At 70.1% G+C, this 57,171-nt stretch carries 46 protein-coding genes and 4 pseudogenes (2 of these 50 running past the window's edge); 24 read left to right on the top strand and 26 right to left on the bottom strand.

The genetic code is table 11. The annotated features are described in order from the left end of the window. On the bottom strand, positions 1 to 1,297 hold the 5' portion of the coding sequence (locus ABZ865_RS19955; RefSeq protein WP_361231728.1) for a helix-turn-helix transcriptional regulator. Its footprint begins 179 nt before the window's first position; only the first 1,297 of its 1,476 coding nucleotides appear in the window; its start codon is at positions 1,295 to 1,297; its stop codon lies beyond the left edge, outside the window. 1,056 nt (positions 1,298 to 2,353) lie between these two features. On the opposite strand from ABZ865_RS19955, the gene ABZ865_RS19950 reads away from it, so the two are divergent. The 3 genes from ABZ865_RS19950 to ABZ865_RS19940 all read left to right on the top strand — a co-directional run bounded on the left by ABZ865_RS19950 (position 2,354) and on the right by ABZ865_RS19940 (position 7,811). Then, positions 2,354 to 2,878 (top strand): hypothetical protein, encoded by a 525-nt coding sequence (locus ABZ865_RS19950; RefSeq protein WP_361231726.1) that lies wholly within the window; start codon positions 2,354 to 2,356, stop codon positions 2,876 to 2,878. 1,356 nt (positions 2,879 to 4,234) lie between these two features. Next, positions 4,235 to 5,974, top strand: a complete 1,740-nt coding sequence (locus tag ABZ865_RS19945; RefSeq protein ID WP_361231724.1) for a SpoIIE family protein phosphatase — start codon at positions 4,235 to 4,237, stop codon at positions 5,972 to 5,974. 862 nt (positions 5,975 to 6,836) lie between these two features. Beyond that, a complete protein-coding gene (locus ABZ865_RS19940) occupies positions 6,837 to 7,811 on the top strand; it encodes an STAS domain-containing protein (protein ID WP_361231722.1) in 975 nt (324 codons plus the stop codon). Between the two features lie 463 nt (positions 7,812 to 8,274). Here ABZ865_RS19940 and ABZ865_RS19935 read toward each other — a convergent pair. The 4 genes and pseudogenes from ABZ865_RS19935 to ABZ865_RS19920 form a co-directional block, all read right to left on the bottom strand. Continuing rightward, positions 8,275 to 8,415: pseudogene (locus ABZ865_RS19935) on the bottom strand (site-specific integrase); the annotation flags it as partial. Between the two features lie 261 nt (positions 8,416 to 8,676). Continuing rightward, positions 8,677 to 9,440, bottom strand: a pseudogene (locus tag ABZ865_RS19930) (IS5 family transposase). Positions 9,441 to 9,507: 67 nt separating this feature from the next. Further along, positions 9,508 to 10,482 carry a CU044_5270 family protein gene (locus ABZ865_RS19925; protein WP_361231720.1) on the bottom strand — a complete coding sequence of 325 codons (975 nt, stop codon included), beginning with the start codon at positions 10,480 to 10,482 and terminating at the stop codon, positions 9,508 to 9,510. Further along, complete coding sequence (locus tag ABZ865_RS19920) at positions 10,475 to 11,092, bottom strand: RNA polymerase sigma factor (RefSeq protein WP_073896648.1); 618 nt, start codon at positions 11,090 to 11,092, stop codon at positions 10,475 to 10,477. The genes ABZ865_RS19925 and ABZ865_RS19920 overlap by 8 nt, the downstream gene beginning before the upstream one ends. An 858-nt stretch (positions 11,093 to 11,950) precedes the next feature. Here ABZ865_RS19920 and ABZ865_RS19915 point away from each other — a divergent pair. Next, entirely contained in the window at positions 11,951 to 12,634 is a 684-nt protein-coding gene (locus ABZ865_RS19915) for an alpha/beta hydrolase (protein ID WP_336112576.1), read from the top strand. A gap of 97 nt (positions 12,635 to 12,731) precedes the next feature. Here the strand turns inward: ABZ865_RS19915 and ABZ865_RS19910 are convergent. The 4 genes and pseudogenes from ABZ865_RS19910 to ABZ865_RS19895 form a co-directional block, all read right to left on the bottom strand. Next, positions 12,732 to 12,914, bottom strand: a pseudogene (locus tag ABZ865_RS19910) (transcriptional regulator); the annotation flags it as partial. 73 nt (positions 12,915 to 12,987) lie between these two features. Then, positions 12,988 to 13,869 (bottom strand): MBL fold metallo-hydrolase, encoded by an 882-nt coding sequence (locus ABZ865_RS19905; protein WP_361231717.1) that lies wholly within the window; start codon positions 13,867 to 13,869, stop codon positions 12,988 to 12,990. A gap of 188 nt (positions 13,870 to 14,057) precedes the next feature. After that, entirely contained in the window at positions 14,058 to 15,260 is a 1,203-nt protein-coding gene (locus ABZ865_RS19900) for an MFS transporter (protein WP_361231715.1), read from the bottom strand. 109 nt (positions 15,261 to 15,369) lie between these two features. After that, entirely contained in the window at positions 15,370 to 15,804 is a 435-nt protein-coding gene (locus tag ABZ865_RS19895) for an Rrf2 family transcriptional regulator (RefSeq protein ID WP_361231713.1), read from the bottom strand. A gap of 347 nt (positions 15,805 to 16,151) precedes the next feature. Here ABZ865_RS19895 and ABZ865_RS19890 point away from each other — a divergent pair, with 347 nt between their 5' ends. After that, complete coding sequence (locus tag ABZ865_RS19890) at positions 16,152 to 17,615, top strand: FAD-binding oxidoreductase (RefSeq protein WP_361231711.1); 1,464 nt, start codon at positions 16,152 to 16,154, stop codon at positions 17,613 to 17,615. Between the two features lie 195 nt (positions 17,616 to 17,810). After that, positions 17,811 to 19,931, top strand: coding sequence for a SpoIIE family protein phosphatase (locus ABZ865_RS19885; protein WP_361231709.1), 2,121 nt, complete (start codon positions 17,811 to 17,813; stop codon positions 19,929 to 19,931). A gap of 201 nt (positions 19,932 to 20,132) precedes the next feature. Here ABZ865_RS19885 and ABZ865_RS19880 read toward each other — a convergent pair whose 3' ends face one another. Continuing rightward, complete coding sequence (locus tag ABZ865_RS19880; RefSeq protein ID WP_361231707.1) at positions 20,133 to 20,777, bottom strand: TetR/AcrR family transcriptional regulator; 645 nt, start codon at positions 20,775 to 20,777, stop codon at positions 20,133 to 20,135. 193 nt (positions 20,778 to 20,970) lie between these two features. On the opposite strand from ABZ865_RS19880, the gene ABZ865_RS19875 reads away from it, so the two are divergent. The 6 genes from ABZ865_RS19875 (at position 20,971) to ABZ865_RS19850 (ending at position 25,274) form a co-directional block, all read left to right on the top strand. Further along, complete coding sequence (locus ABZ865_RS19875; protein ID WP_361231705.1) at positions 20,971 to 21,825, top strand: thioesterase family protein; 855 nt, start codon at positions 20,971 to 20,973, stop codon at positions 21,823 to 21,825. A 147-nt stretch (positions 21,826 to 21,972) separates the two neighbouring features. Then, positions 21,973 to 22,734, top strand: coding sequence for a GNAT family N-acetyltransferase (locus ABZ865_RS19870; RefSeq protein ID WP_361231703.1), 762 nt, complete (start codon positions 21,973 to 21,975; stop codon positions 22,732 to 22,734). 318 nt (positions 22,735 to 23,052) lie between these two features. After that, entirely contained in the window at positions 23,053 to 23,325 is a 273-nt protein-coding gene (locus ABZ865_RS19865; RefSeq protein ID WP_361231701.1) for a hypothetical protein, read from the top strand. A 38-nt stretch (positions 23,326 to 23,363) separates the two neighbouring features. Beyond that, positions 23,364 to 23,624 (top strand): hypothetical protein, encoded by a 261-nt coding sequence (locus tag ABZ865_RS19860; protein WP_361231699.1) that lies wholly within the window; start codon positions 23,364 to 23,366, stop codon positions 23,622 to 23,624. 202 nt (positions 23,625 to 23,826) lie between these two features. Beyond that, entirely contained in the window at positions 23,827 to 24,075 is a 249-nt protein-coding gene (locus ABZ865_RS19855) for a hypothetical protein (RefSeq protein WP_263209826.1), read from the top strand. An 11-nt stretch (positions 24,076 to 24,086) separates the two neighbouring features. Then, positions 24,087 to 25,274 (top strand): SPFH domain-containing protein, encoded by a 1,188-nt coding sequence (locus ABZ865_RS19850; RefSeq protein WP_361231697.1) that lies wholly within the window; start codon positions 24,087 to 24,089, stop codon positions 25,272 to 25,274. Positions 25,275 to 25,444: 170 nt separating this feature from the next. On the opposite strand, the gene ABZ865_RS19845 is transcribed toward ABZ865_RS19850, so the two are convergent. The 3 genes from ABZ865_RS19845 to ABZ865_RS19835 form a co-directional block, all read right to left on the bottom strand. Next, a complete protein-coding gene (locus ABZ865_RS19845) occupies positions 25,445 to 25,879 on the bottom strand; it encodes an arsenate reductase ArsC (protein WP_361231695.1) in 435 nt (144 codons plus the stop codon). Between the two features lie 74 nt (positions 25,880 to 25,953). Continuing rightward, on the bottom strand, positions 25,954 to 26,688 hold the full coding sequence (locus ABZ865_RS19840) for an MIP/aquaporin family protein (RefSeq protein WP_361231693.1): 735 nt from the start codon (positions 26,686 to 26,688) through the stop codon (positions 25,954 to 25,956). After that, positions 26,685 to 27,062, bottom strand: coding sequence for a metalloregulator ArsR/SmtB family transcription factor (locus ABZ865_RS19835; RefSeq protein WP_361231691.1), 378 nt, complete (start codon positions 27,060 to 27,062; stop codon positions 26,685 to 26,687). Before ABZ865_RS19835 ends, ABZ865_RS19840 begins: the two co-directional genes overlap by 4 nt. A 107-nt stretch (positions 27,063 to 27,169) precedes the next feature. On the opposite strand from ABZ865_RS19835, the gene arsM reads away from it, so the two are divergent. After that, positions 27,170 to 28,069 (top strand): arsenite methyltransferase, encoded by a 900-nt coding sequence (arsM, locus tag ABZ865_RS19830; RefSeq protein ID WP_361231689.1) that lies wholly within the window; start codon positions 27,170 to 27,172, stop codon positions 28,067 to 28,069. 181 nt (positions 28,070 to 28,250) lie between these two features. Here arsM and ABZ865_RS19825 read toward each other — a convergent pair whose 3' ends face one another. From ABZ865_RS19825 to ABZ865_RS19815, 3 genes are all read right to left on the bottom strand, one after another. Beyond that, the gene (locus tag ABZ865_RS19825; RefSeq protein WP_361231687.1) at positions 28,251 to 28,643 is read right to left on the bottom strand and encodes a hypothetical protein; all 393 of its coding nucleotides are present in this window, start codon (positions 28,641 to 28,643) and stop codon (positions 28,251 to 28,253) included. A 126-nt stretch (positions 28,644 to 28,769) separates the two neighbouring features. After that, positions 28,770 to 29,291, bottom strand: a complete 522-nt coding sequence (locus ABZ865_RS19820) for a hypothetical protein (protein WP_361231685.1) — start codon at positions 29,289 to 29,291, stop codon at positions 28,770 to 28,772. Positions 29,292 to 29,526: 235 nt separating this feature from the next. Next, positions 29,527 to 30,291 (bottom strand): SDR family oxidoreductase, encoded by a 765-nt coding sequence (locus tag ABZ865_RS19815; protein ID WP_361231683.1) that lies wholly within the window; start codon positions 30,289 to 30,291, stop codon positions 29,527 to 29,529. Between the two features lie 193 nt (positions 30,292 to 30,484). Here ABZ865_RS19815 and ABZ865_RS19810 point away from each other — a divergent pair, with 193 nt between their 5' ends. Together ABZ865_RS19810 and ABZ865_RS19805 are read left to right on the top strand one after the other, a co-directional pair. Continuing rightward, positions 30,485 to 32,926 carry a SpoIIE family protein phosphatase gene (locus ABZ865_RS19810; RefSeq protein ID WP_361231681.1) on the top strand — a complete coding sequence of 814 codons (2,442 nt, stop codon included), beginning with the start codon at positions 30,485 to 30,487 and terminating at the stop codon, positions 32,924 to 32,926. A 158-nt stretch (positions 32,927 to 33,084) separates the two neighbouring features. Then, positions 33,085 to 33,834: pseudogene (locus tag ABZ865_RS19805) on the top strand (slipin family protein); the annotation flags it as partial. A gap of 22 nt (positions 33,835 to 33,856) precedes the next feature. Here ABZ865_RS19805 and ABZ865_RS19800 read toward each other — a convergent pair. Continuing rightward, positions 33,857 to 35,146, bottom strand: coding sequence for an MFS transporter (locus tag ABZ865_RS19800; protein WP_361231679.1), 1,290 nt, complete (start codon positions 35,144 to 35,146; stop codon positions 33,857 to 33,859). 166 nt (positions 35,147 to 35,312) lie between these two features. Between ABZ865_RS19800 and ABZ865_RS19795 the strand changes: the two genes are divergently transcribed. The 3 genes from ABZ865_RS19795 to ABZ865_RS19785 all read left to right on the top strand — a co-directional run bounded on the left by ABZ865_RS19795 (position 35,313) and on the right by ABZ865_RS19785 (position 37,861). Further along, the gene (locus tag ABZ865_RS19795; RefSeq protein WP_361231677.1) at positions 35,313 to 36,389 is read left to right on the top strand and encodes an ArsR family transcriptional regulator; all 1,077 of its coding nucleotides are present in this window, start codon (positions 35,313 to 35,315) and stop codon (positions 36,387 to 36,389) included. 10 nt (positions 36,390 to 36,399) lie between these two features. Further along, the gene (locus tag ABZ865_RS19790) at positions 36,400 to 36,906 is read left to right on the top strand and encodes a glutathione peroxidase (RefSeq protein ID WP_361231675.1); all 507 of its coding nucleotides are present in this window, start codon (positions 36,400 to 36,402) and stop codon (positions 36,904 to 36,906) included. 106 nt (positions 36,907 to 37,012) lie between these two features. Next, positions 37,013 to 37,861, top strand: coding sequence for a MerR family transcriptional regulator (locus ABZ865_RS19785; protein ID WP_361231673.1), 849 nt, complete (start codon positions 37,013 to 37,015; stop codon positions 37,859 to 37,861). A gap of 133 nt (positions 37,862 to 37,994) precedes the next feature. Here the strand turns inward: ABZ865_RS19785 and ABZ865_RS19780 are convergent, their stop codons facing one another. From ABZ865_RS19780 to ABZ865_RS19770, 3 genes are all read right to left on the bottom strand, one after another. Continuing rightward, positions 37,995 to 38,186, bottom strand: a complete 192-nt coding sequence (locus ABZ865_RS19780; protein WP_361231671.1) for a DUF397 domain-containing protein — start codon at positions 38,184 to 38,186, stop codon at positions 37,995 to 37,997. 189 nt (positions 38,187 to 38,375) lie between these two features. Next, positions 38,376 to 39,233, bottom strand: a complete 858-nt coding sequence (locus ABZ865_RS19775; RefSeq protein WP_361231669.1) for a helix-turn-helix transcriptional regulator — start codon at positions 39,231 to 39,233, stop codon at positions 38,376 to 38,378. A 279-nt stretch (positions 39,234 to 39,512) separates the two neighbouring features. Further along, a complete protein-coding gene (locus ABZ865_RS19770; RefSeq protein ID WP_361231667.1) occupies positions 39,513 to 40,268 on the bottom strand; it encodes a GPP34 family phosphoprotein in 756 nt (251 codons plus the stop codon). 195 nt (positions 40,269 to 40,463) lie between these two features. Here ABZ865_RS19770 and ABZ865_RS19765 point away from each other — a divergent pair, with 195 nt between their 5' ends. Next, a complete protein-coding gene (locus ABZ865_RS19765) occupies positions 40,464 to 42,974 on the top strand; it encodes a D-alanyl-D-alanine carboxypeptidase (protein WP_361231665.1) in 2,511 nt (836 codons plus the stop codon). Positions 42,975 to 43,206: 232 nt separating this feature from the next. Then, on the top strand, positions 43,207 to 45,210 hold the full coding sequence (locus ABZ865_RS19760; RefSeq protein ID WP_361231662.1) for an MFS transporter: 2,004 nt from the start codon (positions 43,207 to 43,209) through the stop codon (positions 45,208 to 45,210). A gap of 763 nt (positions 45,211 to 45,973) precedes the next feature. On the opposite strand, the gene ABZ865_RS19755 is transcribed toward ABZ865_RS19760, so the two are convergent. Further along, on the bottom strand, positions 45,974 to 46,813 hold the full coding sequence (locus tag ABZ865_RS19755) for a hypothetical protein (protein WP_361231660.1): 840 nt from the start codon (positions 46,811 to 46,813) through the stop codon (positions 45,974 to 45,976). Positions 46,814 to 46,887: 74 nt separating this feature from the next. Here ABZ865_RS19755 and ABZ865_RS19750 point away from each other — a divergent pair, with 74 nt between their 5' ends. From ABZ865_RS19750 to ABZ865_RS19740, 3 genes are all read left to right on the top strand, one after another. Next, complete coding sequence (locus ABZ865_RS19750) at positions 46,888 to 47,676, top strand: SDR family oxidoreductase (protein ID WP_361231658.1); 789 nt, start codon at positions 46,888 to 46,890, stop codon at positions 47,674 to 47,676. Between the two features lie 127 nt (positions 47,677 to 47,803). Next, entirely contained in the window at positions 47,804 to 49,351 is a 1,548-nt protein-coding gene (locus ABZ865_RS19745) for a sodium:solute symporter family protein (RefSeq protein ID WP_361231656.1), read from the top strand. 148 nt (positions 49,352 to 49,499) lie between these two features. Next, positions 49,500 to 50,243: a hypothetical protein gene (locus ABZ865_RS19740; protein ID WP_361231654.1), complete on the top strand. Its 744-nt coding sequence runs from the start codon at positions 49,500 to 49,502 to the stop codon at positions 50,241 to 50,243. Between the two features lie 6 nt (positions 50,244 to 50,249). Here ABZ865_RS19740 and ABZ865_RS19735 read toward each other — a convergent pair whose 3' ends face one another. The 4 genes from ABZ865_RS19735 to ABZ865_RS19720 form a co-directional block, all read right to left on the bottom strand. Further along, positions 50,250 to 51,365 carry an ADP-ribosylglycohydrolase family protein gene (locus ABZ865_RS19735; RefSeq protein WP_361231652.1) on the bottom strand — a complete coding sequence of 372 codons (1,116 nt, stop codon included), beginning with the start codon at positions 51,363 to 51,365 and terminating at the stop codon, positions 50,250 to 50,252. Positions 51,366 to 51,642: 277 nt separating this feature from the next. Further along, positions 51,643 to 51,963, bottom strand: a complete 321-nt coding sequence (locus ABZ865_RS19730) for a DUF6247 family protein (RefSeq protein WP_361231650.1) — start codon at positions 51,961 to 51,963, stop codon at positions 51,643 to 51,645. After that, positions 51,960 to 52,739 carry a helix-turn-helix domain-containing protein gene (locus ABZ865_RS19725; protein WP_361231648.1) on the bottom strand — a complete coding sequence of 260 codons (780 nt, stop codon included), beginning with the start codon at positions 52,737 to 52,739 and terminating at the stop codon, positions 51,960 to 51,962. Before ABZ865_RS19725 ends, ABZ865_RS19730 begins: the two co-directional genes overlap by 4 nt. A gap of 275 nt (positions 52,740 to 53,014) precedes the next feature. Beyond that, positions 53,015 to 56,110, bottom strand: a complete 3,096-nt coding sequence (locus ABZ865_RS19720) for a tetratricopeptide repeat protein (protein ID WP_361231646.1) — start codon at positions 56,108 to 56,110, stop codon at positions 53,015 to 53,017. A gap of 90 nt (positions 56,111 to 56,200) precedes the next feature. Between ABZ865_RS19720 and ABZ865_RS19715 the strand changes: the two genes are divergently transcribed. Further along, positions 56,201 to 56,719, top strand: a complete 519-nt coding sequence (locus ABZ865_RS19715) for a DUF2165 domain-containing protein (protein WP_361231644.1) — start codon at positions 56,201 to 56,203, stop codon at positions 56,717 to 56,719. 19 nt (positions 56,720 to 56,738) lie between these two features. On the opposite strand, the gene ABZ865_RS19710 is transcribed toward ABZ865_RS19715, so the two are convergent. Further along, positions 56,739 to 57,171: the 3' portion of a hypothetical protein gene (locus tag ABZ865_RS19710; protein ID WP_361231642.1), read on the bottom strand. The gene runs 131 nt beyond the window's last position; 433 of the gene's 564 nt are visible here — the last part of the coding sequence; the start codon falls outside the window, past its right edge; it ends in the stop codon at positions 56,739 to 56,741.

Genomic DNA, 57,171 nt, shown 5'->3' with positions numbered 1-57,171 from the left:
CGGTCGTCGCGGTGACCTGCAGCACCTCCGGGTCCTCGGCGGAGACGCGGTAGGGGAACTGCACCGCGGGGACGGGCTTTCCGCTGTCGTTGCCGGGGCGCGCGTGGGTGATCGGGCGGTCGACGTCCAGGTTCACGGAGAAGTTGCGGGGCGGCAGATCACTGCCGCAGCCCTGGCCCATGGCGTACGCGTTGCCGGTGACCGGGTTGCCGCGGCTGACGATACGGACTCGGAGGGCCGTGAGGACCACGGCCGTGGACGACTTCCCCTGCACCGAGATCTGCACCATCGTCTGCCGCCCAGGTACCGCCTGCTGCGTCGCTGCCCACACTCCGGCGTCCTGCTGTACCGGCGGCGGGGGCACCTGGGCCGGCTCCTTCGCGATGACGTAGTCGTGCCCGCAACCGCCGTCCCAAATCTGCGAGTCGGCGGTCCACGCGAGCGGCACACCGGTTGGCACGGGGGCGTCGCTCCTCGTCTCCGCCGACGATCCGCCCTTCGACTCGGGGCTCCCTGAAGCCCGTACTCCTGTGGAGGGCGAGGCCGAAGAACGGCTGCTGGAGGGGCTGGCCGCAGTGGCCGAGGGGTGGTGTGACGTACCGCTTTCTGTCGTACGGGACTGACCGGGGGCCTTGGCGGAGTTGTCGTGAGACCGGTCGGCCGACAGCGCCGACATACTGCCCAGCGTCACCAGCAGTACGGTCGCCGTGGCTGCGCCGACGACGGTACGGCGACGGCGGTACCAGGGCCGTCCAGTTGAGCGGACCGCATCCCCCTGGGCCGTCGACTCGCGACTGCCCGGTCCGGGAGCGTCGGGAGCAGCCAGTGCGGCGTCGGGGGCGCCCGCATCGAGTCGCGGTGGTGAACCGCTCGTGCCGCCCCCGTCACCACCGATGCCGTCGGCGCCACCACCCACACTGCGCGTGCTGCCACCCGCAAGCCCCGCCGTCCGGCTGTCCGGACCCGAAGCCCGCTCGTCCCCTGTCGGCTTCAGTACCCCTTCGGTCTTTGTCGGCTCCGCTGCCTCCTCACCCGCCCTCGGCCTCTGTCGCGCCGTCACCGCGAGCAGCCACAGGCGGTGCAGATCGAGGCGTTCCTCCGGTGTTGCTCCGCAGAAGGCAGCCAACCGCTCCACCGGGGCGTAGTCCTGGGGGACCGTCTCGCCCGCGCAGTAGCGGTGCAGCGTGGAGGTGTTCATGCCGAGACGGCGGGCCAGGGAGCCGTAGCTCCGGTCCGTGCGGTCCTTCAGCCGGCGCAGCAGCGCCGCGAACTGCTCGACGTCGTCCTCGGTCGACACCGCTCCACCAACCTCCCACGTGTCCCCGTATCTCAGGCGTCCATATACCTGCACGTCAGATGGGCTGGGATGGTTCCACCCTCGCCGGGCGGGCGTCCGGCGTTGCACCGAGCCGTCGTGACGGCTGATGCTCTTGGTGTCGCACCGACCAGGACCGGACCGACCAGTCGGCGGCGGGCGACAAATGACACTCATGCACTCATCCAGGGGGACACCCATGCCCAAGCGCACCCGAGCAGGCCCGCTCCTCGCACTCGCCGTCACGGGCTCGCCCTCGGCGCGACGCTCGCCACACTGGCAAACGTCACGGCCAAGGCGTCGACTTCCTCGCGGCGGCCCATCTCCCGTCGTATCCAAGCTCGTCCTGAACGGTCGGCAAGCTCACCGCCTGCGTACCGGAGGCGGTGGAACGGGACCGCTGTCTGCGCATGGCGCTGGGCGGCGACGGCCCGGACCTGGTACCGGGAGCTCCGTACCGAACTCGACAGGAGCGACCGTCCGTCAGGTCAGCGTGCAATTGTCCAGGACGGCGGTGGCGAAGGGCGCTTCTCGCGGCTGAGCAACGACATCAAGTCCTGTGCGCACGCATCGAGAAGGCCGGCCCGGAGACCGAGGCGACGCTGAAGGACTACGGCAGGCTGCCTGTCGAGGACGACGGCCACGGCTACGGCCTACACACGGTGATCTCCTGGGGCGTCTTTGACACTCGTCTGGCGACTTCGGACATGCGCCGGTGAAGGCCTTCAAGAAGACGGCCGCCACGGCCGTGGACAAGCTCCGCTGACCGCATGACCGGAGCCGCCCTCCGCCACGGGGGTGGGGAGGGCGGCCGATCGACCACTGACAGGGTCATTCGGCGCGATTCAGCAGGACTTGGTGTCATCGATCGCGCCCCGAGCCGCGGCAGGGGGAGCGGAATGGGTCCGCGCAGCAGCAGATTTTCATGACTCTGGGTCGGCGCCCGCCGACCCGAAAAGGCGATAGCCACACGACGGGCCCGGCACGAAGACACCGGGCCGAGAGCAACCGCATATGGACCAGAAAAGGAAGATGCACATGAACAGGAAGTCCCCCGCACACCGTCGTCCGGGCCGCCGCGCGGCCATCGCCGCCGGCCTCGTCCTGGCTGTCGGACTCGGTGTGTCGACACAGGTGCCGGCACAGGCATCCGATCGTGCCCCCGCAAAGCCGTCCACCGCCGCACTGCAGTCGGTCAGCGGCACGAACGGCCAAGCGGTGACCCGGGTCGCCGACTTCTACGGCGCGTACATCGACGCGATCGGCGACTACGACGACCCGGACGCCACGCTGGAAACGGTGCTCCGCAAGCACTACCTGACGCCCGACTTCGCCAAGCGACTGGCGGCCTGGGAGAAGAAGCACGGGGCGGACGGTGTCCTGCGTGCCCAAAACGTCCCGCGGAAGTGGACGGTGACCGACAACGGCGCCGTGGGTAACGGCCACGAGGTCATCGTCACCCTGACCTTCGGCAGCGGGGAGACGACGCAGAAGATCAAGCTTTTCGTGCTGGTGGAGCGGTACAACCACATCGTCGACATCGGCACCACGAGCAACCGCTGACAGCGGAGCCGCTCCGCCCGGTCTGTCATGGTCTACCTCACGACGGACGAGGCCATACCCATCTGGCGAGTGACCTACTGGTATGTAAGGGACGATATCTCCACCTCAAACGCCTTCACCATCCTTGCCGGCGTGGGCGGCATCCCGGCGATCACGTCAGGCGTAGCGGCAACGTTGCAACCACTGTTCGGTGGGGGTTGGTGACGGAGCCAGATGACATCCACGTCTGACATCAACGGCAGCAGACGTGAGCACCCCGCGGAGACCGTTCGTGGCCCGCCCCCACATGAGCCGCCAGGAACTCCCTACCTGGCGAACGAACTCCTAAAGCGGGTGTCGCAGGTTCGAATCCTGCCGGGGGCACCATGCCTGACCAGGCACGATGCACCAGAAAGGCCCCTCGGAAGTGATCTCCGAGGGGCTTTTTGGCCTTGCATGGGAACGGATGGGAACGGGCCGTCGGGCAACCTCTCGCGCTGGAGCCCTGAGCGATTGCCCCCTTCATCCCCTTTCGCGCACAGCCGTCAGTAGACCCCGTCCACATCTGCGCCCTCGAGCACGACCAGGACCCCGCGGTCGTCCTCTGAAACGTCCTCTCCGACCGCCTGCCGACGTCACACGCGCCACCGCCCGCAATGGACGACCCGAGCCGACGACTTAGCGATCTCTGGCGGCGTTGGTGCTCGCCGTGCGTCAGGCAACCCGGAGGCGCCGGTGGTCGGCGAGGCCGCCGGCGGCCCACAACGGGACCAGGCGCGGGAGTTCGCTGAGCGGGCAACGCCGCGTCGACCTGCATGTCGTCGAGATACACGTGGTCAGCCGGCGCAGCCTTCGGCAGGGGCACGCCGACAGCCGGGTTGACCGCCGAATGACGAGCTTTGACCCCGTAGCCGAGCCGCTCGACAGCTTCTGATCCGTGGCCGTCGGCCACCCGCTCGCCGCCGTTGCCGCCCGGCAGCTGCCGACGCGCACCGCCGGCGTCCCGCTGCGGGCGCAGCTGAAGAACCTCTACGGCACCGGCCCCGCGACGCCTGCGGCATCATCGGCGTCTTCACCATCCCCGCCGACCTCGCCGCCTTGCTCCGGTACATGCTCGCTCCTGCCGTGTCCCAGTTCCGAGCCGGTTTCGGTAACCCCGCACGACGAGGGCCACGACGACCGACACGTTCCCTACCGGTGGTGACGGACATGACCAGAGCACCCATACAGCGGTGTCGCGGAGGCGCCGTTGCGTCGGCCGTGCGGCCGGATTCTCGTTCTCGTACGAGACCGACGGGCACCGGCGTCTTACGCGACCTCGAAGGCCGAGGCACCAGTGGAGTGCGCCGTGAAGGGGATGGCGGCATCGTGGAGGACGTGAAGCCCGGCGAAAAGCACGAGTGGCGGCTGTCGGCGGCGGAACCGGGACTGTGGCAGCGGGTCGTCGAGCAGCTGAGCTCGGCGGTGACCGTGATCGACCCAGCGGGGCGGATCGTCGCGGTCAACCCGGCCGCCGAACGGCTGCTGGGGCGCGCAGCAGCGGTGATGGACGGGCAGGACCTGCACGACCTGTGCCATCGGGATCCGGGAGGCGCCCGGATCCCACGCCAGCACTGCCCACTGCTGCAGGCACTGGCCGAGGGGCGTCCGGCGCGCGGGGACGACGACAGGTGCCTGCGGGGTGACGGACGGCTGATCCCGATCTCCTGGTCGGCCACTCCTCTGACGCAGGACGGTGTCTCCCTGGGCATGGTCGTGCTCACCATCGAGACCGCGGCGGACCACCGCGCCCACAGAGAGCGCGCGGAACGTGCCGAGCGGGCGGAACGAGCCGCTCGCACGACCGCTCTGGAGAGCCGCGCCGAGCGGTTGACGCTCGTCGCGGAGCTCACCGAGGTGCTCGGTCAGACCCTGGAGGTGGACGAGGCCCTCGCCCGGTTGAGCCGGCTCCTGGTCCCCCGTTTCGCCGACTTCGCGGCGGTGGACCTGCGGGTCGGCTCCCGTCAGGTGCACCGGGTGGCGGTGACCGGACCGGAGGGCCGCGACGCCGGGCAGGAGGACTGGCGCGGACACCTTCCGCCGTCGGCCGGGGAAGCGGCCCACTCGGCCCTGGTACAGGTGCTGAACGGAGGCGGTCCCGTCCTGCGGGACCGTTCCGGCATGGAGGCACCGCCCGACTCCCCGTTGGCCGCCGTCCACCACGCCTTCCTCGAAGCGACCGGCGCGACATCGGTCATCACGGTGCCGTTGAGCGCCGGCCAGCGGGTCACCGGCGCCCTGACACTGGTGCGCAGCGACCCGGCACGGCCCTTCGACACCGGCGACCTGGACGTGGCGAGCGACATCGGCCGCCGGGTCGGCCCGGTCATCGACAACGCCCGCCGATTCGGCCGACAGCGCGAGGTCGCCGAGGCCATGCAACGCAACCTCCTGCCCCCGCTGCCCATGCACGGCCGCATCCAGCTGGCCGCCCGGTACCAGCCCGCTCCAGCCGGCTCGCAGGTCGGTGGCGACTGGTACGACGCGTTCACGCTGAGGGACGGCACGCTCGCCCTGGTCATCGGCGATGTCGTGGGCCACGATCTGACCGCCGCAGCCGGCATGGCGCAGTTGCACGGCATCCTGCGCTCCCTCGCCTGGGACCACACCGGGCCGACCGGTGCCGTCGTGGACCGACTCGACGATGCCATGCACGCCATCACGGCCGTGTCGATGGCCACCCTCGTCCTCGCCCGGGTGGACGGCCCGGACACCGGCCCCTACACACTGCACTGGACCAGTGCCGGGCACCCGCCGCCCCTGCTGCTGACCCCCGACGGGAACGCGCAGTACCTCGAAGCCGGGCAGGGACTGATCCTCGGAACCCACCTGGGCGGCATTCATCGGCCGAGCGCCGCCCACGCCTTGCCGCCGGGGTCCACGCTCCTGCTCTACACCGACGGCCTGATCGAGGTTCCCGGCAGCGACCTGGACACCGGGCTCGGCCGACTGCGCCGCCATGCCCTCGCTCTCGCGCACCAACCGCTGGACACCCTCTGCGACCGGTTGTCCGCCCGGGTACCCCCCGGCAGCACCGACGACATCGCCCTCCTCGCCCTGCGCCTGCCCATGCCCTGAACCGGGCGGAGGCGTGATCGACGCCGGAGGTGCTCCCGTTCCCGGAGCCAGTACCAAGACGCGGAACGGGCCGGGCAGGGTGGCCGTAAGGGCCGTCTCCGGCTGCTCTTCCGCTGCACGGTCCTGGGAGGGACGAACTGCCGACGCACGCCCGGCCACGCCGACCTGGGACGCAGGCCGACGAGCCTGCCCCCGATCGGTGAAGTTCTCCAGTACGACGGCAGGTCACGCGCTGTTTGCGGGTTGGAAGGCCGAGGATGCGGCACCCGGCCTGTGAGCGGGCCGAACGCGAACTGCGTCCCGCAGGGGTCAACGGTTCGGCAATGAGCCGCAAGCCGCACGAGGCCGGTGCGACCCACTCAGCGACCTCTGTAGGGGATCCCGAGGTCGACACTGGTGCCTGCTTTGGGTTTCCGGCCCGTACCTCCCGGTCGGTCGGACTGAGCGAGAGGACAAAGATCGTGCAGGGATTCGGTGGTCATCGTGCCGAACCTGTCCCGGGCCGTGGGAACGGCCCGGGAGGTGTCACTCGGCCTCTACGGCGCCGCGCGCCGAGGACGAGACCAGCCCTGTCACCGGTGTACGAAGTACCCTCGGCCTCCCCGCCGTACTCCTGGCACCCTCGGCGCAGCCGCTTCCGGTTGCGGGCGGCGTACGGTTGGAGTACCGAGGGTTTCACGCATTCCGGCCGCCACGCCGGATCGTCCTCGGCGAGAGTGGAATCCGGGCCGCCCCAGTGGTCGGCGCGGAGACGGGTCGGCATCATGTGCGCCGCGGTCGAAGCAACTCCGCGCAAGCTCTGCATCGCTGCGTCGGCACCACATACCCGTACCGGCCCGGGCCCCTGCCGAGGGGAGGCGTGATGGCCCTTTCCCGGCTGGACATCCATCGGCGGAACCGAGGGGAGCGGACGCTCGTCACGCTTGCCGGTGACATCGGACCGGCCACGACACCGCTGCTGCGGGCCGCATTGGAGCAGTGTCTGCTGGACGGCGTCACTGTCATCGACATCGACCTGACCACGGTCGGCTCCTGCGACGCCAGAGGCTTGGACGTCTTCCTGTCGGCGTCACGGCGCGCTGGCCGGGTACACGCCTCCCTGCTGTTGCACCACCCGTGCGCGCAGATCACCCAGCTCCTCGCAGTCACCGGAACTGCTCCGCTGCTTCTTGCGGCCCCCGGGGGTCCCGTGCCGGCCGCCGTGCTCGGCGACCTCACGAGGACCGGGACGCGGGCGCCTGAGGAGCCCCCTCGTCGGTCGGAACAGCCGGTCCTCAAGGACGGGATCCGCCTTCGCCGGCTGACCCGTTGGCAGGCCGAGGATGTGCGCGAGGACATCGCTGACCTGGCCGCGGAGTCTGTCGCGGGTACCGCCGGCGAGGCGTGCCACAACCGTGGAGACCTCCTGCGCTGCCTGGCGGTCAGTGCCCACCACCCCGGCTTCGCGCTGCTGCTCGCCGAGACGACGGTGCTGGTCGGTTGCGCCTTCGGTTTTCCGGTGGGCCCTGACAGTTCCGGGCGCCGGGGGTTCGACGCAACGCTCCAGGAGAGCATCCAACGGCTCACTTCCCACGCCCGGTTCGTGGTCCTCACCCAGGTCGTGGCCCATCCGCACGCTCAGCACCGCGACATCGCCCGTCGTCTGCAGCAGCGTCTGCTCACGGTCCTGCACTCCTCCCTTGGAGTCGCCCTGCTGCATCCTGCCGACCGGGCGGGACAAGCCGCATTCTCGAACTGGGGCTGGCAGAACATGGGAGAGGTCGTCGGGCTGCCCGGTCCTGTCGCCCCCTGCGTGTTGATCCTGCTTGTGGAAGGGCTGTCCCCGGAAGGCCGATGAGAGGGGCGATGGGCCGGCGGCCGTTCCGGCCGGTGGGATCACTCTGGCGAAGCGTTCGGGGCGGCGTCGAGCGCTCAGTGGCAAACTGCGGTACTCATTCGCAATGAGCTGCGCGAACATCGTGCTCAGAATGGCCACCTGAAGTGCGCCTCGTCCTCCCGCGCGAGATCGCCGCCCTCGAAGCCGAACGCTGCGGCCCCTACCACAACGCCTTGGGCCTGTGGACCAGCTGCAGCCTCCGCGGCCGGGTCGAGCGCCGCTGCGTGGCCGACGACCCCGACAGCCTGTGCTCAGCGGCCATGAGAGGCCCGCGCAGACGGCCAAGGGCCCCGACCCCTGATGGGGGCGGGGCCCTTGTCGTCCCCAAAGGGTCTGCGGTGCTCACCGCTTCGACCCCCGCAGCCGACCTCGGGCGACTCCCCGGCCCCCGTTCCCAGGGCCTCGTGGGGCCCTCATGGGAAACCGCCCAGGTCTTGCCGTAGGCGAACTTGCGGGCGCGGGTGCCGTCCGGCTGGAGCACGTAGACCGCGCACTGGAAGCGGCCGTCCTTGCGCTTGGTAATGGTCCCGGCGCCGTTCGGGTTGCGCTTGCGCTGACCAGCCATCAGGCAGCCTCCTCCATCTGGCCGAGGACGAAGTCCCGGACCGCGGCAACGGGGATCCGCCGGGCGCCGTCGATCTTGATCAAGGCACCCGCCGCGCACGGCGCGGCGCGCGCGGCCCGTCGCCCGGGCCTGCGCTCCTGTCTACGCCCCGCTCCAGCCCGGCCGCCGTCCGCACGCCTACGGCTCGGGTTGACGGGGAGACCGTCGGTGGCTCGGACTGCTACTCAGCTCGCGTCAAAGCGATGCCTCCGGCGGGGGCGCTCAAACTCCGGGATGGAAGGGGCGCCGTCCGCGAGTGCCGGCGCGCTGTGGTCCGGCCAGGTAGATCGTGGCTGTCTTCTCGTAGCGGGTGGCGATGCCGCGCCATTGCTCGAGGCGGTTGATGCACCGTTCGACGGTGTTGCGCCGCTTGTAAATCTCACGGTCGAAGGCGGGCGGCCTGGCGCCCTGGCTGCCTCAACGCAGCCTGTGGCCGCGCTGGTCCGCCGGGACGGGAATCACGGCGCGGATGCCGCGTCTGCGCAGGTGGTCACGGATCGCGCGGGAGGAATACGCCTTGTCGGCCAAGACCACGTCCGGCCTGGTGCGGGGCCGACCGCGGCGACGGGGAACGTGCAGACGGGCAATGACGTCTGTGAAGGCCGGAGCATCGCCGGCCTGCCCGGCGGTGAGAACGAATGCCAACGGACGGCAGCGACCGTCCGCGGCGAGGTGGACCTTCGTGGTCAGTCCGCCACGGGACCGGCCGACGGCATGGTCGGCCGGCTCGCCGGCCGGGGCCCCTTTTTGCGGGCCCCGGCCGCGTGCTGGTGGGCACGCACGATCGTGGAATCCACCGAGACCGCCCAGTCGAGGTTCTCGTCGGCGTCGGCCTGAGCCATCAGCGCGGTGAAAACCCGCTCCCAGGTGCTGTCGACGGCCCACATCCGCAGCCGGTTATAGACACCTCGCCAGTTGCCGTACCGCTCCGGCAGATGGACCCACTGCGTTCCGGTCGGCGTCCGGTCCGGGAGCGACGGCTCGATCCGCGCCCACTGCGCATCTGTTAGCGGCGCACCCGGACCAACGACCGACCAATCCAAACGAAACTGCCTAGGGGCGCTGCTTCAAGCGGTCGACGATCGCCCAGTCCGCCACGTGCGACAGCTGGATGTACGTGTTCTTCCCGGAACGCGAAGTCCGCTCGTCGCGGAAGCCCAGGAATTCATACGACTCTGGGTCGAAGATGAGGTACTTGTCCTTCTCGGACGCGCGCTTCGGGTAGGAGATCCCCACCCCGGTGCGCCCGGCTGAGTCTTTCATCCCCGGGGTTGCCTTGACCCCGGGCACCAGGGCCAGCGCCTCGTACGCGGCGGGGCGCAGTCCCTCGGGCAGCACCGGCCACTTCAAGAGCTCGCCGAGCATGAAGTAGGCCTCGTACCAGTCCCACGCGGTGAAGGCGTCGATCGACTTGTCGGACGTGCCGACGCCGATGATGCCCTGGATGAGCTTCTCCGGGTCGGTGGGCAGCTTCTTCAGCTTGCTCCACTCCCGAGGCGGCCACACGCCCTCGTTCTTCCCCATGGGCTCCTCCCAGATCACCCGGCCGAGCTCCATGGTCAAAGATCGCTTGGAGCCGTCCACCGAGTCCCAGTTCAAGTCCACATAGGTCTTGACCGCGCCGGTCTTCCGCTCCGTCTCCTTGATGATCCGCTTCGAGTAGATGAACTGGTCGTCGCGCGGCGCCACGGGCTTCTCGTGCTTACTCGCCCGCGCTGCCGCTCCGTTCAGCACGGTCACGGCGGCGGCGTTGCGCATCTGCGGAGCGTTCGTGCCCGCGCGGTCGGTGCGGCCGCCCTCGTCGGCGCCGTCCTCGGTGATCAGTACCGCCGCGCCCGTAACCGCCACGGTGACCACCGCGGCTGTCGCGAGGCGCAGCGCGTGGCGGCGGCTGGGTGCGGCGTCGGGGTGTCGCTCCGTGCGCGTAATCGTGTTGAGCAGTCGGTGGCGGGCCTGCGCTCGGGTCGGTTCGGTGAGCGGGGACGCGTCCGCGTTCCAGTCCCGCAGGAGTTCGAGTTCGTCAGTCATGGCCGGATACCTCTCGCAGTGTCGTCGGATCGGATCCGCCCAACGCTTCGCGTAGCTTGCTGCGAGCCCTATGCAGCCGTGATCTGACCGTGCCGATGGGGACACCGAGGGCCTGGGCCACCTCCTCGTAGCCGAGACCGCCCCACGCCACCAGCAGCAGCACGTCCCGGTGCCGCGCGGGCAGTGCGGCCAGTGCTGCCGCCAGCTCACGGCGTACGGCCTGTGCCCCTACCCGGGCCGCAGCCCGGTCGGCCAGCGGCTCCTCGTGGTCGGCGGGAGCCGGGATGCGGGCCAGGGCCTTGAACCGGCGGGCCTCGGCCCGACGGTGCCGGCTGACCAGGTTGGTCGCTATGCCGAGCAGCCAGGGCCGGGCGTCGTCGCCCGTGGCCCGCGCGGGGTCGTACCGGTGCCGCTGCTGGAAAGCAGTGGTGAAGGTCTCCGCCATGAGGTCGTCGGCCGGTTCGCCGCCGAGCCTACGGGCCAGATAACGGTGTACCGCATCCGCGTGCCGGTCGAAGAGCACGGCGAATGCCTCGGGTTCATCCCGGGACCGCGCAATTACCGAGGCATCTCTCTCCGCCCCCGTGCGGATGCCTGGCTCGACGGTCATCGGGGCTCCTCTCGTCTTGGGGGAACGCTTCGAAGGCTTGGGCTTTCATCTCTCCTTCGCCCGTCGCCCCGGGCGAGTTCCCTCGGGGCCGCTGGCTGCTGGTCCAAAGATCCGAAAGAGAGGCCCTAGTCGGGTAGGCATCAAGCGCCGACTGTGTGCGCGGCCTACGCACGAAGATCAAGCCCTGGCGGACACCATAGGTCTGACCTGCGGAAATGCGCGCGCCGCACGGGGGCCTCCGGTGCCGTTGCGGTGCCGGCTCGATCAAGGGGCACGCACAGGATCGATCGGGCCAGCAAACGAAGCAGCAGGGGGGAGTCCGGGGCATTGTCCCGGACTCCCCCCTGTGAGTGTTGAAGGGAATGCTGTCGCCGACAACCTTCGTTGCCGACCATCCCCCTTCAGGAACAGTGAGGTTCGCTCGCGGTGAGGAGGTAACCGCGGCTGATCGCTACGCGGAGCACGTCCCGCAGAGATCCAGTCAGCTTGTCCGCCAGGAGGCGCACATCCTCGGAGGCCGAGTCTTCGTCACCGAGGGTTTCCGAGGCCTGGTCCAACAGTTCGGCCGCCCTCCCGAGTTGCACCGCCTCGATGTTGTCCGCCAGGCGGGAGAGGTGACCGCTTGCGCGCTCCACCTGGACGCCAGGGACCACGCCTGCTCCACGGTGTGTGGGTCGACGGCGTACGGGATGGGAGCCGGGGTGAGTGGTGGGTGAGGCAGGGGGTCAGGCCGGTCGGAGGACCTGGACCTCGTGGCGGGCGAGCGGCACCTGTAGTTCCCACCTAGGGTTGAACAAAGCGGATCAAACGAAGTGGATCTCCGCTACAGGTAGCGACGTAGCGACAGAGGAGGCACGCATGGCCGGAAAAGCCAGCATCGTGCTGGCCCACGGCTTGTGGGCCGATGGCTCGTGCTTCGCAAAGCTCATCCCCGCACTCCAGGCCGAGGGTCGCGAGGTCTTCGCGTCGCAGCATGGACTTGACTCGCTCGCAGGCGACGTCGACTGCGTAACCCGCGCGATCAACCACGTGCCCGGCCCGGTCGTGCTCGTGGGCCACTCCTACGGCGGCACGCTGATCACCAAGGCGGGCGTGCACGACCGGGTGGGCGCCCTGGTGTACATCTGCGCGCTTGCCCCGGACGACGACGAGACCTCGCAGCAGCACCTGGCCGCGTTTCCCAGCTCGCCGGTTTTCGAGCACCTTGAGGTCGCCGACAACCGCATCTACCTCAAGGAGTCGGGCATCGGCGACTTCTGTGGCGACCTGCCACTGGAGGAACAAAAGCTCGTGCTGGCGACCGCTAGCCCGCCGATCGCGGACCTCTTCGACCAGCAGGTACCCGGCAATGCCTGGCGAGCGAAGCCGAGCTGGTACATCGTGGGCACCCAGGACCGCACGGTGAACCCGGACCGGGAGCGCGCTTCCGCCGAACGGATGAAGGCCACGACCGTCAGCCTCGACAGCAGCCACGTCCCGATGCTCTCTCAGCCCAACGCTGTCCTCGAGGTCATCCGCAACGCTGCGAAGACCCTGGAGTAGGGCCGAGGACCGCGGGGCACGCCGCCTTTGGGCATCCGTGCGCGTCGCCGCCGGCCGCGATCCGATGTGAGTCGGGATCGCTAGGTGGTATGAACACTCACGCCTCTTCCGCGGGAATGGCCGGCCGTGCCGCGTAGCGGGTGCGCATCGCGTCGCTGGCTGCGGGGCCTGCGGTGAAGACGTAGGCGGCGCTGTCGTCGAGTCGGCGGCCGGTTTTGGCGTCGACGACGACGGGCTCGACTTCCTCGCCTGTGTGCGCGTCGACGAGGATCATGCTGCGGGGGCTCCGTTGTCGCGGTTGGCTCGATGTGGCCGGTATGGGCCGTGGTGCCGGTGCCCGCGGGAGTGGTGTGTCACCACTCGATGGCGCGTCCGTCGACGGTCGTTCCGGGGTAGAGGTGTTCGGCAGTCAGGGCCAGGATGGTGGGATTGATGCGGTCCAGGTGACGCAGCAGCATCAAGTCGGCGAACTCCTTGGCGTGGCGGGCGACGGCGGCCACTTCCTCGGTGTCCTGCAGGTACTTGCGGGTCTCGTCCAGGTGGCGGGGGTCGTCGTCGTTGGCGGGGTTCTTGTGTCCGGCGACGACGGCGCGAGGGTGGACCGCGGCTATCTTGTCGATGGCGGCGATCCAGTCCGCGCGCCGCTCGGGCAGCGGCCGGGCCTTCTCGCCGCCGGCGAGGTAGGGGTGGACGCCGTTGTAGACGATGTCGCCCGCGACGACGAGGCCGATGGACGGCACGTGCACGAACGTGGTGTCCGGTCCGTCGCTGTCGCCGGCCTCGACGAACCGGACCTCCTCGCCCTCCAGGAGGAAGGTGTAGTCGTCGATCACCTCGGGCAGCACGATGCCCTTGACGATCTGGCCGGGAAACTGGCTGTTCCAGAACGCCATACGCTCTCCGGCGGCGAACTCCGCCAGGGCCACGGTGCCCTCGGTGGCGATCATCCGCGCGTCAGGAAAGTGCTTGGCGACCTCGGAGAAACCGAACCAGTGATCGCCGTGGCCGTGAGTGGCGTACATGGCGACCAGGTTCTTGCCCGAGGCCAGCACCCACTCGGCCACCTGCCGGGACTGCTCCTCCAGGTGCGGGGCGTCGATCAGGATGGCGTCCCGCTCCCCGTGGATGAGGGTCGCCGACATCGGGGACCAGGCCGGCAGCGGCCGGACCGAGGAACCATCGGGCAGGACCGCCCGGGGAGGAAGGGTGACGAGGACGTCGTATTCGAGGGCCATGGTTGTCTGCTTTCTGAGCTTTCGATGCTTAGTTCTTATGTTTGCCTGGAACACCCGAAATGCTCCCGGCCGGGACCGGCGACCTTGTCGTCGCCGAGTCTGTGGGGCGCACGTGATGCGTCCACCGGCGCGCGCCGTGTGTCGAGGCTGCGCGCGTTTTCGCACCCACCCTGTGGCACCGTCCGGTGTCAGGACCGTGCGGCTCTCGCGGTCACCGGGGCCGGAGCCGGTTCGGCAGCAGGCTGGTGGCGGCGGATGATCAGGTGTGTGATCTCGGCCGCGCTGAAGGCAAGGACGATCAGTGCGGCGCCGATGGGGCCGAGCCAGTGCACGCCGGCCCAGTTCAGCGCGCCCTGGCCGACGACGGGGGCGATGGACACCCCGACGTAGAGCGTCGCGGAGTGGAGGCCCGTCAACATCGGGGCAGCCGCCGGCATCGCACCGATCAGGCGGTGGGTCTGCGGCGTGATGAATCCCCAGCCGCACAGGCCCCAGACGATCAGCGCGGCGACGGCTGTGCCGATGTGCGCACTGGACCATGGCATCAGCACGAAGTCGATGGCGAGCACCACGAGGGCGGTGTTGATGATCCGGCGGGCGCCGAGCCGGTCGACCAGGTGCCCCGAACCGAGCGTGCCGATCGTCGAGGCCACACCCCACACAAACAGCAGGACCGAGAGCGTGATGCCGCTGCCGCCGGTCGCGCGGTCCAGGCCGTCCGCGATGTAGGAGTAGACGATGTACAGGCCGGTGAACAACAGGAGTGTCGTCAGCAGGCCCATGCCGACACGGCGGTCGCCGAGCGGCGCGAGCCGCGTCCGCAGCGGGACCAGCGGCGGGTTGGGGATCTTGGGCAGCAGAAGCGCGATGGCCAGCGCCGCAACAGCCCCGAGAGCGGAGACGAACACCATGGTGATGCGCCAGTCACCGGTCAGACTGCCGATGGCCGTGCCGATGGGGGCACCGAGCGCGGTCGCCGCGCTGAGACCGGCCATCACCGTGGAGATCGCACGCCCCCGGCGCTCCGGCGGAGCGAGCGCGGCTGCCGCAGCTATCGCGGTCGGGGTCACCATCGAGCCGCCGAGCCCGGCCAGCGCCCGTGCGAACAGAGCGATGCCGAAGCTCGGAACAAATGCGGTCAAAAGGTTGCCCACGATGAAGATGCCGAGTCCGGTGAGGAACAACGTGCGCCGCGGCCAGCGCGTGGTGAGTGCCGCCATGACGGGGCCGAGGACGGCGTAGGTGAAGGCGTAGGCCGTGATCAGCCATCCGGCGGTTCCGATGCCAACGCCCAAAGAGTGCCCGGCGTCGGGCAGGATGCCGGCGATGACGAAGCTGTCCGTGCCGATGGCGAAGAGCGCCGCAGTCAGTACGAGGAGCGATCGGTACACGTGGGGTCCTCCTGATGATGTAACCATGTCTGTTACATCACTGTTTTAAAAGAGAGGCCGATCCGAAGATCGGCCGGAAATGAACCGGATATCACCGAGCGGGCGCGCTTCAGGCGACGGCGATCGTCTTCTTTAGGACGTCGGCGATGGTGATCGTCGCCAACTCTTCCTTCATCGCTTCCTCGGCGCGGCCGTACACGCCTTGCAACACCGGCGGGAGACCCAGGCCGACGGGACACTCCTGACTAGGGAGGGTCGAATGCAGCGCGATGAGGGGCTCGGGTTCGACGGCTTCGTAAACATCGTTCAAGGTGATCGACTCGGGGGGCCGTCCGAGCTTCACACCCGCACCCTGACCGCGCACCGACACGACCAGGCCGGCCTCACGCAGACTGCCGAGGATCCGACGAATCACCACAGGGTTTGTGTTGACACTCGCCGCAATCCTGTCGGAGGTCACAATGCCGCCGGGACGTCGAGGGCAGGTGAGCGCCATCCAGGTCAACGCGTGTATGGCCACGGTCATGCGACTACTCACAGCCATCGGACCCTCCTTCCTCGAACGTCGCGTTGTAACAGGTTCAATTACAACACGGGCGCCTGTCAAGCGCACCGGCAATTCAGCCCACCCAGTCGCGCGCCCTTGAGCAGATGCGGGAGCGCGAGACCTTTGCGGCCGGAAGCCGAGTCCTGTGAACGACAGGCTGGCGCGTCGGCAAGGCCGCGGGTGGCGGTTTCCTCATCTGCGGGATGCACCCTCTGGTCCCACCGCCTCTTCACTCACTGGAGGAATAATGCATCCGTCATAGTACTTATCAGACATTAGAGTCATACTCTAGTCCATACAGTGATTCTCTGGCCTGCCCGCTGGGGCAGCTGAAGGAGGCTGTCGTGCAGAGCGACATCTCGGTGCAGGGCGCCGTGAGAGAACTGCTGACGCAGCTGGAACCGGACCAGATCCTGACCGGCGGCCCCGGCTACCGGGAGGGTGCCCGACTGTGGAACGGCGCCGTGGAGCACCGTCCGGCGTTGATCGTGCGGCCCCGGACCCCCGGCCAGGTGCGTGCCGCTGTCCTGGCTGCTCGGGACAACGGGCTGCCGCTGTCCGTGAGAGGCGGCGGGCATGATTGGGCGGGGCGCTCCCTGCGTTCCGGGGGGCTGGTCATCGACTTGGCGCAGATGCGGCACGTCGCAGTCGACCGACGCACACGGGCCGCCACCCTCCAGGGCGGCGCCACTGCTGAGTACGCGATCGCGGCCGCCGCCTCGCAGGGGCTGTCGGCGGTCACCGGCATGGTGGGTGGTGTCGGTATGGCCGGTCTGACGCTCGCCGGAGGCTACGGTCCGCTCAACGGGCGCGCCGGGCTGGCCCTGGACAACATGCTGGCCGCAGATGTCGTCCTGGCTGACGGGCGCCTAGTCACCGCCGATGACGCGCACCATCCGGAGCTGCACTGGGCCCTGCGCGGCGCGGGCGGCAACTTCGGCGTGGTCACGAGTCTCCGGATAAGGCTGCACGCAGGTTCCCAACTGCTGGCCGGGTTGATCACCTATCCACTGTCCCAGGCAGCGCATGTCTTCGAGCGCCTCGACGCCTTCCTTCCCACCGCACCCGACGACCTGACCGTCCAAAGCGGACTCGTCACCGGCCCGGACGGCACTCCCGTCGTGCTCCTCGCACCCGCCTGGAGCGGTGACCCGGCCCGCGGCGAAGCCGTCGTCAGCCCACTCCAGCAGCTTGGATCGCCCCTTTCGGCGCAGGTCGCACCCATGCCTCTGGCGCAGATGCTGCGCCTGAACGAGGAGTTGGGGCCCGCCGGACGCCACTACGCCCTTGCCACCCGCACCATCGCCGGCTTCACGCCGGGCGTGGTCGCCGCGCTGGCCGAAGCCGCGGCCACCAGCACCTCGCCGCTGAGCGGCATCTCCGTCCACCACTTCCACGGCGCCGCCACCCGCGTGCCTTTGGAGGCGACCGCCTTCGGTCTGCGGCGCGCCCACTTCATGGTGGAGATCGTGGCGGCCTGGCAGCCCGGCGACGGACAGGCCGCAGGGCATCGCGCCTGGGCGGATGCCACCTCCAGCGCCCTTGCACCCCACGCCCTGCCCGGCGGTTACCCCAACCTCCTCGGCCCCGCCGCCCACGACCAGATCGCTCACGCCTACGGCCCCCACACCGGGCGGCTCACGGAGATCAAAGAGCGCTATGACCCCGAGCACGTCTTCGCCGCCACGCCCCTGCCCGCCGCGGGCAACCAGGTCAAACGGGCGCCAGCACACCGATGTCCCAAGGCTCGCGGCGGACAGCAAAGCCGCCGCGAAAGCAGGTGCCGCCCGGTCGTCGACCAACTCTGACACTCCCAACAGGCCGAGGGGTTACGGACCCGCGCCGGCGGGGCCTCCAGCTCGGCGCGATGCGACGGAGCGTCGGCTCCGTGCTGTCGTCAGCGCCGGGGCGGCTGCAGCCGCCCCGGCACGCCGGGCCCCTGCACCGCGGCACATCGGCCCCTTCAAAAACAAATCAGAAACAAAGCGGAGGAAGAAACTGCCATGACGAAGCGGGCACCGGCCGGCCTGGACGGCATCCTGCGAGGCGCGTCCGCAGGCAGCAGAGCAGCACTGGAATCCCTGCTGACCCGCTCCGCAGTGGGGCTGGCGGTCTGGGACACTCACCTGCGCTGCACCTGGGTGAACGAAACTCTGGCACACCAGGACGGCATCCCCGCTACGCAGCGCCTGGGCCGACCGCCCTCCCAGGCACTGAGCGGCGAGGCCGACGTGCTGGAGGCGGTGATGAGGGAGGTCCTTGCCGGCAGCACTCCGGTGATAGGCCGCGAATACCCCGTTCCGACTGCTGGAGACGACGGCCGGCAGCCGAACCTCTCGGTGTCCTTTTTCCGACTCGATGACGATGAGGGCGGGGCACTGGGCGTGTGCTCCCTGGTCAAGGAGATGGCCGGCCGGCAATGGGCCGGCGAGCGGCTGGCCCAGCTCAGCAATGCAAGCACCCGAATCGGCACCACGCTCGATGTGATCCGCACGGCGCAGGAGTTGGCGGATTTCGCCGTGCCGTTCCTGGCCGACCATGCAGCGGTCGATCTGACTGAGGCAGTGCGGCTTGGTGAGAAGCCTCTGGCGCGGCTGGGCCCGATGGACGGGCGCTTCCCCGTCTTCCGCCGCGCGGGACTGGCGTCAATCCATCCGGGAGTACCGGAGTCTTTGTGGGATCGCGGCCAAGTGGTCTACGTGGCCTCGACGTCACCGTTCACTCAAGTCCTGGCCTCGGGCTTGTCGCTGATAGAGCCGACCCTGGGTAATTCCCCGTCGTTGTGGTACAACCTGGACCCGGCGCTGGCGGAGAACATCCGCGAGCACGGGATGCACTCCCTGATGATCGTGCCGATGCACGCCCGCGGCGTCATTCTGGGTGTTGCGGTGTTCGTCCGGATGGACAACCCCGTACCTTTCGACGAGGACGACCTGCTCCTCGCCGAGGAATTGGTCGCCCGGGCAGCCCTGAGCCTGGACAACGCCAATCGCTACACACGCGAGCGCGCCACCGCTCTCGCGCTCCAGCGCAGCCTGCTACCCCGCCACGTGACCGGAGGGTCCGCCCTCGACGTGGTCACCCGCTATCTCCCGGCCGATGTAGAGGAGGGCGTCGGTGGCGACTGGTACGACGTCATCACCCTGCCCGGCGGTCGCGTAGCTCTCGTCGTCGGCGATGTCGTCGGGCACGGGGTGCAGGCCGCGGCCGCGATGGGCCGCCTGCGAATGGCGGTGCAGACCCTCGCCGACCTCGACCACTCCCCTGGCGAACTGCTCACCCATCTCAACAACGTGGTCGGCCGACTGGCTGAAGAGGAATCCGACGACATAGGCCGCTACACCTCCTCGCTGGGCGCGACCTGCCTGTACGCCGTCTACGATCCGGTCACCCAGACCTGCACCATGGCCCGCGCCGGACACCCCCCGCCGGCCATCCTCTTCCCGGACGGCAGCATCACCGTCCCGGACGTCCCCGCCGGGACACCGCTGGGCCTGGCCACGCTGCCGTACGAGGCCACCGAGATACAGCTGCCCGAGCAGAGCGTCATCGCCTTGTTCACCGACGGACTCATCGAAGACCGTCGCTACGACATCGATGCCGGAATGGAACGCCTGATCACTGCCCTCACCCGGCCTGGCCTCTCTCTGGAGGATTTGTCCTCCGTGATGATCGACACCCTGCCGGTCGACTCTCCGTCCGACGACGTCACACTCGTCCTGGCCCGCACACGCTCACTGAACCCCGCCCACACTGCCGCATGGGAACTGGCCACCGATCCGGCCGCCGTCAGTACAGCGCGATCCCTGGTGGTTGGCCAGCTGGCAAGCTGGGGACTGCAGAAACTGGCCACGAGCACCGAACTCATCGTCAGCGAACTGGTCACCAACGCCGTCCTCCACGCCACCGGCCCCATCCGCTTGCGCCTGATCCGCCACGAGGTGCTGGTCTGCGAGGTCGCCGACCACAGCAGCATCGCACCGCGCCTGCACCAGGCCCATCTCCACGACGAGGGTGGCCGCGGCCTCTTCCTCGTCGCTCAACTCGCCCACCGCTGGGGCACCCGCCAGATCCCGGACGGCAAACTCGTCTGGGCCGAGCAGACCCTTCCCACCAGCGCGTAAAGGGCATCCGACACCGGCGATACCGGCCTCATCCGCGGCTCCTGGCCTCCTGCCCGACGGCATAGAAGCGCAACTGCACGCCCACAACGTCCACCGCGCCGGAAGAAACCGCACCACCATCAAGTGATCCGCCCCAGCCTGCACAGCCTTGCCGACTGCTGCCGACTGCAGCGGTCGCCGCGGCGAGGCGCGTCGGCCCGGTCAGGCCTTGAGCAGAGCGCTGCAACAGGCGTCCAGGAGCCACTGTTCGGCTTGGGCGTATGTCCACCCGTTGTCCTCAACAAGGGTGAAGAACCCGGAGTAGCCGAAGTAGAACCAGAGGATGTCCAAGGCCTTGTCGGCGTCGATGCCCTCCCGGAGGGCGCCCAGGTCGGCGAGACGCTGCGCGACGAAGGCCGTGCCCCCGCGGTAGCGGGCGGTTGCGGTGGCGAGGGCTTCGGACGCTGTCTCGTCATGGGGTGCGGCGGCGAGCACCACGTGCATGATGTCGCCGTAGTCCTGCCGCATGCTCCGAGTGAGCGCGGCGACGGCGCGCAGGATTTCTGCGGGGTCGTCGAGTTCCCCGATTCGTCTCCGGGCCTGGTCGACCACAGGGGCGTCCGACCAGTCGTCGATGAGGGTGCGCAGCAGCCCCTGCTTCCCGCCGCCCACCGAGTACACCGTTGCGGGGGAGACCCGGGCTACTTCGGCGATGTCGTCCACCCGGGTCGCGAAGTAGCCCTTCTCGAAGAACAGGCGCCGGGCCGCGTCGACGATGGCCTTGCGTGTTGCCTCGGCGTACTCCGCCCGTCTGCTGGAGCGTCCCTGGGTGACCGGCTTGCCTGCGGCATCCGTCTTCTGGTTCACAACACCGCCCCATCTGCTGGAGGAATACTCCACCCAATATATCCCTTATCGGACATTAGAGGTACGCTCTAGTCAATCCAGTGTTTCTCTGACCCGCTCAAGCCCGACCCCAACCCGGGAGGACGGCATGCCTGGTTCAGCCCCACACTCAGCCAGCACCCCTCCAAACACCGACGCCGCCACCAGCACTTCCGTGTCGCCCGAAACCGACAGCACCCTGTGCATCGACCGCTCTTGGACGTCCTGGTACGGGGCCCACGGCGGATACGTCGCCGCCCTCGCCCTCGCCGCCATGCGCGAGCACCTGGCCGGACGGAGCGCGGAAGCGGATCCGGTCCGCACCATGGGCGCCCACTTCCTGGCCCCAGTGGACCAGCGCCGGCTGCACTTTACGACCCACGTCCTGCGCGAGGGCCGCCGTACGTCGATGTCCTCGGTCACCGCGGTACAGGGCGGCGCCCCAGTGCTGACCGGCACCGCCGTGTTCGGACGCGGCGGCAGCGGTCCTGCTTACGCCGATCTGCCCGCGCCCCCCGCACCGGACTCCGACGCCTGCCCACAACTCACCCTCCCCCACGCTCTGGCGGCCTACGCTGCCCACCTGGAGATCCACCCGGCCGACGACGCCCGCCCGCTCGGCGGCGGGGAAAAGGCCGAGCTCCTCGCCTGGATACGCTTCGCCGACCGCAGGCCGCTGGATACACAGACGCTGGTGGTCCTTGCCGATGCCCTGCCGCCCGCCCTGTTCGCCCTGTGGACCGTGCCGCGCCCGGTGCCCACTGCGGAACTGACCGTGCATTTCACCGACGCCCTGGACTCCGGCCCTGCCCAGCAATGGGCTCTGGTCCGGATTTGCACCGAGCACGCCGGAAGCGGCTGGGCCATCGAGAACAGCGCCATCTGGTCCACCGACGGCCGGCTGCTCGCTCTCGCCCGCCAGGCACGCGCCGTACGTGAAGGGCTCCACACGCCGCGCGAGACTGGCCCAACCCGCCCTGCACGTACCTCGACAGACCAGGGCACCTTGCCTGGGCACGGTCCCCTGTGACAGCCGGCTGCCCCCACTGCAGGCAGAGGCCGCAACGGCGTGAGACGCCACGGCGGAAACGACGTCTCAGCAAGCCACCACACCGTCTACCGCCAGGCCCGCACACCGGGCAAACAGATCCACACAGGATGGGCAACTGACATGAGGGTGAACGACATCACCGCTCTAGAGCCCCAACTAGCCAACTGCCGAGACTTCTGGCTCGGCTGGGGAGCACAGGACCGGCTCGATGAGTGCCTGACCTACTACCGCAGCGGGCTGCCTTATTCTGCCCTCAACGGGGTGCTGCGCCTGCAGAGCAGCGAGCACATGGGCCACTGGGTCAAGCAAGCGACGAACCGCTTGGCAGGAGTGCCGTGGAGGTGGTGGGTCGGGCCGGACAGCGCCCCCGATGTTCAAGATCGGCTGGCCGACTACGGCGCCGTCAAGGTCGGTTCGGTGCCGATCATGGCCGTCCGGATCGCCCAGCACACCGAGATCAGCCCTCCCCCATCCCTGAAGATCGAAGCGATTGACGGCACCAAGGCCCTCTCCGAGTGGGTGCGGACATACAGCCGGTCCTTCGGGTTCGCTCCACAGCTGCTGGATGACATCGTGCAGTGCGAGGCAGGAAGGACCGACGCCACCAACATCGTCCGAGTCACCGGACGGCTCGACAAAGAGGCGATCGGTACCGCTTGCATGCTCGACGCCCACGGCGTGGCAGGCATCTACGTAGTCACCACCGCTGAAGCTCACCGTCGTCAAGGCATCGGAGCGGCCCTCACCGCAGCCGCGCTAAAGGCCGGACGTGAACGCGGAGCGCGTATAGGCACACTCCAGGCCAGCAGCTTGGGCATTCCGGTCTATCAACACATGGCGTTCCAGACCATCGCCGAATATCAGCTGTTCGAGATCCCAACGTCCTGACCGTGTCGCCGTTCTGGCCGCCAGTGGCGAACCTGTCGGACCCGAGGAATATGTACGAGGGCGTGTCGAAGAACCTCGGGATCAGCCTCTGGACGGTGCGCAACTGGGTGTCAGGGAACGATCGGACGGCGACGGAAGCCCGCACCTGATCCCCTCGAACTGGCCCTTTGCCGTGATCACGGCCGTGGCACAAGGTCCGTCAAGGGTTCACATCACACCGCTCCTTGCAGATCATCAAGTGCCCGCGCGAGCGCGGGCCGACTCGAGAACAGTGAACCCGCTGTTGGGGCGGTCGGCGGAACGGCTGGAGGAAACACCATGACGGACCCTTTGTTGATCACGCTTGCCGATGCCCTGGCGAACCTCATGATCTCCATCGACATGACTGATGACGATGACGTTGACCCGGACGTCTGCGTGCCGTGGTTCGAAGACGTCGCACACAAGCTCAGCCGGCTCTCCGTCGACGACAGGCACAGGCTTGCCCAGGTGATCCGCGAGGTAGCCGGCCGGGAGCCTGATGCCCAGAGACAGGCGGCGCTCCTCGAAACGCCGGACAACCTCGGCCTCGAAGATCCCGATGCCGAATAGGCAGCCCGGGCCCCATCGACCAACGGTACGGTCCAGCCATGTCGAACGATGCGCCCGATCCCTTCAAGGAAGTCATGACGCGAGAGTCCCTCGCCGCCATGATCCACAGCCTCTGCGACGACTTTCGCCGGCGGGGCGAGGAGTGGGAGAACCGCACCGTGGAGGACTACCTCGGCGCGCTCGCCGCATGGATCACGGACTCGCCCGGCTCGTATCGGTACCTCGGCGAAGAGATGCCGCGGGACGGCGACTGGACGTTCTTTGCGCGGGCCCTCAGCGCAGCCGTCGTGTACGAGTAGCCGAAGAGCCGTGCCACTCTCGTGCCAGAACCGGTCACCCCCTCTCAGCACCGAACCTCGCTCCTGACACCGACAGCCGTCGTGCCCATCCGTCCAGGTGACCCGGCCCGAGGCCACTGCCCGAGGCCCCTGGCCGTTGGGTCCCGGCCGGACTGGGTCTATCGTCGGAATCACAGGGCCAGGACGAGGAGGACGGCCGGTGATGCCGCAGGACGAGGCCGTGATCGGCTGCACGGGGAAGGTACTCATCGGAACGCGCGGTTCCACAGGCCCCGGCGAAGTCCTGGTGCGGGTCAGAGGCGGCTCCGAGACCTTCCTCGCCTGGTCGGAGGAGCCCCTGCCGGTCGGCGCGACGGTGCTCGTGATCGAATCACGTGGATGCCGCGAGGTCGGCGTCATCGAGTGGGTGGATCCATTGGACGCGCTCGGCGACAGCGCCGAGGCCGGCTGAGGAGTACAAGCATGTTCGGATACCGCGTCCCCGCTCCCGACGAGGCGATGTTGATCTCGGGGGGCAGGCGGGGACTGGGGGGCGCGCCGTTCCGAGTCGTCACGGGGCACGGGAAGTTCGTGCTGCCGGTCTTCCGGAAGGTCCGGTTCCTTACCCTGTCCATGTGCGAGTCCGAGGTCACCGAGACCTGTGTGACCAGGCAGGGCATCGCATTGCACGTCCGCGCGGTCATCGCCTTCAAGGTCGGCAACGACCACGAGAGCATCATCAACGCGGGCCAGCGGTTCCTCTCCGACCAGGAGCAGATGTCGGTGCTCACCGGCCGGATCTTCGCCGGACACCTGCGGGCCATCATCGGCTCGATGACGGTCGAGGAGATCGTCACCGAGCGGCAGAAGCTCGCCGCCGAGGTGCTGGACACCTCCAAGACCGAGATGGCGAAGATCGGCCTGATCGTCGACTCGCTGCAGATCCAGTCGATCGACGACGGCGACACCGGCTACATCGACGCCATGTCCGCGCCCCACAAGGCCGCCATCCAGCGGCAGGCGCAGATCGCCCAGGCACAGGCCACCCAGGCCGCCGTCGAGGCGGAGCAGGCGGCGGCCCGTAAGCAGGCCGAGTACGCCCGGCAGACCGCCATCGTCAAGGCCGAGTACTCGGCCGAGGTGGACCGCGCCCAGGCACAGGCCGGGCAGGCCGGACCGCTGGCGCAGGCGCACGCTCAGCAGGAGGTGCTCGCCGCCCAGACGGAGCTGGCCCTGCGCCAGGCCAAGCTGCGCCAGCAGCAGCTGGTCGCCGAGGTCGTGAAGCCCGCCGAGGCCGAGGCCGAGCGGGTCAGGATCCTCGCGGCCGCCGAGGCGCAGCGGATGAAGATCCAGGCGGAGGCGGCCGCCTCGTACGACCGGGTCGCGCTCGACCGGATGCTGATCGACCAGCTCCCGCAGATCGTCAAGGAGGCCGCCGGCGGCCTCGCGGGCGCCAACGTCAACGTCCTGAACGGCGCGGACGGCCTCGGCGAGATCGCCGCCGGCCTGGTGTCCCAGGGGCTGACGATCCTCGACTCGGTCCGGCAGAACCTGAACGGCCAGGAGCCCGACGGACGGCGGTCCAAGGAGGAGAGCGAGAACAACCGCCTGCTCCAACTGCCCACCAGCAAGGGAAAGAAGTCGAACGACGGCCCGGTGGACGTCGACTAGGGCCGGCGGCCAGGCGTCTCACGCTTCGACATCCTCCAGGCACCGATCGTTGTGACCCTGAACTCCAGGCTCGGACCCAGGTATGACCCAAGCGCGTGTCACAGGTCCGAATCCTGCCGGAGGCACCAGGGGAAAGGCCCCGGACCGGTCTTGGTCCGGGGCCTTTGACATCAGGGTTTTGCCGGGATGCCGAGTTCGGCGAGCAGTTCGCGCACGCGCTGTTCGATGGCGTCCCGGATCGGTCGTACGGCGTCGACGCCCTGGCCCGCCGGGTCCTCCAACTGCCAGTCCAGGTAGCGCTTTCCGGGGAAGACGGGGCAGGCGTCTCCGCATCCCATCGTGATCACCACGTCGGAGGACTGCACCGCCTCCGTGGTGAGGACCTTCGGGGTCTCGGCGGAGATGTCGATGCCGGCCTCCTTCATCGCTTCCACGACGGCCGGGTTGACGGTGTCGGCGGGGGCGGATCCGGCGGAGCGGACCTCGACCCGGCCGTCGGAGAGGTGGGAGAGGAAGGCGGCACCCATCTGGGAGCGGCCGGCGTTGTGGACGCAGACGAACAGCACCGACGGACGCGGGGAGGGGGAGGGGGAGGGGGTGGTCATGGCAGGTGTCTTCCTCGAAGTGGCTTGCTCGAAGTGGCTTGCTCGAAGTGGCTTGCTTGGAGGGTGAAGTGCGCTCAGGAAGAGGCCAGTTCCGGTTCGCCGTGTGGGGCGGCGATCTCGTGCTCCGCGGGGGCCGGACGTCCGTACACCATGGCCACGGCGCCCAGTCCGAGCACGGCACCGGCCAGTTGGGCCGCGATGAACGGCGCCACGGAGGCGGGTGCGATCCCGGCGAAGGTGTCCGTGAACGCCCGGCCGATGGTCACCGCGGGGTTCGCGAACGACGTGGAGGAGGTGAACCAGTAGGCGGCCCCGATGTAGGACGCCACGGCGGCGGGGGCCACGTGGGCACGGGCGACCCGGTCGAGTCCGAAGACCAGGGCGACGAGGCCCGCGGTCGCGACGATCTCGCCGAGCAGCAGGTGCGGGGCGGACCGGTCGTGGGTGGAGAACCGCACGAGCGGCTCGGCGAACATCGCGTCCGCGAGGATCGCGCCGCCGATCGCCCCGGCGACCTGGGCGGGGACGTACGCGGCCACCTCCCGCAGCGCGGGGCCGGTTCCGGTGCGGCGGCCGAGGGCCCAGGCGGCGAGGGTGACGGCCGGGTTGAAGTGCGCCCCCGAGACCGGCCCCAGCAGAGTGATCAGTACGGCGAGACCGAAGACGGTGGCGAGGGAGTTGGCGAGCAGCTGCACACCGACGTCGTGCGACAGCTCGGTGGCCTGGATCCCCGAGCCCACCACCACCGTCACGAGCAGCGCGGTCCCCACCGCCTCGGCGGCGAGGCGACGGACGAGCGGCGCGGTCACGAGCCGGTTCCCACGGGCTGCGGTGCGGTCAGGAACCCGGCGAGCCGGTCCAGGGCGCCGGGCAGTGCCCAGTAGTAGACCCAGGTCCCACGGCGCTCGCAGTCGATCAGACCGGCCTGGCGCAGCAGCTTGAGGTGGTGGGAGATCGTCGGCTGGGACAGCTCGAAGGCCGGGGTCAGCTCGCACACGCAGACCTCGCCGCCGCCCTCGGCTCGCGCGGCGATCATCGACAGCAGGCGCAGACGGACCGGGTCGCCCAGGGCCTTGAAGACCTTCGCCAGTTCCAGCGCCCGCTTCTCGTCCAGCGGCGCGGAGGCGAGGCCCGGACAGCAGGCGGCGTCCTGCCCGATCACCTCGAGCTCTTGTTTCGACATGCCTCTATGTTGACGTTTTTCGAATCACGCCGCAAGGTTGCATCAACGAACGTCTATACAGGCCGTTCGGAGCGTTGCCATGCCCCGTCTCACCCAGGAGTGACGTCATGAGCGAGCAGTCCACCGACCTGCGCGAAACCGTCCGCCGGCGATACGCCGCGGCGGCGGTGAAGGTCACCGAGGGCGGCACCGCCTGTTGCGGACCCCAGCCCGTCGAGGTCGACGAGAACTTCGGCTCGACTCTCTACGCCGCCGACGAGCGCGACGCCCTGCCCGCCGAGGCGGTCGCCGCCTCCCTCGGCTGCGGCAACCCCACCGCCGTCGCCGAGCTGCGCGAGGGTGAGCGCGTCCTCGACCTCGGTTCCGGCGGCGGCATCGACGTCCTGCTCTCCGCCCGCCGCGTCGGCCCCGCCGGCAAGGCATACGGCCTCGACATGACCGAGGAGATGCTCGCCCTGGCCCTGGCCAACGCCGCGAAGGCGGGCGCGGCCAACGTCGAGTTCCTCAAGGGCACCATCGAGGCGATCCCGCTGCCCGCGGGCACCATCGACGTGGTGATCTCGAACTGCGTGATCAACCTGTCCACCGACAAGTCCGCCGTCTTCGCCGAGACCTTCCGCGTGCTGAGGCCGGGCGGCCGCATCGGGGTCTCCGACGTCGTCGCCGATGACGCCCTCAGCCCCGAACAGCGAGCCGAGCGCGGTGACCACGTCGGCTGCATCGCCGGGGCGCTGTCCTTCGCGGAATACCGTGCGGGCCTGGAAGCGGCGGGATTCACGAACGTCGAGATCACTCCGACCCACTCGGTCGCCGACGGCATGCACTCCGCGATCGTCCGTGCCACGAAGCCGCCCACCACCACCAGGGAGGCCACCGAGACCGCGGGCGTGCCGGCCGACGCCTGCTGCGGCGTCAACTCCTGCTGCACACCGGCGGAGACCTCGACGGACCCGGCACGAACTGTCGCCGAGTTGAAGACGGCATCGGGCTGCGGCTGCCAGGGCTGAGGCATCGCGCCCTTGAAGCAGGACTGAGGCGTCACGCCCTTGAGCAGGACTGAGGCATCACGTCCTTGAGCAGGACTGAGGCATCACGTCCTTGAAGGGCGCGTCCTGACGGGGCACCCGCGCAAGGCGCCCGACCGGGCTTGGCCCGGGGGCAGTGGAGCGGGTAGCGAGGCCACGGTCCCTAGGAGCGTTCGCCGCTTCCGGAAGAGGATCGGCCGCGGCCGGCCCCACCGACGGCTTCATGCGCGGGGCCCTGGGCGGCGGCATGCTGCGTCAGCACCTTCATGATCTCCGAGGCCAGCACATCCGCCAGGGCAGGCGCGAGAGCATCCGCCAGGGCGGTCGCGAGGGTCTGCGCGAAGAACACCCTTTCCAGTTCCGAGGAACGGGAGGGCGGCCGGGACAGGGACGCAACGGCCGCTTCCATCAGGGCCCCCGTCAGCGGGTCCTTTCCGTGCTTGACGCCGATGCCGGTATGCGGAACTCCGGCATCGCGCACAATTTCCTCGAAGACCTCGTCGATGAAGGCCTCCAAGGGATCCCGTTCCGATTGTCCGCCGGACTCAGCTGCCATGGTGGTTCCTCAAGTTCCTCAAGTTCCTCGGGTTTCTCAGTGTTCCTCAAGTCTTTGATTTCCCTAGGCACCTGCCCCCCGATACCGCCGAATGCCAGAATCGGGGGGCAGGGATGTCGCCAGTTCCTAGGAGCGGCGCATCAGCGCGGCAAGGAGGAGGGGGTTCTCGATCAGCGACTCGCCGCCGCGCTCCTCACGACGACGGTGCATCAGCGCGGCAAGGAGCAGCGGATGCTCGATGATCGACTCCTCACCACGCTCCTCACGGCGGTGGCGCATCAGCGCGGCGAGGAGGAGGGGGTGCTCGATGATCGACTCGCCGCCGCGCTCCTCACGACGACGGCGCATCAGCGCGGCGAGGAGCAGCGGATGCCCGATGATCGACTCCTCACCACGCTCCTTACGGCGGCGCATCAGCGCGGCGAGGAGCAGCGGGTGGTCGACGATCGGTTCCTCACCGCTCTCCTCGCGGCGACGCGACAGCGCGGCGAGGAGGAGCGGGTTCTCGATGATCGACTCCTCGCCACGCTCCTCACGACGGGCCAGCAGCGTAGCCAGCAGGAGCGGACCGAAGGCGGATTCCTCGCCGAACTCTTCCTGGCCGACCCCGGCCTTTTCTCGAGTGGGAGTCTCCGTCGTTGCCGTCATGGTTCCCTCTTTCTTTGACGCATGACTCGGCGGAGTGCTCGGCTGTCGAAAGCTTCGCGCTCCGCCCTTCAGCGCCATCGTGGAGGCGCGCGGCAGCGGCCGCATTTCGATCATGTGCCATATGGCCGCGGAATCCCGGGAAACGCGCGCAAGCCGAAAGCGAGGGCCGGGCCATTCACCGGCCGGCTTTCACCCCGTCGGACGCCCTCCGGCTGGAGATCGGCCACCCGGGTGCCTAACGGGTCGTGAAGCCGCCGTTGACGAAGAAGACCTGGCCGTTGGCCCACCAGCCGTCGGTGAGCAGGAACTTCACCCAGGGGACGATGTACTCGATCTTGGTCAGGTCGCCGTTCATCGCCTGGGCCTTGAGGTAGGCCACGGAGTCGTCGGTCTCGGCCGGGTAGAAGAAGCCGGTGTCCATCGGGCCGGGAGCGATGCAGTTGACGGAGATGTTGCGGCCGAACAGCTCCTTGGACAGGGCCCGGGTGAAGTCCTCGACCGGGGCCTTGCTGCCGGCGTAGACGGAGTACAGGCCGGTGTAGCCGGCCAGCAGCGAAGTGACGACGGTGAGGATCTTGCCGCCGTCCTCGATCCGCTTCGCGGCTTCCTTCATGACGAAGAAGGCGGCTTTGGAGTTCACCGCGAACATGCGGTCGTACTCCTCCGGGGTCACCTCGACCAGGGGTTTCTTGATGACCATCCCGGCGGTGTTCACGCTCGCGTGCAACGAGCCGAAGCGGTCGACGACCTCGTCGAAGACCCGCTCGACCTGCTCCGGCCGGGTGAGGTCGCCCTGCAGGGAGAACGCCTCGCCGCCCTTGCCCGTGATCTCGTCGACCACGGCCTGTGCCTTGGCGGCCGAGGAGTCGCTGTTGTAGTGCACGGCGATCCGGGCACCCGCGTCGGCGAGGGTACGGCTGATCAGCGCCCCCAGATTGCGGGAGGCGCCGCCCACGAAGACGGCCTTGCCTTCCAGGGCGTCGGGAACAGCGGATGTCATCGGTGTGCTCCTTTCGCCCCCCTCCGATCCCCTCTCCGGCCGCACCCCCTCGGATCACACCCTTTCGATTCTGAGCCGGGTTGCGGGAAACGGCTCGGTGCGCGGTGCGGCCGAACGGAGTGCCGAGTCGGGGCGGCGCGGTCAGACTGGGGGTACGACCGCACTGTGCCGGCGCGAGAACGGTCGGGTGATCATGAACGAGTCGACGTACCAGGCGTCCGAGTCGGCGTACCAGGCGTCTCTCGAGGTCGACGACGAAGGCGTCGTCGTCGCCTGGAGCACGGCCGCCGAAAAGTTGCTGGGGTACCCCGAGGACCTGGTCCTCGGCCGCAAGGCCACGGACCTTCTCAGCGACGCGCCGACGGGCGACGCGAACGCCGACATCGTGCTGCGGCACCGGGACGGGCACCCCGTCCGCTGCCGGCTGCGGCTGAGCGCCGGGCACACGGCGCGGGGCGGACCACGCTGGAGGGTCGGCCTGTGGCCGGCTGAGGTGCGCGGGGCGGGAACCTCCACCTCGACCGCCACCCCCGCCGACACCTCGACCGCCGACACCTCCGACACCTCCGCCTCCGCCACCTCCGCCGACGTGGACCGCGCGCTCCTGGACGCCCTGTTCACCCGCTCCCCCATCGGCCTGTTCCTCATGGACCCCGACCTGCGCCTGACGCGCTACAACGCCGCCGCCGAGGGCATGCAGGGCACCCGGGTCACCGAGGGGCTGGGGCTGCGGCCCACCGAGGCATGGCCGGACTTCAGCGCCCAGAGGGCCGAACAGGTGATGACCGAGGTGCTGGAGACCGGGCTGCCTGCGCTCGCCTTCGAGAAGCGCGGCCGTCCCCCCGGCGACCCCGAGCACGAGCACGTCTACTCGGCGTCCGCGTTCCGTCTGGAGGGCCCGGACGGCCGCGTCCTCGGCGTCGCCGACCTGGTCACCGACGTGACCGAGCAGCACCGGGCCCAGGAACGGCTCGCCCTCATCGCCGACGCCGGTTCCCGCATCGGCACCACCCTGGACGTGCTGAGTACCGCGGCCGAGCTGGCCGACGTGGTGGTGCCCCGGTTGGCCGACCGCGTGGCCGTGGACCTCCTGGAGCCGGTGCTGACCGGGGAGGAGATACCGGACCGGCCGATCGAGCCCCGCTGGGACCTGCGGCGTGCCGCCTCCCGGTCCATCCAGGCGGACCGTCACGCGGGCGCGTTCGCGATCGGCGAGGTCAGCAGTTACCCGGACGCCGCGCCCGCCGTCCAGGTCCTCAACGGGCACAAGCCGTGCCTCGTGCGCACGGTCGACGAGGACAGCGCGTGGATACGGAGCGACGGGGTCAGGGGACCCCGGATGCGGGCGGAAGGGGTCCACTCGCTGATGGCGGTCCCGCTGCTGGCCCGCGACTCCACGCTGGGCCTGGTCACCTTCTACCGGTGGACCGACCGTGGCTCCTTCGAGGACGCCGACCTCACCGTGGCCCAGGACCTCGCCGCCCGTACCGCCGTCGCGCTGGACAACGCCCACCGCTATGTACGCGAGCGCAACACCGTGCTCACCCTGCAGCGCGGCCTGGTGCCCCACAGCCTCCACGTCCCGCAGGCGGTCCAGGCGGCACACCACTGGGTCCAGTCCGGCGCGGGCGGCGACTGGACCGACGTCATCGCCCTGCCCGGCGCCCGGGTGGCCGTCGTCGCGGGCAGTGTCCCTGGGCGCGGTGTGCGGGCCGCCACCAACGCGGGGCGGCTGCGCACCGCCGTGCACACCCTGGCCTCCCTGGGGCTCGCCCCCGACGAGCTCACGGCCCGCCTCGACGACCTGGTCCGCCAGATGCACGTCGAGACCGCCCAGGACCCCGGCGGCAGCCCCGTCGGCACCACCTGCCTCTACCTGGTCTACGACCCCGTCACCTGCCAGTGCACGGCGGCCACCGCCGGGCCCCCGGGGCTGGCCCTGGCGGTTCCGGACGGCTCGGTGACCTTCCCCGAGATGTCCGCGGGTCCGCCCCTCGGCCGGCCCGGCCCGCCCTTCGCGAAGACCACGATGCGGGTGCCCGAGAACAGCCGGCTGGTCCTGTTCACACCGGGGCTGCTGCAGGCCTTCCGGGGCGAGGACGCTCAGCACGAGGCACATATGCGGCTCACCCGCCTGCTGTCCGCCGCCCACGGCACCCCCCAGGATCTCTGTCTGCGCCTGACCGAGGAACTGGTCCCGCCCGACCCCTGGAACGACGCGGCCGTCCTCGTGGCCTGCACGCGGCCCCTGGATCCCGCGCGCGTCGCCACCTGGGTGCTCCCCGCCGACCCGGAGGCCGTGGCCACGGCCCGTTCGCTCACCGCCCGCCAGCTGACCACCTGGGCCATGGACGACGAGGTGTTCTCCACCGAACTGATCGTCAGCGAGCTGGTCACCAACGCCATCCGGTACGCCAAACCGCCCGTGCAGCTGCGGCTGATCCGCGACCGCACGCTGAGCGTGGAGGTATCCGACGGCAGCAGCGCCGCCCCGCATCTGCGGCACGCCCGTACGACCGACGAGGGCGGCCGCGGGCTGCTGCTGGTCTCGCAGTTCGCCCAGCGCTGGGGAACCCGTTACGAGGACCGCGGCAAGACCATCTGGGCGGAAGAACCCGTGACCGCGGTGGCCTGACCGGGCCTGACGGGCCTGACCTGTGCTGACCGGGCCCGGCGGGCCTGTCCGGTTCCTTGACGAATTCCTGACGCCGCGGACGCATCCGGCACCCCCCGTCGCGGTGTCCTCCCCGTTGTCCGGAACCGGACGGAAGTCGCGTCGGAGAATGGAGTGCCATGGAAGGCACCGTCGTCGCAGTGGTGATCGTGGTCGTGGCCCTGCTGCTCGTGCTGAAGAGCGGGATGCGGGTCGTCAACCAGGTGGAGCGCGGAGTGGTGTTCCGGTGGGGGAAGGCCCTGCCGAGCCACCGGCAGCCCGGCATCACCTTCCTCATTCCGTTCGCCGACCGGATGCGCAAGGTGAACGTGCAGGTCGTGACCATGCCCGTGCCGACCCAGGAGGGCATCACCAAGGACAACGTGTCGGTGAAGGTCGACGCGGTCGTCTACTTCCGGGTGACCGACCCGGTGCGGGCCGCCATCGAGGTGCAGGACTACGTCTTCGCCGTCGGGCAGGTCGCCCAGTCCTCCCTGCGTTCCATCATCGGCAAGAGCGACCTGGACGACCTGCTCAGCGACCGGGAGCGGCTGCACGAGGGGCTGGCCCTGATGATCGACAGCCCGGCCGCGGGCTGGGGCATCCACATCGACCGGGTCGAGATCAAGGATGTGCAGCTCCCGGAGTCGCTGAAGCGGTCCATGTCGCGGCAGGCCGAGGCGGAGCGGGAACGGCGGGCCCGGGTCATCACCGCGGACGGTGAGTTCCAGGCCGCACAGCAGCTCGCCAACGCGTCGCGGATCATGTCGGACACGCCGGAGGCCATGCAGCTCCGGCTGCTGCAGACCGTCGTCGAGGTCGCCGCCGAGAAGAACTCCACGCTGGTGATGCCGTTCCCGGTCGAGCTGCTGCGCTACTTCGACAAGGCCACCCAGAAGATGGACGCGGACATCAGCGCGAAGCAGGTTCCGCAGGCTCAGGAGGGTCAGCAGACTCAGCCGGCCCAGCAGGTCCAGCAGGCTCAGGAGGTCCAGCCGGCTCATGAGGTCCAGCAGGTCCAGCAGCTTCCGGCGCAGCAGCCGCAGCCGGGCGCCGAGCAGCGGTAGCCAGCGCCAGGGTCACTGCCACCGAGGCCGTCGCCATCACCGTCATCGCCGCGGCCGGGGAGGTGAGCTGGGCCACCGAACCGGCCAGCGTCGCGCTCACGCCCTGCAGGGTCAGCATGCCCGCCGAGTGCAGCCCCAGGGCGTGACCGGCGAGTTCGTCGGGGGTCAGGCTCATCAGCCGCTCCTGCTGCACCAGGCTCGCGCCGAACCCGACGGAAGCCGCCGTCACACACACCACCGCCACGGCCAGCGGCGGGTGCGCGGCGAACAGCAGGTACGGCGCCGCCAGCAGCAGGAGCAGCGGGGTCGCGAGCCGGGCGCGCACGGCGGGCGGCAGCAGCCGGCCCACCGTCACGTCCCCGGCGAACATGCCGAGCGCCCCGCACGCGAACAGGGTGCCGGCCGCGCCGGAGTCGTACGACACGTACAGCGACTCGCAGCCGACGACCAGGCCGTTGGGCAGCCACAGGCCCAGGTAGGTGAGGCGGCGCGGGCGGTCCGACCACAGCAGGGCGTTCGTGCGCCAGGTCGCCGCCGGGGAGGGGCGGCCGGTGACCCGGGGCGGGCGGGCGCTCAGGCCCAGGCGCAGGACCAGCGCGGCCGTCAGGTACAGCGCCGCCGCGAGCAGCAGGCAGGCCCGCGGGGAGAGGGCGGCCAGCAGGGCGCCGCCGGTGGCGAACCCGGCGATCTGCATCAGACCGCTCATCATGTTGAACAGCGAACGCCCCGGCAGATAGCCGCCCTTGGCCAGCAGCTCGTTCAGCAGCCCCCAGCGGACCCCGCCGCCCACCGAGGCGACCAGGCCCAGCAGCAGGACGATCGCGAACAGCGCGCCGGTCGGCAGGCCGGGCAGCGCCTGGAGCGCCGTACCGGCCCCGAAGGCCAGCGCGATCACGGTCAGGGCCGTGCGCGGGGGCAGCCGGTCGGCGCCGGAGAGCAGGAAGGTCGCGCCCAGCACCTGGGCCAGCGAGGGGCCGAACATGCTCACCGCCGACAGCAGCGGCGATCCCGTCGCCCGGTACACGAGCGTGCCGAGCGCGAGCCCGCCGACGGTCTGCGCGGCCGTCTGCAGGGCCGCGCCGAGAAAGAGCGGGGTGAACTCCGGGGTGCGGAACAGCGATCGGTATCCGGTCATGCGGGGAGTCTCGGGCGGGGCGCGGAGGGGTCGTTAATGTTTCGCCGTCACGCGAAAGGTCGTGACCAAGGTGGTGTCCGCGGTCGTGACCGAGATCGCGACCGAGGACGTGACCGAGGTCGTACCAAGGTCGTGATCATCGAAGGGGTGGGGGGAGCGCGGGGTCATGGGTTGGTGGCAGCTCAACGCGGACACGCTGGCGCGCAGCCGGTTCGTCGTCTCTCCGCTCGCCGAGACCTTCGCGAGCCTGAAGCAGCTGCACGCGGGCGCCGGGGCGCATCCCGGGGAGCAGGAGTGGCTGCGCGCGCATCTGCCCGGGTACCGGGCGCTGCTCGCGGCCGACCCGGTGACCGCGCGGCTGGTGCGGGCGGGGCTGGGCCGGGAGTGGATCGCCGACTTCCTGACGCCCGCGCCCCGGGGCGGGGAGGATTTCGCCACCGAGGTCGGCCGGGTGCGGGCGGTGGCCCCGGCGGACGCCCGGGCGCACCTGCGCGTCTCCCTCGCCGGGCCGCTGCCGGACATGCTGGACCGGGACGACCTGCCCGAGCGGGCGGCCGCGCTGCTGGAGTGGGTGTGGGAGGAGACCGTACGGCCGTACTGGGAGCGCCGCCGGCGGGTGCTGGAGGCGGACGTGATGGCGCGGACGGCGCGGGTGAGCCGGGGCGGCTGGGCCGGGGTGCTGGACTCACTGCGGCCGGGCGGCACCCGGTGGCTCGGGGACAACCGGCTCCAGATCAACCTGCACGAGTACCCGCCCCGCGAGATCTCGGGCGCCGAACTGGTCTTCGTGCCGGTGACGGCCCAGCGGCACGGCTGGGTGGCCTGGGAGGAACGCGAGCGCTACGCCGTGATCTACCCCTGCACCGGCGTCCTCGCCGGACACGGCGACGACCGCCCGGTGCCCGCGAGCCTGGGCGCGCTGCTCGGCGCCGCCCGGGCCGGGGTGCTCGTCCTGCTCGACTCCCCGCTGAGCACCACCCAGCTGACGGCGGTGACCGGGCAGGGGCTGGGGTCGGTCGGACGTCATCTGAAGGTGCTCCGGGAGGCGGGACTGGTGACCCGATGGCGAGCCGGACGCGAGGTGCTGTACGCGAGGACGGCGGCGGGCGAGGTGGTGGTGGAGGCGGCGGGGCAGCAGCGCCCCGAAGGCGCGCGGGCCGAGTCGCGAGAGGGGGAGCGACCAGCCACGACGGCGGCGCAGCCGACCGACGCCGCGTCCCGGCACTCCCGGCGGAGCGCATAGCATCCCGCTCATGACGACTAACGACCACAACGGCTCCGTGCTGGACGTCGAGATCGGGGCCCTCCAGGGTGGCTCCGCCGATCTGGCGCAGTACGCGGGCAAGACCGTACTCATCGTGAACGTGGCCTCCAAGTGTGGGCTGACCCCGCAGTACTCGGGCCTGGAGCGGCTGCAGGAGCGGTACGCCGGGCAGGGGTTCACCGTGCTCGGGGTGCCCTGCAACCAGTTCCTCGGGCAGGAGCCCGGCACCGCCGAGGAGATCGCCGAGTTCTGCTCGGCGACGTACGGCGTGACCTTCCCGCTGACCGAGAAGGTCGAGGTGAACGGGGAGGGCCGGCACGCGCTGTACGAGCGCCTGGTGGGCTTCGCCGACGCCGAGGGGCACAGCGGTGACATCCGCTGGAACTTCGAGAAGTTCCTGATCGGCCGGGACGGCCAGGTCGCCGCCCGCTTCTCCCCGCAGACCGAGCCGGAGTCCGCCGAGATCGTGGCGGCCATCGAGAGCCGCCTGGGCTAGGGCCTGCCCGCCGCGAGCCCCCGCGGGTTGACCTTGCCCCTGGGGCAGGGCTGAGCGTCCCTGTCACCGGGCGGAAGAAGCCGCCCGGTGACGGAGGATGACACACGTGAACGAGGAGCTGCTCACCATCGGCGCGTTCGCCGCGCGGTCCCGCCTGTCGGCGAAGGCCCTGCGGCTGTACGACCGGCTCGGCCTGCTCGTCCCGGCCCATGTCGACGAGGCCAGCGGCTACCGCTACTACCGCGCCGGCCAGGTCGAACGCGCCCGTCTCGTGGCCCTGCTGCGGCAGCTGGACATGCCGCTGGCCCGGGTCGCGGAGGTGGTCGGGGCCGAGGGCGCCGAGGCGGCCGACCGGCTCGCCGCCTACTGGGCGGACGTGGAGACCCGGCTGGCCGGGCAGCGGACCCTCGCCGCGTACCTCCGTGGACGGCTGTCGGGGAGGAGTTCCGAGATGTACGAGAAGTTCGCGGTCGAGACGGTGGACGTGCCGGCCCAGGTGGTGATCACCGAGTCCCGGCACACGCTGGCGGACGAGCTGCCGACGTGGATCGGCGCCTCGCTGGGCCGGCTGGAGGCGGCGGCCCGGGAGTGCGGGGGCGTCGCCGGGGCGCCGTTCGTCGTCTATCACTCCGAGGTGTCGATGGAGAGCGACGGACCGGCCGAGTCCTGTGTGCCGGTGGCGGACGAGGCGGCGGCCCGGGCCTGGGTGGAGCGGCACGGGGGCCCGTGGGCGACGCGGGTGCGGGTGGAGCCGGCGGCCCGGCTGGCCTACACCCGGATCACCAAGGCACAGGTGGCGCATCCGCAGATCCTCGCCGCGTTCGAGGCGGTGGAGCAGTGGCTGGCGCGGGAGGGGCTGAAGGCCGCCGGGCCCTGCCGGGAGGTGTACTTCGCGGACTGGAACGCGGCCGGGCCCGAGGACCCGGTCTGCGACGTGGCGTTCCCGGTGGCCTGATCCGCCGGACAGGCCCTAGAGAAATGCCGAGCCCTCTCGGCAAGGACGGCGACTGGTCGAGAGGGCTCTGCGGGTCTTGCTTGTGCAGTTGTCGTCGTCGAGGCGACTACGGGGGAGGGTCAGGGAGGGCCCCCTACGCCTTGACCGAGGCCACGAAGGCGTTCCACGCCTCGGCGGGGAACGCCAGGATCGGGCCCTCCACGACCTTGGAGTCGCGGACGGCGAGGTCGGCGGCGGTGGGCGACTTGACCTCGACGCAGGCGCCGTTGCCCGCGGAATAAGAGGACTTCATCCACGTCTCCGAAGCGCCCTGAATCAGTGCCATGTCCACTCCTGTTGCGAGTTGCTGTAGTGCGGTTCACGCCAACCTTGTCGGCTGATTGGCGTGATCGACGCTACCCGGCAACTGCCCCTCCCGGAGGAGTCGTTCACTCAAGCGGATGGCATATTCCAGGTGGGCCTTCCGCTTGAGCGGACGGACGGTGTACGATCCGGCGCCCTCTGCGGGAGGGGCTCAATCGGCGTACTCTTTGGCCACTTTGGAGATGTATTGCCGGGACTGTTCCACATTGAGGGACTGTGCCCGTAGATGCTCGTACATCACGGCGTACTTCTGCACGTCCTGCGCCTTCTCCAGGTACAGGTCGCTGGTGACGCCCTCCAGGTAGACCACGCTGGAGTCGGCCGCGTCGGCGAACTCCAGGATCGCGTACTGGCCGTTGAGCCCCGGGTGGGCGCCCACCTCGAACGGCAGGATCTGCACCGTGACATGGGGCAGCTGGGACATCTCAAGCAGGTGCTCCAGCTGCTCCCGCATCACCAGCCTGCTGCCCACGACGCGCTTGAGCGCCGCCTCGTCCAGCACCACCCACAGCCGCAGGGGCGTGCTCTCGGCGGTGATACGTTCCTGTCGGCGCATGCGCACCTGCACACGCTTCTCGATCTCGGCGGTCGAGGTCTCCGGCAACGCGCCCTGCACCAGGGCCTCCGCGTAGGCGCGGGTCTGCAACAGACCGGTCACCAGCTGGGGTTCGTACACCCGCAGCGACTCGGCGTCGGTCTCCAGGCCGATGTAGACGCTGTACGGGATGTCCCCGAACGTGTGCCACCAGCCCTGCTGCCGCGAGTCCCGGGCCATCTCCATGAGGGAGTCCACGATCCGCTGGTCCTCGACCTCGTACACCCCGCACAGGTCGCGCACGTCACGCTGACTGATGCTTCTGCGGCCGTTCTCCAGCCGGCTGATCTTCGACTGCGACACGAGCAGCCGCTCCGCCACCTCTTCGGCGGTCATGCCCTTGAGCTCACGGAGCCTGCGCAGCTCCTGGCCCAGCCGGCGCCGCCTGACGGTGGGATTGACATTGGACGCCACGGGACGTGCACCTCCGGCTGCTGCCTGTTCCTGACACTTTGCGTATCTGCTGTTGAGCAGACTGCCACCAAGGGGCTTTCTACCGCTGGGAAACGGTGGATATGCGGCGCGTACGCGTCAGTTCGGGCACGGAAAGGACGGAAGCCGGAACGTGGAAGCCGGAAGCCGGAATGCGGTCGAGCGGGGTGGTGGAACCACGAGTCCCACCACCCCGCTCGAACCAGCGGCTCCCGAACCGGTCCTGGTGCCGACGGTGCGGTCGTTCGGTCGTACGGTCGTTCAGTGGACCACGGCGCGTGCCATGGATCCGCGGCGCGGCTGCATCGGAACCCCGCGCGCGGGTTCCGCCGTCGCCCTGGCTCCGGGCCCGGTCGGCCGCCCTGCCACGGCCGGACCGCGGCGCGGCTGTGCGGCCGCGCCGTTCTGCACGTCCATCACGGCGTGCGCGACAAGACCACCCATCGGGTCATGCCGGATCAGATCCCGCAGCCGGGACCGCGAGGACCGGCCCTCGTTCCCCGGATACAGGTGCTTGCCGAGGCCGACGGCGTGGGCCAGCGCGGCGAGCGCGGCGGTCCGCGGGTCCGGCGGTACGCCGGTGCGGATCGCGGAATCCAGCCGGGATCGGATCTCCCGGCTGATGGCGGTGTCCGTCGCCTGGTACCGCGTCGTCGGCAACACCCCGCACATCTGCCCCGGCACGGCGGCCACCATGCCGCACCGTTCGAGATGCGAGAGGTAGATCTGACGCAGCCCCAGCCGGGGCCCGCCGATCCAATGGACGGCACGTACGGGAGCGCCGCGCCTTCGCAGCAACTCCAACGCACAGTCCAAAGTCGGATCTCCAGTCGGCCGTGGTACCACCACGGCGATACGATCCCCGTCTGGGGCTATCCGTCCGGCCAGCGCCAGCTCCACTAGCTGTGCTCCGGCCAGACCGAGGTCGAGCGACTGCGGCTGTGCAGTGGTACCCGTGGCCGGGTCCAGTGCCAGCAGCAGAAGCTCCTCCGGAAGTGTTCTGCGGCTCCTGCCCATCCATGCCTCCCCGCGTGGATGACAGACAGGGTGACCCCTCTCACATTGGTCTGTCGAGGGTGCGTGACCGGTTCGTGAGGGAACCGGTAGGTATGTCGTTCTCGTCTACCACAGGGGCCAAGCCCTCACACAGGACACTGGTACATGGTTCGGACAGGGCGCGCGAGTGGGCGTGCGGCGCACTAGGAGGCATCGGTGGCGGGCGAGTCCCCCGACAGGTCGAAGCAGCACGAGTCGTCGGCGGAACCGACGCCGGGGGCCAAGGCCTCGGTTCCCGAATCCCGCGACCCGCGTCTCGCGGTCTCCCGCGAAAAGGATTCCGCAGCCGCGACCGCGGCAGTGGACACCGCCACAAAGGTCCTCTCCGTCCGCGCCGCGAAGCCCGAGCAGGAAGACGACGCCGACCTCGAAAAGGCCGTCTCCTCCTGGACCCGCCCCGCCGCCACCGGACTGAAGCAGCGTCCGGAGGACAAGCCGGAGCCCGAGGCGAAGACTGACACCGAGTCGGACGACGCCCCGGACGAGACCCCCAGCGCCGACGCACACCCTGACACCGCCTCGGATCCGGCCGAGGACTCGAAACCGGACGCGTCCGCGGCCCCTGCCGACGACTCGAACACGGACTCCCTCGCGGACCCGGACGAGACGACCACCCCCAAGGCCGACGCGAAGCCTGACACGGAGTCGGACACGGAGTCGGACACCGACAAGGCCACCGACACCGCAGCAAAGCCTGCCGCCAAGGCGGCTACCGAGCCTGCGTCCAAGGCCTCTGCCGAGCCTGCCGACAAGCCCACCGACGCAGCCCCCCAGACCCCCGAGGGGGACCAGGAGCCCGCCGACGAGGCCCCGCAGACCCCCGACGGGGCCCAGGAGTCCGCCGACGAGGCCCCCCAGACCGGCGACGCGGACCCGCAGGCCGCCGACGGCGAGATCGCCCCGCAGGGGCCACCCGCAGCCGACAACGAATCCCGCACGGGTGGTGCGGGTGGGAACACCGACGCCGAAGGCGAAGCCGAGGCGTCGGAAGCCGACACGGACCCGCAGGCCGCCGACGGCGAGGACGCCCCACAGGGGCCACCCGCAGCCGACAACGAAACCCGCACGGGTGGTGCGGGCGGGAACACCGACGCCGAAGGCGAAGCCAAGGCGTCGCCCCCCGTCGACCACCCCACCACCGCGCTCAAAACCCTCCGCCCCAAGAAGCCGGCCGTCGACCAGCCGACCACCATGCTCAAGCTGGGCGGCAGCAAGTTCGTCCCCCTCAAGGACCCGGACGCCCCGAAGACCACCCCGAAGCCGGCCCCGACGGCGAGCCCGAAGCCGACCCCGAAAACCACCCGCACCCCCGCCCCCGACCTCTCCGCCCCCACCACCGCCCTCCCCCAGGTCGGCCCGGAGCGCACCACCCAGCAGCCCCTTCCCCCCAAGCCCCCGCTCGACCTCCTGGCCGAGCTGACGAACACGCCCCCGCCCCCGCAGACCCCCGTCCGCACCCTGATCCGCCGGATCAAGATCTGGACCCCCCTGGTCCTCCTCCTGGCGATCATCTTTGCGGTCGTACAGACCCTGCGCCCCCTCCCCCAGCCCACCCTCGACCTCACCGCGAAGGACAGCTACACGTTCGGCGGCGCCAAGGCCGACATCCCCTGGCCGGCCACCGGCCAGGCCGCCCTCGATGTCCAGGGCATCGGCACGTTCGGCTCCTCCGGCACCCAGAAGCCCGTACCGATCGCGAGCGTCGCGAAGGTCATGACGGCCTACCTCGTCCTCCGCGAGCACCCCCTCAAGAGCGGCGAGGCCGGCCCCAAGATCAAGATCGACAAGGCCGCCGAGGAGCAGTCGAACGCCGGCCAGGAGTCCACCGTCCCGGTGACCGCCGGCGACAGCATCTCCGAGCGCGAGGCCCTGGAGGCCATCCTCCTGCCCTCCGCCAACAACGTGGCCCGCCTGCTGGCCCGCTGGGACTCCGGCTCGGAGAAGGCGTTCGTGACGAAGATGAACGCCACCGCCAAGAGCCTCGGCATGACCAACACCACGTACACCGACCCCTCGGGCCTGACCGACTCGACGGTCAGCACGGCCGTGGACCAGGTCAAGCTCGCCAAGGCCGCCATGGAGCAGCCCGCCTTCCGCGAGGTCGCGGCGATGATGTCGTACGACGACTACAAGGGCGTCAACCACTCCAACTACAACCGTCTGGTCGGCCACAACAACGTCGTCGGCATCAAGACCGGCACCACCACCTCCGCCCTCGGCAACCTCGTCTTCGCCGCCAAGCAGCAGGTCGGCGGCGAGACCCGCACGATCATCGGTGCCGTGATGCGCCAGCCCGCCGGCGGCTTCGACAACACGATCATCAGCGGCGTCCTGGACGCGGGCGACAAGCTGATCCGGGCCGCGCAGGGCGCGCTGAAGCCGGCGACGATCCTGAAGAAGGGCGATGTCGTCGGGTACGTCGACGACGGCCTCGGCGGCCGTACGCCGGTCGTCGTCACGAAGGACGTCACCGCGGCCGGCTGGTCCGGGCTGGAGGTGAAGCTGTCCTTCACCTCCACCCCCGTACCGCACACCGCGAAGGCCGGCACCACGGTCGGGGCGCTCACCGTGGGTGACGGTTCGGCCGGTGCGGTGAAGGTTCCGGTGGCCCTCCAGAAGGACCTGGCCAAGCCCGGCTTCAGTGCCAAGCTGACCCGTCTGGGCTGATCGCACCACCCCGGGCGCACCCCCGGGCCGCCCCCGGCCCACGCCCCCAGTCCACCCGCGCACCCCGTCGACGGAACCCCACCCGGGAGCCCCGCGACGGGGTGCGTGCTAGCGTCACGAATCGGGGCAGGTCGCCGGTCACGGGACAGCACCGCGAACTGGACGAGAAGCGGCCGGGAACACCGAGAAACGCGGCCGAGAACAGAAGACGGGACACGGGGAGTGCCTTCAGGTGGCCACAACCGAGCCGACACGCGCCGACGACGCCGATCCGGACCCGGGATCAGACCCGCGAATACGCCTGTCCGCGCCTGACACGGAGGGCGCGGAGGGCGCGGAGCGCGCGAAGAGTACGGAGCGTCATCGCGACGGCGGACGTACGGACGGCACCGACCATGCCGACCGCACCGGCCGCACCGGCCGCACCCACAGCGACGCTACCGACAGTGACGACGCCGGCCATGCCGGCGTCGGCCATGACGGCGTCGGCCATGACGGCAGCGCGCGCCCGGGTACGGCGGTCGCCCGTCTCCTCACCGCCGCCGAGCCCCTCCGGCAGCGGCTGCTGCAGCACCCGGTCCTCTCCGTCACCGCCCTCGCGGGCGTGCTGCACATCATCTGGTTCTTCGTGTTCGCGAACAGCGGCGGCGATCTCGCGGCCCAGGACGCCTGGGCGGAGTTCGTCGGCCGGCACCCGGACTCGGCGTACAACCTCGCCTGGTACGGGGGCATGCACCCGGTGTCGTACAGCGTGGTGTCGCCGTATCTGATGTCCGTGCTCGGCGTCCGTACGACGATGATGATCGCCGGTACGGCCTCCGCGGGCCTGCTCGCACTGGTTCTGATCCGCAGCCGGGTGGTGAAGAACCCGCTGTGGGCCGCGCTCGCCGGGGTCTTCGCGTTCCTCTGCAACGCCGTGTCCGGGCGGGTGACGTTCGGGCTCGGCACGATGTTCGCGCTCGGCGCGGTCGCGGCCGTCTTCTGCTGGCCGTACCGGTGGCGGTTCAAACGCTGGGCCAAGGCCCTGGTAGCGGCCCCGCTGGCCGCGCTCGCCACGATGTCCTCGCCGGTCGCGGGGCTGTTCGTGGGCCTGGTCGCGGTCGCGCTGTTCCTGCAGAAGCGGCGGCCGGGCGCCTGGGCGCTGGGCCTCGCGCCGACCGCGGTGGTGGCCGTCTCGGCGTGGCTGTTCCCGTTCTCCGGCACCCAGCCGATGAAGTTCGGCTCGGTGATCCTGCCCCTGCTGTACGGCCTGCTGTGCCTGTTCCTCGTCCCGAAGGAGTGGAAGACGGTCCGGCTGACGGCCGCCGTCTACAGCCTCGGGGTCGTCCTGGTGTGGCTGATCAGCTCGCAGATCGGCTCGAACATGTCGCGGCTGCCGATGCTGTTCGCGGGGGCGACGCTGATCGCCGCGCTGCCGTACACGGTGCCGCGCTCGCGCCAGTGGTACGTGACCATGCTGGCGTTCCTCGGCTTCGTCGGCTGGATCGGCTTCAAGTCGGTCGACGACATCGTGCACACCACCCCGGCCGCGTCCTGGGCCCGTGAGCTGGCCCCGCTGGTCAACGAGTTGCAGAGCGTCGGCGCGGAGAAGGGCCGGGTCGAGGTGGTCCCGGCGCGCTCGCACCGCGAGGCGTCCGCGCTCGCGCCGTACGTCAACCTGGCCCGCGGCTGGAACCGGCAGGCCGACATGGAGCGCAACCCGCTCTTCTACGACGACACGCTCAACTCGGCGAACTACCACGAGTGGCTGCAGCGGTGGGCCGTGCACTTCGTGGTGCTGCCGAAGGACAACCCGGACGGGGACGGTGGCGGTGACCGCGAGCAGGAGCTGCTGCGGCGCGGGATGCCGTACCTGAAGCAGATCTGGGGCGACGCGAACTGGCAGCTGTTCCAGGTGACGGATCCGGTGCCGCTCGCCGAGCCGGACGCGGTGGTGGACCGGGCGGAGCCGGAGGAGATGACGCTGCAGGTGCGCAAGGCCGGGCGGATTCTGATCAGGATTCCGTACTCGCCGTGGCTGAGCATCGTCGACGAGAACGGGAAGAGTCTGAAGGCGCCGCGGAAGGTCTCCGGCGGTTCGGCGTACGACAACGTCAACGGGTGCCTGATGGAGACGGAGGAAGACTCGCAAGGGGACAAGTGGACGGTGCTGATCGCGCCGAAGCCGGGCACGTATCGGTTGGCGGCGCCGTACCAGTTGCCCCGTGGCACTCCTTGCCCCGACGAGCTGAAGTGACCCCCTGGGGGCTCCGCCCCCAGACCCCCGCTCCCCCACCCGCTCACCCGTCTCGGTCTGCTGGATGGTGACCCGCCAGGTGGGGGCGGGCGCCACTCGGGCGGCTGGGCGGTGGGTGGGCGTGAGCCGGTCGGCTGGGTGGTGGTCCGGAGCGGGGTGGGCGCGACTCGGGCGGCTGAGCGGCGGGCGGACGTGACCCAAGCGGCTGGTTGGTAGTCCGGTGCCGGTGCGCCTGGCGCGGGCGGCTGGGCGGTGGGTGGGCGTGACCCAAGCGGCTGGTTGGTGGTCCGGCGCGGGTACGCGCGACACGGCTGGCTGGGGCGGTGGGGGATGTGATCCGGTCGGCTGGATGGTGACCCGACAGGTGGGGGCGGGCGCGACTCGGGCGACTGAGCGGCGGGCGGGTGTGACCCAAGCGGCTGGTTGGTGGTCCGGCGCGGGTACGCGTGACACGGCTGGCTGGGGCGGTGGGGGATGTGATCCGGTCGGCTGGATGGTGACCCGACAGGTGGGGGCGGGCGCCACTCGGGCGGCTGAGCGGCGGGCGGGTGTGACCCAAGCGGCTGGTTGGTGGTCCGGTGCCGGTGCGCCTGGCGCGGGCGGCTGGGCGGTGGGTGGGCGTGAGCCAAGCGGCTGGTTGGTAGTCGGTGCCGGTGCGCGTGGCGTGGGCGGCTGGGTGGTCGTCCCGGTGGGCGTGATTCGGGCGGCTGGGTGGTGGGGGGTAAGCCGGGATTGGCCTGAGCCTCGGCCGGCTGGGGGGTGGTCAGCGGAGGGATGTGACGTAGTTATCGGTGCCCGGGATCGTGGGGATGAAGGGGGCCAGGAGTTCCAGCCGGCCCAGGTGTGACTCTGCCAGTTGGTTGTCCAGGCCGGTGAAGTGGCGGTCCCAGCAGTCTCGTGGGTCCTGTTCCAGGAACCACAGCAGGGTCAGGCGGGTGTCGACGCCCTCGACCTGTTTGACGTAGGTCATGCGGTCGCCGGGGAGGGGGGTCGGGCGGAAGAGCGTCACCATGGCGGCCGGGGAGCCGGCGAGGCGCTTGGGGAGGTGGCGGGAGGTGAGCCACTCCAGCAGGCGGGCTCGCTGCTCGGCGGACTCCGTGTCGATGACCTCCAGGACCAGGCCCGCGTAGGGGTGGTCGAGGGCGTGGAAGTCGCGGGGGCCCGCGGCGCCGTCGCGGTAGACCGTGGTCTCGTGGTCCTGGAAGGCCGTGAAGACGTGGGTGCGGTCGTGGTAGACGCGGGCGTCGCGGTTGAGGCGCTTGTTGATGGCGACGGTCCACTTCATGTGGTCGTCGTAGCGGCCGTCGGTGATCCAGTAGGTGGAGAGGTAGCAGCCGGCGGTCACCGGCTGGGCGACGGCCGACTTCTCGGGGTAGCGCAGGAGTTGCAGGTCGCGGGTGGCGACCCAGCGGCGGCCGGCGTACATCCAGGGCATGGCCATGGCGCCGGCGTAGTAGTGGTCGTCCTCGTACCAGCGGTTGTACGCGTACTCGTGGCCGGGATGCGGCTCGACCATGGTGATCAGGGCGTGGCCGGGGTGGACGCCGTAGGGGCCCACGGCGGCCAGGTCGGCGTACAGCTCGCTGCGGGTGTCGTCGCGCATGCGGTTCCCCTTTCCTGCGGTCGCCCATACTCTGACGCTCCGTCAGATAAAGCGCCAGGGTTCGGGAGGCTTCCATGTCACTGCTCGCGGGCAAGACCGTCGTCGTCTCCGGCGTGGGGGCCGGGCTCGGTCACCAGGTCGCCGCCGCCGTCGTACGGGACGGCGGGAACGCGGTACTGGGGGCGCGCACGGAGGCGAACCTCGCCAAGAGCGCGACCGAGATCGATCCGGAGGGCGGGCGCACGGCGTACCGGGCGACCGACATCACGGACGAAGGGCAGTGCGAGGCGCTGGCCGCGCTGGCGCGGGAACGCTTTGGTGCCGTGCACGCGGTGGTGCACGTGGCGGCCTGGGACTCCTACTTCGGCGGGGTCGAGGACGCCGACTTCGCGACCTGGCAGTCGGTCATCGACGTGAACCTGCTGGGGACGCTACGGATGACGCGGGCGTGCCTGCCGGCGCTGAAGGCGGGCGGGGGCGGGTCGGTTGTGTTCATCGGGACGCAGTCGGCGGTCGCCGCGCCCTCGCAGGTGAAGCAGGCCGCGTACGCCGCCTCGAAGGGGGCGCTGACCAGCGCGATGTACTCGCTGGCGCGGGAGCTGGGGCCGTACCGGATCCGGGTGAACACGGTGCTGCCGGGCTGGATGTGGGGGCCGCCGGTGCAGGCGTACGTCCGGTTCACCGCGCAGACGGAGGGGGTGCCGGAGGCGGAGGTGCTGGGGCGGCTGACCGGACGGATGGCGTTGCCGGAGCTGGCGACGGACGGGGACGTGGCGGACGCGGCGGTGTTCCTGGCCTCGGACCGGGCCCGGGCCGTCACGGGCCAGTCGCTGCTGGTCAACGCGGGGGAGCTGATGCGCTGACGCGTCCGGCATCATCCATACATTGGTTCATGTGCGTGAACGAGGGTCACCAACTCGCACATCTTTACCGGGGCTTGACCTCACAGCCGCTTGTCGTGTTCATGTGACGAGACTCACGATCGAGCACATGAACAGTCTCGACTGGGCCGTGCTCATCGGCTACTTCGGCGTGATGGTCGCGATCGGCGTCTGGTCGCACAACCGCGTGGACAACGTCAGCGACTTCTTCACGGCCGGCGGCAAGATGCCCTGGTGGCTGTCCGGCATCTCGCACCACATGTCGGGCTACAGCGCGGTGATGTTCACCGGGTACGCGGGCATCGCCTACACCTACGGCGTCACCTCCTTCATCACCTGGTCCTTCCCCATCGCGCTCGGCATCGCCATCGGCTCCAGGCTGTTCGCCCCGCGCATCAACCGGTTGCGGTCCCGACTCCATGTGGCCTCCCCGCTGGAGTACCTGAAGAACCGGTACAACCTCTCCACGCAGCAGGCGCTCGCCTGGTCGGGCATGCTGCTGAAGATCGTGGACGTCGGCGCCAAGTGGGCGGCGATCGCGACCCTGTTGTCGGTGTTCACGGGGGTGTCGCTGAACCAGGGCATCCTCATCACCGGCGCGATCACCGCCGTCTACTGCACGATCGGCGGCCTGTGGGCGGACGCGCTGACCGAACTCGGCCAGTTCGTCATCCAGTTGCTGGCCGGGATCTCGATGTTCGTGGCGGTGGTGCTGAAGCTGAACGACAAGAACATCGGCTTCTTCGGCGCCTGGGACGAGCCGGCCCTGCACGGGCACGGCAAGCCGCTGGTCGGCCCGTACGGCACGGTCTTCCTGCTCGCGTTCCTCTTCATCAAACTCTTCGAGTACAACGGCGGCATGCTGAACCAGGCGCAGCGGTACATGGCCACCGGCAGTGCGCGGGAGGCCGAGCGGTCGGCGCGGTTGTCGGCGGTGCTGTGGCTGGTGTGGCCGGTGGTGCTGTTCTTCCCCATGTGGATGTCGCCGCTGCTAACGCACGCGCAGAAGCCGGACGGCTCGGACTCGTACGCCCTGATGACCGAACAGCTGCTGCCGCACGGGCTGTTGGGGCTGGTGATCGTCGGGTTCTTCTCCCACACGATGGCGATGTGCTCCTCCGACGCGAACGCGATCGCGGCGGTGTTCACGCGGGATGTGGCGCCGGTGCTGTCGCGGCGGGCGCGGGCGTGGGGCGAGCGGTCGGGGCTGATCGCGGCCCGCGTGACGACGGTCGTCTTCCTCGGCCTGTCCATGGCGGTGGCGACCCAGGTCAACTCCCCCACGTTCAAGGACATCATCACGGTCGTCATCAAGTGGGTGGCCGGGCTGATGGGGCCGATCGCGATCCCGATGATGCTGGGCCTGCTCCGCCCGTTCCGCCGCTCCGGACCCACGGCGGCGCTCACCAGCTGGGCCGCGGGGCTGCTGGCCTTCTGGCTGGTCAACTACCCCATCAACTGGAACGTGGACGGCGGAGTCCCGCTCCAGTACCAGGTGTCGGTCCCGCTGGCGGTGTCTCTGCTCCTGTACATCCTCATCGGCTATGTGAAGCCGGAGGACACCCCCGACCGGCTCGCGGTCATCGAGAGCGTCAACACGGACGGCGGGGGTACGGCGGCCGTCCCGGCGCCGGCGGGTGCGCCGGTGGGGGACTGAGCGTTGTTCGACCTGAATGCGCTGCTCATAGGCCCCGGCCGGCCGTTTGGATCAGGTCTGCCTGGCCAAGGCGCGGCTGCTCAGCCACGTGGGTGACTGGGCAGACCGATACGCGAAGACGAGGCCGACTGCGGGTAGCACCGCAGACATGACAGAGCGCCATGATTCCGCACAGGGCGGTGGGCCTCAACAGGGACGCCATTCGTCGGACAGCAGCCTGGACGCATGGGCGGCCCTGCGTCACTGGTCTGCCCTCGGCGCCATCGCGGGCCTGTGTTTCTTCGGCCTCCTCGCAGCGATGTACGACGAGTTCTACACAGAATTCGGCATCACCTCGACGGATGTCGAACTGTCATATTCGGACACCTTGACACGTTCATGGGGTTTCATCATCACCGTTGCCGTCGCACTGACGGTCGGCATTTCCGGGGTCCTTTGGGTGTGGAAGCGGATCCTCAAGAAAAAGCATGGGAGGGACTGCAAGATCGATCAACTGCCAGGCCCCGCCTACCTCAGCGCACTGGCTGCGATCTTCGTCATCCTGATCTGTGCCGGGCTCATCGGCGAGTCTTTCATGGAGGCGGCCGGCAAGCGTGGCGCGGCAGGCCAACCCGTCACGGGCCTGCGACTGGGACTCTTGTTCTTCGATGTTCGAGCACAACCAGTCGCAGAACTCGTGTCCATCGCGTCCAATCCCGTCACCATCCCCACCCAAGGACTGACATTCCTGGGAAAAAGCGGCCGCTCCTTCGTTCTTTATTGCACAGTCGACGGCCAGATCCTGAGAGTCTCGATGGAGCGATTCACGCTCCGCACATCCACCCACCAGGCATTGAGGAAAACGGGGGCGAAGAACTGCGGGAACGCGGCCACACGGCAGCTCTCCGGGTGAGGTTGTTCAGGCGCGCGGGTAGCGCGCGAGCCAGCCTGGGGAGGAGCCCGCTGGGCCGTGCAGTGCGGGGCCCTGGGTCATTTCCATGGCGAAGTCGTCGGCCAGTTCCAGGATCGTGGGACGGCCTTCCAGTTCGGCCAGCCAGGCCGGGGGGAGGGCCGTTTCGCCGTGCAGGGCGCCCAGCAGGCCGCCGGTGAGGGCGCCGGCCGCGGCGGAGGGACCGCTCTGGTTGACGGCGAGGCACAGCCCGTGCCGTACGTCCTCGCAGACCAGGGCGCAGTAGACGGCCGCGGCCAGCAGCCCGTCCGCCGAGCCGTCGCCCGCCAGCTCCTCCACCCGCGCCGGGCTCGGCAACCCCTGCCGCACCGCACCCAGCGCGTGCTGCAGCGCGTCGGCGATCGGCTGGTGGCCGGGGCGGACGGAGAGCAGGGAGAGCGTGCGCTGCACGGCGGCGTCGAGGCTCTCACCGCGGGCGAGGGCATGGACGATGACGGCGTAGGCACCGGCGGAGAGGCAGGCCAGGGGGTGGCCGTGGGTCTGGGCCGCGCACTCGACGGCGAGCTGGAGCACGAGCTGGGGCTCCCAGCCGACCAGGAGACCGAAAGGGGCGGAGCGGGCCACGGCCTCGGGACCGAGTTCGCCGGGGTTCTTGGGTGCCTCCAGCGTGCCCATCGTGTCGTCGCCGAGGCCGATGAGGAGCGCCCGGGCCGGGTCGCGGCGGGCGTACAGCCACTCCTCGCGGGCCAGCCAGCCGTCGTCCTTGCGGCGCTCGTCCGGCCCCCAGTCCCGCTGGGTGGCCGCCCACCGCAGATACGCCCGGTGCAGATCCGTCGGCGGATGCCAGGCCCCTGTGTCGCGGCGTACCTGCGCGCGTATCAGCCCGTCCACGGTGAAGAGGGTGAGCTGCGTGTGGTGCGTGACCGTGCCGCGCCGGCCGTGTCCGAAGGCGAGGTCGAGCAGGCCCTCCGCGCCGTACGCCGTGCGGATCTCCTCCAGGTCGAGCGCGTCGGCCGGCCCGCCCAGGGCGTCCCCGACGGCGACCCCGAGCAGCGTGCCGCGCACCCGGCTGCGGAAGTCCTGCTGCTCGGAGCGACCCCAGACCGCCCCGGTTGCCGTACTCACCCAGACCTCCTCACGGCACCGTCCGTACGTACGACGCTCCGACTGTAATCGACCGGGGCCGATCGATTCACGGGGGCAAATCAGCCGCGCTGGGTCATTCCCGTACAGCTATGAGCTCTTCGACCCGTGAAGAGTTGATGCTGACGAAGTTCCGGCCAGTGGTGACGGCGGCGCGGTGAGGAGAGAAGGGCGACGTGCGTCAGGGGGCGTCAGCCGTACCAGGTGACATTGCAGACGTAGACGCACTCGTGGCGCGGCACGGCCAGGAACCAGTCCGTCACAGCCCGGCCTCCGCCTCGGCCGCCTCCCGGATCGCCCGGATCTCCTCGATGGCGGCCGCCGGGTCCTGTTCCCCCGCATCCACCAGGCGCTCCAGTTCCCGCAGCCGGGCCGCACGTTCCGGGTGCCGCTCGATGGCCACGAAAACCGCCCATGAGTGCACGAAGGCACGCAACGGCGCGAGGCTCTGGGTCTGCTGGGCGTTCGTCGTGGCCTCGAAAAGGTGCTGCGTGAGGGCCGGGATCCTGCTCGGAGCGATACGCGCGACCGCTGCCCTCAGCGCGTCCGGCGTCAGCTTCGGTCCTGCCTCCAGGGTCATGCCACCACCTGGGACGAGCGGCAGTCCCGACAGCGCCCTGGGTGTGGGGACCGGAAGGCCCGGTCGCAGCCGTCGCAGGTCTGGAGGGGGTCCGGGCGGGGTGGCATGACGCTCGGGGGCGGCGTGGGGAGGTGAGGGGGCAGCTGGGTGGTGAGACGGTGGGCCAGGAAGGCAGCCGGGTGCTTGATCGGGTCCTGGGGCAGCCCCGTCGTAAGGGCTCGTACGACGGCGATGGGCGGTACGCCCCGCTCCAGCCATTCGGTGACGGCCGGGGCCAAGCGGTGCACGTCCCGTTCCGTGAGCAGGAGCCGGGTGTCGTGAGCGCGCAGTCCCGCCAGGAGGTCGGTCGCCGGCGTGCGCTGTGGGCTGGATGGGCAACGCGCGGGCTGGGGAGGAGGCGACGGGGTTGCTGCGATCGCCGCGCGACCGGGCTTGTTGTACGAGATCGTCCGGGTCGTCACTCGTCCCGATTGAAGACGCTCCTTGGTGCGTGACAGGTACCCGTGTTCCTCCAGCTCGCGCAGGGCCGCGGCGATCCGGATCTCACCCTCGGGGAACTTCGCCGCCAGCGCCTTGATGCCGATCGAGGTACCCGCGGGCAGCGACTGGATGTGCGTCGCCAGGCCGATCGCAGTCAAGGACAGCTCCGGGTGCTGCGCCAAGTGGTTGCCGACCACGGTGAAGTTGTCGTGGTGCGGTTCGTTGACGTGGATGACACCGGAGTGGGAATGAGCGGACTTCGGGCGCGCAGGCGCGTTACGCTGCTTGTCAGTCATCGGGAAGGTTCTCTCTTCCTCGGTGATCAGGCCCTCGCAGTGGGATGGCAGTCCCGGCGGGGGCCGATGCATGTGTGGACTTGTTGTCGTGCTGACGCTGCACCACAACTGCCCCGCCGCGCCAGTTGCGTTGGGCATATTCACTCCGGCGAGTGATCGACGGGGGCGGTGGGGGTGGGTTGGTTCTTTCCCCGGTTCTTTGGTCTTTTGGTGTCGGGCGCCGCCGGGTCGTGGCCCGCCGCGACCCCGTGGGTGGAGTTCCTGGGCTTCGCCGCTCATTCCGCGTAGCGCGCCCGCATCGTGTCCCGGGCCGCGGTTGCCCGTGCCAGTCGGGGCGCGAGGCGGGGTCTGTCGGCTCCCGGGCTGTCGTGGAGGACGGTGAGGCAGTCCACGAGGAGAGCCAGGTCGGGCCATTCGTGGGGGACGGTGAGGGCGTGGTGGAGGGTGGCGTCCAGGGCGGGCCAGGACTGCAGGGCGGCGTTGATCGTGGCCTCGACGAGGTCATGGACGTGGACGGGGTAGGCGAGCTCGTGGCGGGCTGCCCGGGCGAAGTCCGTCCACAGGGGGTGCGCGGCGGACATGCCGTGTTCGCCGGTGGTGGCCAGGGCCAGGTAGAGGAGGGCGTCGGCCTCGCTCGATGCGCGGAGGCGGTCCGCCGCCTCGCGGACTCCGGGCCAGTCACGCATGCCGAGGTGGGCGGAGCAGCGGGTGTCCGCCGTGGCCTGTGAATCGCCGCCCAGTGACACCGCCGTGTCCAGTTCGGCCAGCGCCTCCTCGAAACGGCCGCTGAGGACGTGGATGTCGGCCAACTGCTGGTGGGCCCAGAGGAGATCGGCGCCCAGGGTGAGGTAGCGGGTGAGGTCCGAGCGGGCCTGGTCCAGGCGGCCGGTGCACATGCTGGTCCGGATCTTGTTGGACAGGGCCCAGGCGCCTTCGGGGTCGAGTTCCACCGCGCGGCAGGCATCGGCGAGCGCTCTGTCGTAGCGGCCCTGGCGGCGGTGGACCTTGGAGCGGTGGACCAGGGCCCAGGCGTAGTCGGGCAGGAGGGTGAGCGCTCGGTCCAGGTCGGACAGCGCCTCCTCGTCGCGGCCGTGTGTGCCGTGCAGGGCGCCTCGGCTGGCGTAGACCGAGGGGTAGGCGTCGTCGAGGTCGAGGGCGCGCTGGTAGTCGGCGAGGGCCTCCCGCTCGCGGTCGAGGGCGCTGAGGGCGTCGCCCCGCTCGCACAGGATCCAGGGGGACCGGGGGGAGAGCTCCACGGCCCGGTCGAGGTCGGCCAGCCGCTGCCCGCCTTCGCCGAGCGACCGCCATACCCGGGCCCGGCGGACCAGGGCCCAGACGAAGTCCGGGCCCATCTCCAGCGCCCGGTTCAGATCCGCGAGCGCGAGGTCGTACCGGCCGAGCGCGTGGTGGGTGACGCCGCGCGCGGCCCAGGCGGCGCGTGCCGTCGGGTCGAGGCCGATCGCGCGGTCCAGGTCCGCCAGCGCCGCGTCGTGGTGGCCGAGGATCCGGTGGTAGTCGCCACGGGCGGCCAGGTGGCGGGCACCCGAGGGGTCGAGGGCGTGCGCGCGGTCGAGGTCGGCGATGGCACCCTCGTAGTCGCCCTGTTCGGCGCGGGCCACGCCTCGGCCGTGGTGGGCGCGGGTCAGGTCGGGGTCGAGGGCGATCGCCCGGTCGTATTCGGTCACCGCGCGCTCGTACTCCTCGCCGACCCGGAAGATGTTGCCGCGGATCGCGTGCGCGAGGGCGCGGGAGGTGGGGTCGAGGGCGGCCCGGTCGAGGAGCAGGGCGAGCGCGTCGGCGGTGTTCGGGGCCTCCAGGGCGTGCAGCAGGTCGGTGCCCCAGCCGGTCACCGGCTCGGCCTGGGTGTCCGCCCCGGCCTCCAGCAGGGTGCGCGCCCAGCGGCGGGCCTCCTCGGTACCCCGGCCGCAGGCCCGTACCGCGTTGCGGAGTACGCCGGGCAGAGCGGTCCCCTCCCGGGCGCACAGCCGGTGGTAGGCCTCCGCGAGACGCAGCTCGCGCCACTGCTCGTCGGCCCAGGGTTCGTCCAGGCCGGCCTGCCGCTCGGCGCGCCAGCCGCCGAAGGTCTCCGCGAGCCGCCAGTGCCGCTCCGCCCAGCGCCGGGGATAGCGGCGGCGCTGCAGGCGCAGCATCGGCGCGCGTACGACGTCGTGGTACTGGGCCCGCTCGCCCCGCTCGCTGACGAACGGCATCCCGCGCAGCCAGTCGTACAGGGCGTCGGCCTCCTCGTCCGGGCGGTCCACCACCGCCCGGAACACGTCGGCGTCCAGATGCCGGGGCAGTGCGCAGGCCAGGGCCACCGACCGCCGTACCGGATCCGGCTCCCACTTCAGGAAGCGTTCCACGGCGGTGGCGCTCGGGTCGCCCACGTCGTCCGGGTCGGCGGGGCGGGCCTCGGCGAGGGTGGAGACGAGGACGGGCAGGCCGCCGGTGAGCCGCAGCACCTCGGCGACGACCGGCTCGTCCCGCACTCCCCGGTCGGCGAGCAGTCCGCGCGTCTCCGCCTCGGTGAAGGGGCCGAGCGGCAGGTCGGTCATGAAGTCGGCGAAACCGCCCCAGCGGGCGGTGTCGAAGGGACGCTGGCCGGCGGTGACCACGACGACGTTGGCGGGGAGCGCGCCGTACCGGTCCGTGGTCATCAGCTCGTGCAGCCAGCCGTCGAGGAACGGGGCGGTGCGCTCGTAGGTGTCGAAGAAGAGGACCAGCCAGGGTGCCGCGGACGCCACCACCGACAGCTCGTCCAGCAGCCTGGGGGTGAGCACCCGCTCCGGGGAGAGGACCAGCTGGACGTCCTCCTGGTTGCGGAAGCGGGCGCTGAGCCTGGCCTTCAAGCGGGCTGCGCCCTCGGCGATCTGGGCCGCGTCCACGGCTCCGACGAAGGGTCCGGCGCCGGGAACCACCAGGCCCACCCCGGCCATGCTCAGCCGGATCGCCGTCGTGGTCAGCGCGGACGGGCCCTCGGGGGCGGGCTCCAGGGTGGCCACCTCGGCCTCCGCCTCGTGGCGCCGCTCCCGGTGGGCCGCGAGGGTCTCCTCCAGCTTCTTCAACCGGTGCCCCTGCTGGGCGAGTTGACGGCAGAGGGCGGCCATCGCCTCGGGCACGCTGCCCACGCTCTCGTCGACATACGCCGTCACCGCCCCGCGCTCCCGCGCGGCCTGCTCCAACTCCCGTACCAGGAACGTCTTTCCGACACCCGCGTTGCCGTGCACATGGAACAGGAAGCGGTGCCGCTCGTCCTCCGGTGGAAGGTCCAGGTTCTCCCGGAACGCAGCCCGTTCGTCGCTCCGGCCGACGAAGCCCGCCCGCCTCCGCCGTCCGATCAGCTCCTGCATCGACGGCCGTGCCCGCACCATCCGTACACCCGTCCCTTCCCCCGGAATCCCGCCCTCATTCTGGCTCAATGCGCATGTCAGAAGGGGGTGTTCGTCGGGGAGAATCCAGCCATGACCACCACCCCCACGAGCACCACCCCCACGCGCCGTCACACCGGCCTCAACCTGGCCGCCGGTGTGCTCACCGGCATCCTCGCCCTCTACATCACCCTCGTCGCCGTCGGGAACATCACCGACTACGGGACGAACCAGCAGTTCGTACGGCATGTGCTCGCGATGGACACGACGTTCCGGGACAAGGACCTGATGGGGCGGGCGATCACCGGCACCGGGCTGCAGGACGCCGCGTACGACGCGATCATCGTGTGGGAGTCGGTGGCGGCCCTGATCCTGATCTGGGGGACATGGCTGTGGCTGCGCAGGCGGGGCGATCGCGCCCGGCGCGTGGCCACGTACGGCCTGCTGATGCTGCTGCTGCTCTTCGGCGCCGGGTTCATCGCCATAGGCGGCGAGTGGTTCGCCATGTGGCAGTCGAAGACGTGGAACGGGCTGGACGCGGCGACCCGGGTGTTCCTGCTGAGCGGGGTCGCCTTGATCGTCAACCAGCTGCCGGACGGACGGGCCGAGTAGACCCGGCCAGGAGACCCGGCTACTTGACGACCGTCACCCGCGTGTTCAGATCACCGAACGCCCACAGCGCGGCTCCGTCCTCCTTGTGGAGGCGGATGCCGCCTATCTGCTTGCCGTTCGCGGGCGGCGGCGAGGAGCCGTCGATGGCGTTGGAGAAACCTATGTTCACGCCCGACGCCACCGTGAAGTACAGGATGTGCTCGACCGCCACCCCGTCGGAACCGGTGGTGGCGGGCGTGCGCTTGATGATCGCGTAGCGGCCGGGCCCCGGGTTCACCGTGCCCGGCCACACCGTGAAGGTGCGGGTGGCCTTGCCGGTCGCGTCGACGAGCCACACCCGCTTCCCGGCGAGGGAGTAGACGATCCGGCGGCCCGTGCCGGACCGGTCCGGCAGGGCGGGCGCGGCCGGGGCCTTCGGTGTCGCGGAGGCGTGCGCGCCCGCCGAGGCCGAC

It is taken from the genome of Streptomyces sp. NPDC047085, from assembly GCF_040643735.1.
Taxonomy (GTDB): Bacteria; Actinomycetota; Actinomycetes; order Streptomycetales; family Streptomycetaceae; genus Streptomyces.
Note: the sequence above shows the minus strand (reverse complement) of the source record. Positions and strands in the feature narration are given on the sequence as shown.

Excerpts from the sequence above, each read along its gene's own strand:
- ABZ865_RS19860 (WP_361231699.1), top strand. The coding sequence starts at position 23,364 with ATGTCGAACGATGCGCCCGATCCCTTCAAGGAAGTCATGACGCGAGAG.
- ABZ865_RS19730 (WP_361231650.1), bottom strand. The coding sequence starts at position 51,963 with ATGACCCTGGAGGCAGGACCGAAGCTGACGCCGGACGCGCTGAGGGCA.
- ABZ865_RS19770 (WP_361231667.1), bottom strand. The coding sequence starts at position 40,268 with ATGGGCAGGAGCCGCAGAACACTTCCGGAGGAGCTTCTGCTGCTGGCA.
- ABZ865_RS19740 (WP_361231654.1), top strand. The coding sequence starts at position 49,500 with ATGACAGAGCGCCATGATTCCGCACAGGGCGGTGGGCCTCAACAGGGA.
- ABZ865_RS19825 (WP_361231687.1), bottom strand. The coding sequence starts at position 28,643 with ATGGCAGCTGAGTCCGGCGGACAATCGGAACGGGATCCCTTGGAGGCC.
- ABZ865_RS19850 (WP_361231697.1), top strand. The coding sequence starts at position 24,087 with ATGTTCGGATACCGCGTCCCCGCTCCCGACGAGGCGATGTTGATCTCG.
- ABZ865_RS19845 (WP_361231695.1), bottom strand. The coding sequence starts at position 25,879 with ATGACCACCCCCTCCCCCTCCCCCTCCCCGCGTCCGTCGGTGCTGTTC.
- ABZ865_RS19865 (WP_361231701.1), top strand. The coding sequence starts at position 23,053 with ATGACGGACCCTTTGTTGATCACGCTTGCCGATGCCCTGGCGAACCTC.
- ABZ865_RS19755 (WP_361231660.1), bottom strand. The coding sequence starts at position 46,813 with ATGCGCGACGACACCCGCAGCGAGCTGTACGCCGACCTGGCCGCCGTG.
- ABZ865_RS19715 (WP_361231644.1), top strand. The coding sequence starts at position 56,201 with ATGACCACCACCCCCACGAGCACCACCCCCACGCGCCGTCACACCGGC.
- ABZ865_RS19915 (WP_336112576.1), top strand. The coding sequence starts at position 11,951 with ATGGCCGGAAAAGCCAGCATCGTGCTGGCCCACGGCTTGTGGGCCGAT.
- ABZ865_RS19810 (WP_361231681.1), top strand. The coding sequence starts at position 30,485 with ATGAACGAGTCGACGTACCAGGCGTCCGAGTCGGCGTACCAGGCGTCT.
- ABZ865_RS19855 (WP_263209826.1), top strand. The coding sequence starts at position 23,827 with ATGCCGCAGGACGAGGCCGTGATCGGCTGCACGGGGAAGGTACTCATC.
- ABZ865_RS19895 (WP_361231713.1), bottom strand. The coding sequence starts at position 15,804 with ATGGCTGTGAGTAGTCGCATGACCGTGGCCATACACGCGTTGACCTGG.
- ABZ865_RS19950 (WP_361231726.1), top strand. The coding sequence starts at position 2,354 with ATGAACAGGAAGTCCCCCGCACACCGTCGTCCGGGCCGCCGCGCGGCC.
- ABZ865_RS19815 (WP_361231683.1), bottom strand. The coding sequence starts at position 30,291 with ATGACATCCGCTGTTCCCGACGCCCTGGAAGGCAAGGCCGTCTTCGTG.
- ABZ865_RS19720 (WP_361231646.1), bottom strand. The coding sequence starts at position 56,110 with ATGGTGCGGGCACGGCCGTCGATGCAGGAGCTGATCGGACGGCGGAGG.
- ABZ865_RS19920 (WP_073896648.1), bottom strand. The coding sequence starts at position 11,092 with ATGACCGTCGAGCCAGGCATCCGCACGGGGGCGGAGAGAGATGCCTCG.
- ABZ865_RS19790 (WP_361231675.1), top strand. The coding sequence starts at position 36,400 with ATGACGACTAACGACCACAACGGCTCCGTGCTGGACGTCGAGATCGGG.
- ABZ865_RS19885 (WP_361231709.1), top strand. The coding sequence starts at position 17,811 with ATGACGAAGCGGGCACCGGCCGGCCTGGACGGCATCCTGCGAGGCGCG.
- ABZ865_RS19750 (WP_361231658.1), top strand. The coding sequence starts at position 46,888 with ATGTCACTGCTCGCGGGCAAGACCGTCGTCGTCTCCGGCGTGGGGGCC.
- arsM (WP_361231689.1), top strand. The coding sequence starts at position 27,170 with ATGAGCGAGCAGTCCACCGACCTGCGCGAAACCGTCCGCCGGCGATAC.
- ABZ865_RS19835 (WP_361231691.1), bottom strand. The coding sequence starts at position 27,062 with ATGTCGAAACAAGAGCTCGAGGTGATCGGGCAGGACGCCGCCTGCTGT.
- ABZ865_RS19820 (WP_361231685.1), bottom strand. The coding sequence starts at position 29,291 with ATGACGGCAACGACGGAGACTCCCACTCGAGAAAAGGCCGGGGTCGGC.
- ABZ865_RS19795 (WP_361231677.1), top strand. The coding sequence starts at position 35,313 with ATGGGTTGGTGGCAGCTCAACGCGGACACGCTGGCGCGCAGCCGGTTC.
- ABZ865_RS19905 (WP_361231717.1), bottom strand. The coding sequence starts at position 13,869 with ATGGCCCTCGAATACGACGTCCTCGTCACCCTTCCTCCCCGGGCGGTC.
- ABZ865_RS19925 (WP_361231720.1), bottom strand. The coding sequence starts at position 10,482 with ATGACTGACGAACTCGAACTCCTGCGGGACTGGAACGCGGACGCGTCC.
- ABZ865_RS19800 (WP_361231679.1), bottom strand. The coding sequence starts at position 35,146 with ATGACCGGATACCGATCGCTGTTCCGCACCCCGGAGTTCACCCCGCTC.
- ABZ865_RS19780 (WP_361231671.1), bottom strand. The coding sequence starts at position 38,186 with ATGGCACTGATTCAGGGCGCTTCGGAGACGTGGATGAAGTCCTCTTAT.
- ABZ865_RS19725 (WP_361231648.1), bottom strand. The coding sequence starts at position 52,739 with ATGACTGACAAGCAGCGTAACGCGCCTGCGCGCCCGAAGTCCGCTCAT.
- ABZ865_RS19745 (WP_361231656.1), top strand. The coding sequence starts at position 47,804 with ATGAACAGTCTCGACTGGGCCGTGCTCATCGGCTACTTCGGCGTGATG.
- ABZ865_RS19940 (WP_361231722.1), top strand. The coding sequence starts at position 6,837 with ATGGCCCTTTCCCGGCTGGACATCCATCGGCGGAACCGAGGGGAGCGG.